Below are 57,671 nucleotides of genomic sequence, written 5' to 3'. Positions count from 1 at the left end.
CTGACAAAAAACGTAGCAGATGCGATTCGCCAGAGAGCGAAAAGTAAAAAGTACACCTTCGCCTTTTGTTCTGGACGTCCGTTGTCGGGAGTACTGCCTCATGCTCAAGTAGTGGGAATAGCAGAGGATTACCATGTTCTCGCTAATGGTGCTCTGGTTCAAAATGGGGCTGGTGATAGACTGGTTGAGGAGCTGCTAGATTTTTCGGCGTATCAAGAACTAACGAATTATTGTTGTGAAAATGGCTTGACCTGTATCGCGGTTAATGAGCGTGGAGCAATTACAGCATTTCCTTCGATAAATCTTGGGACACTGGAATTTTGTTTTTTGACAAATAATCAGCTGAGGGTTTGTCCAATAAGCGAAGGTGAACCAACTGAAAAATATTCCAAATTGCTTATTTGCGATAACCCCGATATAATAAAACAGAACAAAAGCCGAGTAGAACAGCGTTTTTCAAAACACTATACCTGTGTGGAGGGCTATCCGACGATGATCGAGTTTGGTAAGAAAAATGTCAGTAAAGGCAGCTCTTTAGCTAAACTAGCAGCTTATTACGAACTTTCGGACAGCGAGGTCTTTGTCGTGGGGGATAATGGCAACGATCTTTCTTCTTTTGAACGCTTTTCGCAATCCATCGCGATGGGAAATGCAACGAGTGAATTAAAACAGGCAGCTAACTGGCATTGTCCGACGAATGATGAAGACGGTGTAGTCACGGCTTTGAAAATGATTGACAACTTTATTACATAATTAGAGGATGACGATCCAGTATTTGAACTAGGAGGATAATATGGCGAATGATATTTCTACATTATTAAAAGTAGCAGAAATGTATTACTTAGATAGGATGAACCAAAACGATATTGCGAAAATAATTGGGGTATCACGTCCATCCATTTCCAGAATGCTGGAGGAAGCACGCGAGAAGCAGATCGTCAAAATCACGATTGAAGCGCCTTTTGAACGCAACAATGCGCTGATGACGAAGCTAAAGGAAAAGTTCGATCTTTTGGAGGTCATTGTGGTAAAAAGCTTGGGAGATTATGAATTCAATCTCGACAATGTAGGTAAAGCTTCGGCTGATTATATCAACGGAGTTTTAGCAGATGACAAGCTTTTAGGGATTTCGTGGGGGAGAACTGTTGAAAAAATGGTAAAACATTTCCCAGATCATGAGCTGAAAAATGTTCATGTGGTCCAGTTGACCGGAAGCTTAGGGCCGAACCGAACGGTGATGGATGGCAACGAGTTAGTTTTTCGCTTGGCTCAAAAATTGGACGGTCGTCATGAATTCTTCAATGCACCAGCGTTCGTTAACTCCCGGAAGCTTCAGGAGGAACTACTGGCTCAGCCGCAAATCGATTTGAATATTTCGCTGGGACGCAAGATTGATGTGGCTTTTAGCGGAATCGGAAATATCGAAACGACACGGAATACGCTCGTTTCTTCAGGGATATTAGATAATCATGATTTGAACGACCTGCTCGCTGAAGGAGCTGTGGGGACAATGATCGGTCGGGCCTTTGATGTCGAAGGAAAAGAAATTCAATACCGTAATCAGTTTCCAATTTCTAGTGGTCTGGATTCACTTCGGCTATCTCCAATCAGCATTGGTGCAGTCTGCTCAAAAAAACGAGCAACGGCAACCCTCGGTGCAATCAATGGTAAATTGATTAATGTTTTGATTTGTGATGAGGAAGTCGGTTATGAATTGTTGAATAGTTAATTTAGTCGTACTAAGTTTATAGAATAGCAAATATCCTCTTCCTTTTTAAAGGAAGAGGATATTTGCGTTTTGGAGAATTTGCTAAATGAATGCTTTACAACTGGTAAATGTGTCTGCTGGATTTGTTTACGATCGTGATATCGCCTTTATCGTAACGATGTCGCGTTTGAGAGTATTCAAAAGGTTGCTCGTTTTCCAAATAAACCGTCTGCTCGATTTCTAAGACTGGATCGTCTGGCTGACAATGAAGGTATTCGATGTCATATTGATCAGGTTTGTCGGCCTTGATTCGGCGATGGGATTGTCCGAATTTTAAATGCAACTCCTCTTGGATATACTGATAGATTGAATTCTTTAGGATTTCCTCGCTGATTCCCGGTATTAGTAGGACAGGCATCACCGTGTATTCAATTGCTAAGGGCTCGTCGTCTAGCATACGAAGCCGAATAATATCATAAATTGGATCATTTTTACCGATCTTCAGTTTTTCTTGATCCTTTTCACTGGGGAAGGTCACGCCAAAGGAAATAATTTTACTGTTTAGATTTCCTAGGTGTCCCAGTTTTTTTGTCATGCCGCCATAAATACTAGCGTCATAATCATAGACCGATTCAGGTCCCTTTACATAAGAGCCTGATCCTTGTCGGCCTTCGATCAATCCCTCGATTTGAAGGCTTTTCAACGCTTTTTGGATCGTTACGCGGCTTGTGCTGTAATGTCTCGCTAATTCTGCCTGATTTGGTAATCTAGAGCCTTTGGGATAAATACCATCAATGATCTGCTTTCTTAGGTCGACTGCGATGTCTTGATAAAACGCCATTTTCTTCTCCTTTCATGCTAAAAAGCAAGTTGATAAGACTAAGGTTTCCAAATTTTTCCGAAAAGACAACTTGAATTTACAAATTTTTAAAACTGTATTAGATTGACAATGTAATCGATTACTAAAGAGAATAATGTTCCGATTTTATTGTGTTTTTTTATAATTTGTAAGAAAAGTATAGCATAGTTGGAAACTAGAAAAGCAAGAATCAATTACGAGGAGGAGTATTATGGAAAACGGCTTTATGGGAAAACTTACGGAAGTTCTTGGTAATTTTGCGACGAAGGTCAATTCATTTCGTTACATCATGGTAATCAAGAATGCTTTTGCTTCCTTAATCCCAGTTATCATTACCGGAGCGTTTGGAACCTTGTTCTCAGCGATGGTATTTGACAATGAAAATGGTTTAGCGAGAATCAAGGCACTGAGCTTTTTAGCAGAATTGAAACCGATATCATCAGCTGTAAGTTATGTTACTTTGAGTTTTCTAACGATTTACGCAGTTTTTCTGATCGGTATCGAGTTGGCTAAGTTGAACAACGTGAAAGGCATTTTTCCGGGAATTGTCGCGGTGATGAGTTATCTATCAGTCAATCCCTTTGTCTACGAGTATATAAATGCGGATAACATTACTGTCGTAGCCGAAAATGTCTTAGCGAAACAATATACAGATACGAAAGGATTATTCCTCGGGATGTTTGTGGCGATTGCTTCAATTGAGTTGTATTGTTGGCTAGGACGGCAGGAGCGCCTGAAGTTAAAGATGCCGGATACTGTTCCCACCAATGTATCGGAAAGCTTCTCAGCTTTATTTCCGACCATATTAACGGTAGCTATCATTGCAACTGCGGGCTTTGCGATAAAAGCAGCGACGGGAATGTATGCGTATGACATTATTTATAATATTGTTCAACGACCGTTAGAAGGGATCGTTCAAGGCTTGCCGGGAATCCTGCTGCTAATGTTTATTGCGCAGGTGTTCTGGGTCATTGGAATCCACGGGAACCAGATGGTGAAGCCTGTACGTGAACCGTTACTGTTAGCTGCTATCGCTGTGAATACCGAAGCCTTTGAAGCGGGAAAAGAGATCCCTAATATTATCACAATGCCTTTTTGGGATATGTATATGAGTATGGGCGGTTCAGGGGTTACAATCGGTTTATTGATCGCGATTTTACTCGTGAGTAAACGAGACGATATGCGGGAAATCACCAAATTATCCTTGGCTCCCGGAATTTTCAATATCAATGAGCCGGTGATTTTCGGAATGCCGATCATGCTTAATCCGATTTTAGAGATCCCGTTTATTGCAACCCCATTGATTACTGGAACGATCGGTTATGTAGCGACCTCATTAGGCTTTGCGGCAAAAGCCGTGGTGATGGTTCCTTGGCCAATGCCGCCAATCGTGAATGCTTATCTTGCGACAGCCGGTGATATTGGAGCAGTGATTACTCAAATTATTTGTATCATCGTATCTATCTTAATCTATTTACCATTTGTCAAAATTTCGAACAAAGCAGCAATAGAAAATGCGTAACACTATTATGAACTAGGAGGCAACTAATGGAAATTTCAATTCCGAAAGATTTTATAATTGGAGCAGCAGCATCGGCTTGGCAAACAGAGGGCTGGAAAGGAAAAAAAGCAGGGCAAGACTCTTTTATCGACAGCTGGTATAAAAACGAACGGTTCGTTTGGCATGAAGGCTATGGTCCAGCCGTGGCGACAAATTTCATGGAAAATTATGAGAAAGATATCGCGTTGATGAAGGAGATTCATTTGACTCATTATCGAACCTCCATCAATTGGTCACGCTTTTTTATAGACTACGAAAAGTTGATCGTAGATGAGGAGTATGCCGCACACATTGATGAGATCATTGATGGGCAGATTGAAGCAGGAGTAGAGCCAATGATCTGTTTAGAGCATTACGAGGTGCCGTCCTATTTGCTGGATACCTATGATGGGTGGTCTTCTAAACATGTCCTTGAGCTATATGTACAATACGCACAGATTGCTTTTGAACGCTATGGTGATCGCGTGAAAAATTGGTTCACCTTTAATGAACCGATTGTCGTTCAAACCAGATGCTATTTGGACGCCGCGCGCTGGCCCCATGAACAAAACACGAAAAAATGGATGCTGTGGAACTATCATAAGGCCTTAGCCACGGCCAGAGTAGTTGAATGCTATCATCGGACACAAAATGACGGACGGATCGGCTGCATTTTGAATCCTGAAATGGTCTATCCTAGATCAAGTTCTGTGGAAGATCTTCAGGCAGCAAAAATGTATGATTTGTTCTTTAATCGGGTATTTTTTGATCCGATGATTAACGGTGAATATTCTGAGGAACTGATTCAAGTATGTAAAAAGCATGAGATTTATTTTGAGCCGACAAACGAGGAGCTTGAGGTTATCAAAAACAACCCCGTTGATTTTCTTGGGATCAATCAATATTATCCAAAACGCGTCCGTGCGCCAAGATATGCTTGGAATGATCAAACGCCCTTCCATCCAGAAGCTTATTATGAGAGCTTTGATCTTCCTGGGAAACGCATGAATAACTCTCGCGGCTGGGAAATCTACCCAGAGATTATGTATGACATGTCGATGTATCTAAAAAATAATTACCGACCGATTCCTTGGTTGATCACAGAAAATGGAATGGGCCGCGAACAAGAGGAATTGTATAAAAACGAGGATGGCATCGTTCAGGATGATTATCGCATTGATTTCATTTCACAGCATCTCTACCATCTATTGCGAGGGATTGAAGACGGATCGACCTGTGAGGGGTACATGCTTTGGGCCTTTACCGATTGTGTTTCACCTATGAATGCTTTTAAAAACCGCTATGGGTTGGTTCGCATTGAATTAGATGAACAACGTACGCGATCATTGAAGAAATCAGCCTATTGGTATCGTTCACTAGTGGATGATCGGAAGCTCATTGTTGAGGATGAAAAAGATTTTAAATAGACAAATAGCTCTCCAACCATTGGTATAAATGATTGGAGAGCATTTGTTTTACGACTTATTTACTTGTCCTTGTAGCTGGATCGAGTTTGCGTTCGACGATACTCAAAATCCAGTCGGTCATGATTGCCATCAAAGCAGTTGGTAAAGCACCTGCTAAAATGATTGCGGTCCCGTCTGTTGCGTTGGTTCCGCGGATGATGATATCACCTAATCCGCCGGCTCCAACGAAGACGCCGATGGCAGTAATTCCGATCGCTACGACTAGTGCGTTCCGAATGCCGGCCATAATCACTGAGACAGATAATGGAAGCTCGATCATATATAGCCGCTGCCAATTGGTCATTCCCATGCCAGTTCCGACATCTAACGCATTTTTATCGACTTGCCGCATGCCGGTATAGGTATTTTTGATGATTGGTAGCAGTGAGTACAAGAAAACGGTCAAAATTACGACATTGACACCAAGACCCATCCCGATCATTAAAACGGAAATCATCGCTAAAGAGGGAATGGTTTGAATGACATTAGCTAGCCGAATTACCCAGTTAGCTAATTTTGTATGCCGAGCGATGAAAATCCCCAGAGGAATCCCGACGATTGCCGCAAAAATTACTCCGTAAATCGAAATCAAGAAGTGGCGTATAAATTGCGTGAAAATAATACTGCCATTCGTTTGATAGTATTGAATGAATTGTTGAAATGTATTTAAATTTTGCATTACGCTCACTTCCCTTCGAAATAGTTATGTTCTTTTAGAAAATCTTCTGCAACGATTTGTGGTTCCACAAGGTCATTATCTGCCCGATAGTTGAGCTTTTGCATCTCTTCAGTAGAGATTTTTCCAGCTAAACGTTCTAACGCGTCTTTGACCTCTGGATCGGTTTTTAATAATTTATTTGAAACGATCGGTGCCGCATCGTAAGGCGGGAAGAAGCGTAAATCATCTTCTAGCATTACAAGGTCATAGCTAGCGATACGGCCATCTGTTGAGTAACCGAGAACGATATCCATTTTTTTCGCGGACAACGCATCATAGACGAGGCTGACCTGCATAGGCAGAATAGAAGAAAACTCGAAACCATAAGCCTGCTTAAAGCCTTCATAGCCATCACCTTTACGCGTAATCCAAGAGGTATCTACCCCAGCTTTTAATTCTCCCGCAACGCGTTTCAAATCACTGACCTTTTTCAGGTTGTATTTTTCCGCGGTGTCCTTTCGAACTAAGAACACATACGTATTGTCAAAGCCGTAAGAAGGAAGCCACGTCTGATCAAAGCGCTTCTCAAACTCATCATGGACGATGGTAAAGGCTTTTTTAGGATCTTTTTCCGCAGGCAGCTGCAGGATGGAAGATAAATCCGTTCCTGTATAACGTGCGGATGAGATGGACGCGTCGTCTTTCAACATCGCTTGATGATTGATCATATTGGTGGCCAGGTTATTGATCACCGTCGTTTTCTTGTCAGTATAATGCTCGACCATTCCAGCAGTGATACTTCCAAGAATTTGCATTTCTGAGGTGATTCCTCCGGTGACAGCGATAGTATCTTCGTCATCGTTGGAGGCTAGACCAGGAAAAGAACAGCTGCTTAGGAATAGTAGGGAAAGTCCCAGTAAAACGAACATTCTTATTTTTTTCATGGGTTAATCCTCCTTCCTTAGTGCTGCCGGAGTCATCCGATCTTCCAATAATCCTAAAAGCAGATCAATGACCAGTGCCATTAAAATAACTGGAACAGTTCCAGCGATGATCAAAGGCGGTTGGAAGTTATTTAACCCGCTGAAAATCAAATCACCTAGGCCGCCTGCGCCGATATAAGAAGCGAGTGTAGCCCATGCGATTACATAGACAGCAGCTAAACGAATCCCTGCCATGATCGTCGGAACCGCTATAGGCAATTCAACCGTAAAGATCGATTGCAAGTTGGTCATGCCCATTCCTTTTGCAACATCACGATAATTGCGATCGACATTTTTCATACCGATAAAGGTGTTTCGCAAAATTGGTAAAAGCGAATAAATAAATAGCGCGATGATCGCCGGAAATTTTCCTACACCGAAGAAAGGGATCATCAGTGCTAATAAGGCAAGTGAGGGGATGGTTTGCAAAACGCTAGCAATCCCGATTACTAAATTTGAAATTTTTGGCAGGCGGGTCAATACGATCCCTAAAGGAACAGCAACGAGAATCCCTAAGCCTAAAGCGATGGCTGAGATGTATAAATGTTCAGCGCTTTTTGTCAGCATTTGCCGACCATATTCATTGATGAATGCTTGCATAATTACGCCTCCTCGCTAGTGATGTTTTCAGCTGCATCTCCGAAAGTATCTTCCTCACCCCAAAGAACGTCATAGATAATATCCACAAGTGAGACTCTTGTTAGAATACCCACAAGGTGATTGCCTTCATCTACAACGGGAACATATTTTACGCCGCGTTTCAGAATCCGTTGTAAACTGTCGCGTACCAAAGCTTTTTCCTTCACGTAGAAAACCTTTGGATTAATGATATCACCGATGCTTGTCGCTTTTCCTCGCCGACGTTCGCGGTCGATTGTTTCAACGTCAACAAAGCCCTTCAGGATATTGTCCTCATCAACGACTAAAAGAGTATCTACCCGTTTTTCCCGCATTAGGCGAATCGCATTTTGCAGGCTTTTTTCTGGGGTGATGGAAACAGCTGTGTGCATCATGATCTCGCCAACTGTTGTGGTATCTGGTTTTGCTTGCAATAAGCGATCCTCACCTAATAATTCTTCGACAAACTCATTGGCCGGATTTTGCAAGATATTTTCTGGTGTATCAAATTGAATGACTTTCCCGTTATCCATAATGGCGATCCGGTTCGATAATTTTAATGCTTCGTCCATATCGTGAGTAACAAATACGATTGTTTTCCCTAGCCGTTCTTGTAAATCCTTTACAAGGTCCTGCAATGAATCACGAGTAATCGGATCTAAGGCACCGAAGGGTTCATCCATCAAAATGACATCTTGGTCAGCCGCAAGCGCACGAACAACCCCGATTCTCTGTTGTTGTCCACCTGATAATTCATGGGGATAACGATCCAGCATGTCTCGCGGCAATTCCACTAGGTCAATCATTTTTTCTGCGGTTTTGTTCTGTTCTTCTTTATCGACTTTCAATAGTCGTTGAACAAGAGTAATGTTGTCGCGAATTGTCATATGTGGCATCAAGCCAATATTTTGAATGACATAGCCAATCTGACGGCGTAATTCAACGGGATTTTTCTTTTGAATATCTTCCCCGTTAATCCTGATTGTTCCTTTAGTTGGATCGATCATACGATTGATCATTCGCATGGTAGTCGTTTTTCCGCTTCCGCTGGTCCCAATCAAACAAATAAACTCTCCCTTATTGAAAGAAAGGTTGACGTCTTCCACTGCTACTTTGTTTCCATTGTAAATTTTAGAAACGTGGTCAAATTCAATCATCTTCTTTGCTCCTTTTTAATTGTTGGAAATCTTCCAATTTTTTTCCTTTTTTACGGTCAATATCGTTTGTTAGATCTCAAATGAGAACAGCAAAAAGTATCAATTGAATGTAAAAAAATGAACATAGTTATAATTTTAGTATGCAACAAGACGCGTTTAAAAACAAATAGACCGCTCTTTTTTGGTCAAAAAGAAGCATTTTAAACCGATTTCATTGGATGGTGAATAACGTTCTTAGAATGATTTTTCATCGTTGCTTTGAGTCTCTACATCGAGTATCAGAGCTCATAAAAAACATTTTTTATCACTAAAAAAAAATTCCAACAATTTTGGTCTTTTTTCTATTTACATCGTGAGGAAGAAAATAGCACAGTGCTTTTCAATAGGATTGACCCATGATAGAATAGCGGAGGAAAAGAGGAGAAGCTATGTTAACCACAGAAGATTTTGATTTTGATTTACCTGAAGAACTAATTGCCCAGACCCCTCTAGAAAAACGTGACAGTTCGCGTTTATTAGTGCTAGATCGAGAATCTGGCCAAATCGAGGATAAGCATTTTGATGAAATTATTGAAGAATTGAGCCCAGGAGATGCCTTAGTGATGAATGACACACGGGTATTACCTGCTCGTTTATATGGCGAAAAGCCTGAAACTGGAGGGCACTTGGAGGTATTGTTGCTGAATAATACCCAAGGGGATGAATGGGAAACGTTGATCAAGCCAGCGCGTCGTGCAAAAGTCGGCACTCGGATCGTCTTTGGGGATGGCCGCTTAAGTGCAGAAGTGAAAGAAGAATTAGAACATGGCGGGCGGATTGTGGAGTTTTCCTATGAAGGTATCTTTTTAGAAAACTTGGAATCTCTTGGTGAAATGCCACTGCCACCATATATCAAAGAACGCTTAGAAGATCCAGAACGTTACCAAACCGTGTACGCAAAGGAAAATGGCTCTGCGGCAGCACCAACAGCTGGTCTGCACTTCACGCCGGAATTATTAGAAAAGATCGCTGCAAAAGGTGTGAATCTGGTTTATTTGACCTTGCACGTAGGACTAGGCACATTCCGACCAGTAAGTGTTGAAAATATCGCTGAGCATCAAATGCATAGTGAGTTTTATCGCTTAACAGAAGAGGCTGCTGCCCAATTGAATGACGTTCGTGAAAATGGCGGAAAAATCGTAGCAGTAGGGACAACGTCAATTCGTACCTTAGAAACGATCGGAACGAAATTTGCTGGTGAGATCAAAGCTGACAGCGGTTGGACCGATATTTTCATCACCCCTGGCTATGAATTCAAAATTGTTCAAGCCTTTTCGACCAATTTTCATTTGCCAAAATCAACATTAGTGATGTTGGTAAGTGCATTTGCCGGACGTGAAAAAACGTTGGCTGCTTATCATCATGCCATAGAGGAACGTTATCGCTTCTTCAGTTTTGGCGACGCGATGTTCGTAAAATAATCGAAAAAAAAGTAAGGCGCTAGATGCAGGCAAGTGTTTAGTGCCTTTTTGTCGTTGAAAACAGGTCCTTAGAAGCTGAAGGAGGAAGAAAAACTGACAGCTATCTCGAAGTAAACAATTCATTTTTCTAGACCAATGAAAAATGAGTTTTATTCCCGCCACGCATACGAATCGACTATACATCTCGTACTTTATATCTCTTAATCAAGCAGACTTCTCTCTAACTAAGCAACCTGCTAAAAGTCGAACTCGCCAAAAAAAGCCAGGCTCTCGATAAGCCTGGCTCTTAGAATTTCGGAAGGATTAAATCATTCGAATTTTATATTACTTTATTGATACATGTAAAGTATTACATGAATTTCTTGACTATAAACATAAATATTTGTTTTTACTACGTTTTCACTTTTATTCAGTTTTAAGAAACTTTATCTTAATTACGTATCTTTTTACTTGTGTGTTTGATGTACTACTCAACCTCTGATACGCATTCACTATTTATAAAAGAAATACTTCACACATACATTTTGACAACTTTTCGGTGAATCTTGTATTACTAACAATTTTATTGTTTACTTTTTTCTACTTACCTATCGAGAAATCCTTCGAATGATTTAAGTTCCTCCTTCCTTGTATCTATAATATAGCACAAGTTATCAGAATATGGAAGCGATTACACCTGGTTATTTTAGATATCTATATTTGTTACTTTTTGACGAAAAGACAAGGTGTATGCTTTGAGTTCACGTACTTTTCTGTGTTATAGTAATAATATAGACAGGTTTTTTATAACAAAAGGAGGAATAGGATGGAACCCTACAAAGAGACAGTGGATGCTGTGGTTAGCGAATATGATGCTAGTTTGAATGATGGACTGACAGATGAAAAAGTCCAAGAGAAAGTAAAAAATAACGGAAAAAATAAGTTTGATGAAGCGCCTAAAGAATCGTTGGTAAAAAAATTTTTCCATAGTTTGACTGATTTTACGACGATTATATTATTGGTGGCCGCGGTGATATCTTTATACACTGCGATAGCTACAGACCATGGCGATTATTTCGAGAGTTTTCTAATTATTGCGATCGTTGTGATCAATTCAGTTTTAGCAATCGTCCAAGAAGGCAATGCGGAAAAAGCATTATCAGCCTTACAAGATATGAATAAACAAACCGCTACTGTTATACGAAATGGCAAGCAGGAAGAGGTGGATGCAGAAGACCTAGTACCGGGTGATACATTACTGCTTGAGTCAGGATCGATGATCACGGCGGACGCGCGAATCGCAGAAGCTTCGCAATTACGAGTGGAAGAGTCGGCATTGACTGGGGAAAGTGAACCAGTAATGAAGGATCCAGAGTATCAGGGCGAAGAGGACGATTCATTAGGAGATCGTTTGAATATGCTTTACAAAGGATCGACAGTAGTAAATGGTCGCGGAAAGGCTATTGTTACGGCGACGGGTATGAAAACTGAGATGGGGAAAATCGCTGGCCTTTTAAATAGTGATGAAACTCAAAAAACACCTCTGCAAAAACGATTAAATCAATTAGGCAAACGCATTAGTTTGATCGCTTTGGCAGCTGCGGCTTTTGTGTTTTTCATTGGTCAGATGCAAGGAGAACCAATGCTGGACATGTTTATCACGGCAATTTCATTAGCAGTTGCCGCTGTTCCAGAAACCTTGACCGTTATTGTGACCTTAACCTTGGCATTTGGCGTACAGAAGATGGCGCAGAAAAATGCGATTATTCGACGCTTGCCAGCAGTAGAAACGCTTGGATCGGCAAACGTCATTTGTTCAGATAAGACTGGGACTTTGACGCAAAATAAAATGCGGGTTCGTCGTGTTTGGACTCATGGTGATTCTGTAGTAGATACAGAAGAAGGCATGACGGAAGAAGCGATGGAGGTTCTGAGCATCGCAGCCTTGTGTACCGATGTCATTGTAGAAAATGATGACAATGAATTAGAAATCAAAGGAAACCCAACGGAAGCGGCGATCGTTCGCGCCGTGGAAGAAAATTATCATACGAAAGCTGAACTGGAAGAAAAATATCCGCGAATTGGAGAAATACCATTTGACTCAGATCGAAAGATGATGACGACTGTACATAAGCGCGGGAAGAAATTTATCTCCATTACAAAAGGCGCTTTCGACGTTTTATATCCAAAATTTCATTATGGTGATGTGGATCAAGCGGCGATTGTCAATGACCGCTTTGGGAAAAAAGCCCTGCGGGTTATTGCGGTAGGCTATGCGATCCATGAAGAAGAACCGAAAGAAATTACTTCAGAAGCTTTAGAGAAAAATTTACGTTTGATGGGGCTGATCGGGATGATCGATCCACCTCGCCCAGAATCAAAAGCAGCTATTGCACGCGCCAAAAAGGCGGGCATCAAAACGGTCATGATCACAGGGGATCATGTCGTGACTGCTGGAGCAATCGCAAAAGAACTAGGAATCATGAAGAGCCGAAAAGAGGCGATTTCAGGTGCTCAGCTGCAAAAAATGACTGATGAAGAGCTAGACGATCGTGTCAAGGATCTATCTGTCTATGCTCGAGTAACACCGGAGGATAAAATTCGAATTGTTAAATCTTGGCAACGGTCAGGTGCTGTCGTGGCAATGACTGGTGATGGTGTCAATGACGCGCCGGCGTTGAAAGCCAGCGATGTCGGCTGTGCGATGGGGATCACAGGAACAGATGTGGCCAAAGGCGCAGCCGATATGGTTTTGACTGATGATAACTTTGCGACGATCGTTGATGCAGTTGCCCGCGGCCGTTCTGTTTATCAAGGGATTCGCAAAGCGATCAATTTCTTGTTAAGCTGTAATATTTCAGAGATTTTCATTGTGGTTATTGCTATGCTGCTAGGTTGGGGAGCGCCTTTTACAGCCGTTCAATTACTATTCGTAAACGTAGTTGCTGATGGTCTGCCAGGTTTTGCATTAGGTAGAGAACCGGCAGAAGCGGGGATTATGGATGAAAAACCAATTCCTCGTGATGAGGGAATATTTGCCCGTGGGCTTTGGAAGAAAATTGGCTTGAATGCAGCAGTCTTTACTGTAGTGACATTGATCGGTTTTTATATCGGGGCTTTTGTCGAACATATTAGCTACTTTACTCCGCCTAGTTTAGAAGTTGGTCAAACTGTGGCATTCTTGGTTTTAGCTTACTCATCAATACTACATGTATTTAATGTTCGCAGCAGCAAGTCGATTTTCAAAGTCGATTTAGCTACGAATAAATCATTAGCGCAAATGGCTTGGTTGGCACTAGGAATTACCACGGCAATTGCTTTGATTCCGCAAACTCAGGAGCTGTTCTACTTGGTTCCGATTAGCATGAATCATTGGATCATCGCGATTCTGCTTTCATTGGTTCCGATTATTGTGACGGAGTTGATTAAGTTCCACAAAGCACCAGAAGTCGATCCAGAGAATATTTAAGAAGAAACGCTAAGTTGAAATCAGCTTAGCGTTTTTGTCTGGACTGAAAATAATCGGTTCTAATTTATAAAAATAGTTAAATATATCGTTTATCAATAAAAAAATATTGAATATCAATTTTTCGAATGCTAATCTATGGGTATCAAATTTAGTGAGGTGTTTTGATGAAACTCAAGGTCAATTTGCTTAAACTGGCGTTAGTTATTATTTCATTCTTAGTTCTCTTTGTCACAGTGATTTTTACTTTCCAATTTTACTCGGAGAAAAAAGACGTGGTTAACAGCATCTTTCTCATTGCGGTTTTTGGCTCCGTTTTGTTAGGATTTCGTGTGTTGTTTTTATTGAATCGAATTTTGAATTTTATTAAGGGTGCGGAGGCTTTTTCTGACAAGACGTTGAAGGTTGTTTCGAAAATTAAGAAGCTGATTCTTTTGATTAGTATTGTGTTTTTGGGAATTTTACCGTTTTTCTATCGAGTTGCTGATCGGCAAGATGCTCCTGGTGTATTGGTAATCGGTTTGGCGTTTGTTTCGATTCCGTTCACGGCGTTTGTCTTTTCTCAAATTGTCGAGGAATTATTTAAAAGTGCCACTGAGTTGAAGAGTGACAGTGAGTTAACCATTTAGGGGGAAACAGATGGCGATTATCATTGATTTAGATGTTGTTTTGGCACAGCGGAAAATGAGTGTGAGCGAACTTTCAGAAAAGGTAGGAATTACACTCGCCAATATATCAATCCTAAAAAACAACCGAGCAAAGGCGATCCGGTTTTCAACGTTAGACAAGATCTGCGAAGTTCTGGAGTGCCAACCTGGTGATATTATAAAATATCAAGAAGATTAAAATAAATAGAGCCTTTGGTGGTTAAGCTGGATTCGTTGTTTTAATCTATCTTAAGCTCCAGATAGAAAGTTGCAAAAGCGGTTTAAAACCAGTATTATGATACAAGTTGCAGACTTATACATATAGAAGAAAGTAGGAAATTAAATGACAGAACCTGCCATTTCTTATCGCTTAATAAAGAAAGAAAAACATACAGGAGCTCGCCTCGGTGAGATTATCACGCCTCATGGAACGTTCCCGACGCCAATGTTTATGCCAGTAGGGACTTTGGCTACCGTAAAAACGATGTCACCGGAAGAATTAAAGGAGATGGGGGCTGGTATTATCTTGAGCAATACCTATCATCTTTGGTTACGTCCTGGAGAAGATTTAGTTGCGGAAGCAGGCGGCTTGCACAAATTTATGAATTGGGATCAGCCGATCTTAACTGATTCTGGCGGCTTCCAAGTTTTCTCATTAGCGGATATGCGAAACATCGTTGAAGAAGGTGTCCATTTCAAGAATCATTTGAACGGCTCAAAAATGTTCTTATCACCAGAAAAGGCCATTGATATTCAGAACAAATTAGGCTCCGACATCATGATGAGCTTCGATGAATGCCCTCCCTTTGATGAAAGCTATGATTATGTCAAAAAATCAGTGGAACGGACTTCACGCTGGGCGGAGCGCGGCTTAAAAGCCCACGCCAATCCAGCGACTCAAGGGCTATTCGGAATCATTCAAGGTGCTGGCTTTGAAGACCTGCGTCGTCAAAGTGCCAAGGATCTTGTCAGCATGGACTTCCCTGGCTATTCAATCGGCGGACTTTCAGTCGGTGAACCAAAGGAAGAAATGAATCGCGTCTTAGAATTTACAACCCCATTGATTCCAGAAAACAAACCACGTTACTTGATGGGCGTAGGAGCTGCGGATTCATTGATCGATGGTGTGATTCGCGGTGTCGATATGTTTGACTGTGTGTTGCCAACGCGAATTGCCCGTAATGGTACCTGTATGACTTCAGCTGGACGATTAGTTGTTAAGAATGCGAAGTTTGCGCACGATTTCCGTCCATTGGATGAAAAATGTGATTGCTATACTTGTCGTAATTATACCCGTGCCTATATTCGCCATTTGATTCACTGCGATGAAACCTTTGGAATCCGTTTGACGTCTTACCATAATTTATATTTCTTGATCAATCTGATGAAGCAAGTTCGTCAAGCGATTATGGATGATAATCTATTAGAATTCCGCCAAGCCTTTTTTGAAGAGTACGGCTTTAACAAGCAAAACGCAAAAAGTTTCTAAAGTCTGAATAAAAAAGCTAGTGTAACCTTGAAAACTTTGTTACAGTTAAAAGTGGATTTACTAAGAATGCGAGGGGAAATTTAAAAATGGGAAACTTTTCAATGATTATCTTACTTGTGTTGATGCTGGGAATGTTCTTCTTTATGAATCGTTCTCAAAAGAAACAACAACAAGAACGTCAAAATTTATTAGATGCAATGAAAGTTGGCGATAGCGTCGTAACGATCGGCGGATTACATGGCGTAATCTCTGAAATTAATAATAACGACAAAACAGTTACGTTAGACTGTGAAGGAATTTACTTAATTTTCGATCGCGCGTCAATCAGAACGGTTAAATCTGGCGTACGCCCTGCTGCGACCCCGGTTGAACCAGCCGCAGTTGAACCAGAAACAGCTGAACCAACAGAACCAGTTGTTGAAGAAACACCAGAGGACAAAACGGAAGAGAACACAGAAGAAAAGTAAGATTTGTTTCTTGCTTCAATAAGCTCTAATTAGGTGCGTAGTTATACGCGCCTTTTTTGTGTTCAATTTTTCTAGCATTCGCTCTTCTGGCAATCAGTAAGCCAGTCGCTAACTGAAAAAACCAGATTGCTTATTATAAGTAAAAAATAAGAAAAATAAGTTTTAGAAAAAGTCCCAGTTTGCGCATATATTTTGAGAAAATAAGTAAAAGTAGTGTTTTGAATAGAATAATAAGGAGATTAAGAGAAGCTTTTATTTTCAAGCAAGTTTGTTTGAGAAATTGTGTGTATTGGAGGGGGAAAGAATGAGGAAAGGAAGCAAATTTTCGCTGTTTGTTCTGTTTTTACTTTTGGGCTCTTATATAATGACGGTGGGTTCAGCATTACCAATAGCTTCAACAGCGGCAAGCGATATTACAGAGAAGGTAAGCATTATTGGTTCGAAAGTATTAGACAACAATGGTGCTGAGAAATCAACAGACAATCCGATTCGGGTAAACGATTCGATTGTCATAATCTATTCATTGAAGATCAACCAAGAATGGATGAATCAAATTGAAGCAGGAGATACATTTATATTTTCCTTGCCGGATGATACTTATTTTCGTGTTCAGGATAATCTTTCAGCGCTATCATTGAAGGATTCGGTAACAGGAGAAATATTTGGTCAAGCTTCGCTAACAGGAAATTATTTGACAGTGACCATCAATGAGGCGGGCGCAAAGCAAAAAGTGTTGAATAATCTTCAACTAACAATCAGGATAAAAGCTGTAAAGACAGGGAGTGAGATTGATGCGGGAGGCAATGGCTCGTTGAATATACCTAAGCTTGAGATTGTTGAGTCGCATCTTACAACTGTTGATTTGCTTCAAGCTGAAATGAAAGTTGTAGGAGCAGGAAATATAGCGATTTCTAGAAATTTTGAGTATGTTATCGTAGATCAATCAGATAGAAGAAACCCCATTGCCTACGGAGTGACAGAGAGAATGCTGGATCAGCAGGGCGAGTCAGTGATGATTGATTTTTATAAAATGAAAACAGCAGATGGCACCTTCAAGGATAAAATTGAAAGTGATACAGACTGGCGAACACTGTTAAAGGATGGACATAGTTATTTGATTCATGAGGTTCCTGATCCTGAATACGTTGCTGTGATTACTGGAGGTGTTGGTGAGGGAAATCAATATGATTATCATGCTGGGAAAAATCAAACCGTTCGTTTTCGAATTCTGAAGCAACCGGCAGCAAAAGAACAATTGCCAACCAAAATTTTTGATATTCCAACGATAACCGTTCCTCAAATGAAAAAGATAGAAGACACAACCTCTATTGGAAGAGACGTTAAAAAGCAAGTAGCGAGCAATATCTTAACAAAAGAAACGACAACACCTGCATTGGCGAGCAGTTCTGATAAAGAAACGAAAGAAGAGAAAGGAATCAACTTGACGAAAACTGATTCGGCGACGGGAGAGAAACTTCAGGGGGCTGAATTTGAATTGAAAAATGCGGCAGGGGAAAAAATGTATCTTCGCAGGAAGTTAATCACTGATGAAAATGGCTTGCTTCATATCAGTTCCTTACCGGAGGGCGAGTATTCATTAGTAGAAATAAAAGCACCAGAAGGATATGTACTTGATAGTGACCCATTAAAATTTACTTTTACTAAAGAGGATAAATTAGTCGTATTAACAAAAGAGAATGCGAAGGAAGGGGAGACAGTTCCAGTAAAAAAAGAATTTCCTCAATCGTCAGAAACCCGTGAAGAATCTAGCAGCCAGCAAGCGAGCAAACCTAGCTCTGATTCAAAAAAACAATATCCACGGACGGGAGAATCAACAAATCAATTAGTAATGATCGTAGGCTTTGGCATACTGGGTGTACTTTGGATAGTTGGAAGAAAAAAGATAGGTAGATAAACAAGGCTAATCAGTGAAATGCTGGTTAGTCTTTTTATTTTTGCAAAAAAATGAGGAATTCTTGTCTAAAAAGCGATAAATAGGTTAGGGAAAACGTTCAACTAGAAAACAAGAAGTAATTTGTAAAAATCCAAATTATTAATAAGACGTTAAAAATTTGAAAAATATTATTTGAAAATAGCCTCAAAATAGACGAAAAATTTGAGAAAATGAATATAAAGAATTTTATATTTGGTTCAAGAAATTATTTATAGTTATTTTTTAGTGGTGCAATTGTAAGGTTGAATACAATTGAATGATTTATTGTTATTGCGGAAGAATAATGGAGGGGAAAGAGATGAGAAAAACAAAGACTGTACATTTGTTGATGCTTCTTTTACTAGTCAGCTCGTATATTGTCACTTTAGGAACGGTTCGGCCGGTCAGTTCAACAGCAGCAAAGGATATTACTCATTTGGTAGATATTACTGGATTAAAAATGAAAAAGGATAATGGATCGGAAGTCACAGAAGACAATAAGATAAATATCAGTGATACGATCCATCTGGAGTATTCTTGGGAAGTCAGTGAAGCGAATATGTCCCAAGTCGAAGCTGGAGACAGTTTTACCGTTTCTTTACCCGATCCTGAGTATTTTGGCGGTTATAGTGACGAGGGTCCGTACGATTTAGAAAATCCTTATGGTGAAAACAGTCTAGGTACGTTTAAATTGGAAGGCAATAATTTCATTGTGACGATTAACGAAGAAGGGGCAAGTCAAACAGTATTAAGAGATGGCTGGTTGACAGTAGATGTAAAAGCGTTAAAGGCTGGAACAGAAATTGACGGTGGTGGGAACGGTTCTACGAATATTCCAAAACTATATATCATCGATCCGGGCGGCGGTGAAAATCCAGGCGGTGATGATGAAGAATACCCAGAAGAAAGTCTGCCGTTTCGTAAAGATGGAAAACAGAATTTCGGTGAAAACAGCATCAATTGGTCCTTTATCGTAAATTATCAAGGGCTTCAAGAGTTGATTAATACCTACTCTGCTAATAAGGCGGCAGGGACTGAAACAAAGATAGTCCCTCGTGAGAACAGTCTGTTAATCGATAAGTTAGATCCTGGCATGAAGTTTCAAGAGGACTCACTTTATGTGACTGTTCCAGTTCAAACAATCACTACCTCAGGTAAAATGGGAACTCGGCTCGTGAAGAATACGAATAACTTACAAGTTCAATCTGAGTTTGAACGGATTTACCCTGAGGACGGCGAGAGTTATGAAACATTTATGAATCGCGTGAGAAATTCCCCAGCTACGAATAATCAGCGTGCTTATGGAGTTTACACCGACAGTGAAAATCGGGATACAGTCCTAGTGGCTTTTGGAGATTTACCGGGGGATCACGCAGAGTATAATGACGTTCACACAGGAGCGATCGCAAACGCCATTGCTTCTGATGATACTCTTAATGATATGCAAAAATCTGACTTACAAAACATTTATTGCGATCCGAATGAAAGTCCAGGGGGCGGAGGAATCGTTGCTTATGGCTTAAGTTTTACTGCGGATGTATTAGTAGGTGAGGGGTATGGAAATGGAACCTACGCAAATAAGGCGCAGTTTATCTGGGGCGATGATGGTTTAGAAGAGGATGAATGGGAAACGGAATTTCAAAGAATCGGTGGTGGTGTAGCTAGCGATTTTATTCAGGCCGAAAAAGAGGTTGAAGGTACGGGTGAATTAATTGAACCACGCCATTTCGAATTTGAGATTGTAGAAAAAGAAAATCCAGAAACCGCCATTGCCTATGGTATAACGAGTGAAAAAATAAGCCAAAAAGGTAAAAGAATAAAAATTGATTTCTATAAACAAAAGGATGCAAATGGGAATTATACTGAAAAGATCAGCGGAAATGAAGGCGCAAATGGCTGGGGCTCCGTTATGGTAGATGGTCATAGCTATTTGATCAAAGAAGTTGGCAGTCCAGAGTATTCATCAATGATCACCGGTGGGACAGGCGAAGGGGATCAGTACGATTACAATGCCCAAATAAACAAGGCGACTCAATTTCTGATACTGAATCGATCAACAATTAATCTGCAAGCCAAAAAGAAAATCACAGGAACAGCTGAGTTGACGGCTCCAGTTACTTTTACTTTCCAATTGAAGAACCAAGATAATCCTGTGGCCTATGGAAAAACAGTCGTTGATCAAAAAGATAAAGAGTATCTCATTGACTTTTATACTTCACCCACTTTTGAAGAAGAAACAAAAATTGATGACTGGAAAAACATTCTTAGTCCAGGTGAGCGATATACCTTAGAAGAAATAACTGCCAATGGTTACCACCCAACCTATAGTCATCGCAACGGGGAAAGCGGTGAATTTAACCCTGGAAACACGTTTACTGTAGATGATGAAAGCCAAAATACACTCCATTTCTTAGTCGAAAATAATAAAGAAAAACCGAAGGCAATTAAGGTTTCACTAGAGGCCAAGAAAGAACTGATAGGTCGCGAACTAAAAGATGAAGAATTTGATTTTGAACTGTATGATTCAACTGGCCAGTTGCTAGAAACCAAAACGAATAACGGATCGAGTATTACCTTTGCGTCACTGCCATTTGACAAGGTAGGTACTCACACCTACACGATCAAAGAAAAAGTTGGTACTGAAAATGGCATGAATTACGACCAAAAGACAGTCACAGCGACGATCGTGATAAGTGAAGCAGAGAATAAACTAGAAAGCACTGTTACTTATACCGATGATGACGGTCAGGAGAATAGCGCAAATGAATTCATCAATACCTTTAGTGAGATTGAACCAATCGAGGTCTCGTTAGAAGCACACAAATCATTGATGGGTCGCGAACTAAAAGATGAGGAGTTCGATTTTGAACTGTATGATTCGTCTGGGCAGTTATTGGAAACTAAAACTAATAATGGAACAGCCATCACTTTTTCACCATTGCCATTTGACGAGGTAGGGACCTACACTTACACGATCAAAGAAAAAGCTGGCGATGAGAATGGGATGAACTACGACCCGAAGACAGTAACAGCAGCTATCACGATCAGTAAGAAGGATGATCAGCTAGAAAGCCAAATCACGTATGTGGATGATGATGGTCAAGAGAATACTGTGAATATGTTTATCAACGTTTATAATGAAGAGCCGCCAACAGGAGGTTTTTGTATTAGAAAGGTGGATAACGAAACCAATGAACCGTTAGCAAATGCTGTTTTCCACGTATTTGATTCAGAAAATCAACGAGTCAAAGAAGATGAGATAATTAAAACGGATGAAGATGGTGTTGTTAGAGTTGATGGACTTCCCTTTGGTGATTATTATGCAGTAGAAGCTGATCCGCCTGAAGGTTATCAGATAGAGGATGAACCGATGAAGGTTTCGATTCATGAGGAAAGTCATGAAGAGAGGAACATAGTAACCAATCGAGATCCTAAGATCCAAACGGGTATTACATTGACCAAAATCGATTCAGTAACCAAGAAAAAGCTGCAGGGCGCCGAGTTTGAACTGAAGGATGCCTTGAATGCTTCAGTTGATCTAGGAAGAAAACTGATCACGGATGAAAATGGCTTGATCCACATCGATTCATTGCCAGCAGGTGAGTATTCGCTAGTAGAAATAAAAGCTCCGACAGGCTACAAATTAGATAGTGAGCCGTTAAAATTTACAATAACGAAGGAAAATAAATTAGTTGATTTGACCAAAGAAAATACCGTAGAACTTGTTCCGGATAAAAAGGTAACACCTACAGCGATGCCGACTGAGCAAAAAAAATCCACTCCTACCGCTCAAACATCGTCTGCTTCAACAAGTAAACAATACCCTAAGTTGAACATGTGGGAGAACGTTGTTTTAGCAATATTAGGTTGGAGTGTTCTAGGTGGATTATGGTTATATCTTAAGAAAAGGTAGAATGTTACTATAGAAGAAAGCTGTGTTTTCTCCAGACAGCTTTCTTTTTTTCGTTCAAGAAATCATAATTGTGAAAAAAGTTCTTTGATAGCGGTTTTATAAGTTCAAAATACCATAAAATCAAATGTTCAAACAATATTGATATTATGGCATTTGTTAAGAATAAAATATGGTGTGAAAAAAATCACAAAAAGTATTTACAAACGTTTGGCGGTGTTGTATGATGTGTATGTGAAAAGTAACACAAAAATTTTTAGGAGGATACACATGGCTAAAGCGATTGAAAAGGAAAAAGACGCAATCAGCGTTGAGCAAGTGATTGATGAATTAGCGGCAAAAGCAAATGTTGCTTTGAAAGAAATGGAAGATTTCGATCAAGAAAAAGTTGACCATATCGTTCACGAAATGGCAATGGCTGCACTAGACAAACATATGATGTTGGCAAAAATGGCGGTTGAAGAAACTGGTCGTGGGATTGTCGAAGATAAAGCAATCAAAAACATGTACGCATCAGAGTATATCTGGAACAGCATCAAACATGATAAAACAGTTGGCGTAATCGGCGAAGATAAACAAAAAGGATTGATTGAAGTTGCTGGACCAGTCGGCGTTGTTTGTGGTGTTACACCTACAACTAACCCAACTTCTACAACGATCTTCAAATCAATGATCGCATTGAAAACAGGGAATCCAATCGTATTTGCATTCCATCCAAGTGCTCAAAAATGTTCTGCTGAAGCTGCACGTATCGTTCGTGATGCTGCAATCGCGGCGGGCGCTCCTGAAAACTGTATCCAATGGATCGAAAAGCCATCGATCGACGCAACATCAATGTTAATGAACCACCCAGGCGTAGCAATCGTTCTTGCAACTGGCGGACCTGGCATGGTTAAATCAGCATACTCTACTGGTAAACCAGCTTTAGGTGTTGGTGCTGGTAACGTACCTTCATATATCGAAAAAACAGCGAAAATCAAACGCGCAGTAAACGATTTAATCGTTTCAAAATCATTTGATAACGGTATGATCTGTGCTTCTGAACAAGCAGTTATCGTTGACAAAGAAGTTTACGAAGAAGTAAAAGCTGAATTCCAAGCACATCAAGTATACGTTGTGAAAAAAGCGGAATTGAAGAGATTAGAAGACGCTGTAATGAACGAAGGCAAATATGCGGTTAACCCTGCAATCGTTGGTCATTCAGCTGAAGATATCGCGCAACGTGCTGGAATCAAAGTTCCTGCAGGCACGAAGATTCTGATCGCAGAATTAGACGGCGTGGGTGCTGATTACCCATTATCACGTGAAAAACTTTCTCCAGTTTTAGCAATGATCAAAGCAAATGATCACCAACATGGTTTCGATCTTTGCCAAGGCATGCTTGAATTAGGTGGATTAGGACATACAGCAGTAATCCATACTGAAGACGAAGATTTACAAGTGAAATTTGGTTTGCGTATGAAAGCTTGCCGTATCTTAGTAAATTCACCATCTGCAGAAGGCGGTATCGGTGATATCTACAACGAAATGATTCCATCATTGACACTTGGTTGTGGTTCATACGGTAAGAACTCTGTATCTAAGAACGTATCTGCTATTAACTTAATCAATGTTAAAACTATAGCGAAACGGAGAAATAATATGCAATGGTTTAAATTACCATCAAAAATTTACTTTGAAAAGAACTCTCTATTGTACTTGACTCAAATGGAAAATGTGGAACGTGTGATGTTAGTTTGTGACCCAGGAATGGTTCAATTTGGCTATGCAGACATCGTTCGCGAAGTTCTAGGTCGTCGTACAAATGACGTGAAAATCGAAGTATTCTCTGATGTTGAGCCTAACCCTTCAACAAATACTGTTTACAAAGGTTTAGAAATGTTCAACGAGTTCCAACCTGATACAGTTATCGCTCTTGGTGGTGGTTCTGCAATGGATGCGGCGAAAGGTATGTGGATGTTCTTTGAACACCCAGACACTTCATTCTTCGGCGCGAAACAAAAATTCTTGGATATCCGTAAACGTACGTACAATATCGGCAAACCTGAAAAGACTCAGTTTGTATGTATCCCAACAACTTCTGGTACAGGTTCTGAAGTAACACCATTTGCCGTTATCACAGATAGTGAAACACACGTGAAATACCCATTAGCAGATTACGCGTTGACACCAGACGTAGCAATCGTTGACCCTCAATTCGTTATGACGGTACCTGCTTCAGTAACAGCGGATACTGGTATGGACGTATTGACACATGCGATCGAGTCTTATGTATCTGTTATGGCATCTGACTACACTCGTGGATTGAGCTTACAAGCAATCAAGATCGTCTTTGAAAATCTTGAAAAATCTGTTAAAACGGCTGATCCAGAAGCACGTGAAAAAATGCATAACGCATCAGCTATGGCTGGTATGGCATTTGCCAATGCATTCTTGGGAATTTGTCACTCAATCGCTCATAAGATCGGTGGAGAATACGGCATTCCTCACGGACGTACGAACGCAATTCTATTGCCTCATATCATCCGTTACAATGCGAAGGATCCGCAAAAACATGCGATGTTCCCTAAATATGACTACTTCCGTGCCGATGCAGACTATGCTGATATCGCTAAGTTCTTAGGACTTAAAGGCAATACGACAGCAGAGTTAGTAGAAGCATTGATCGAAGCAGTTTACAACTTAGGAGCAACTTGTGGTATCGACATGAACTTGAAGGCGCAAGGCGTGACTCAAGAAACATTGAACACAACAGTTGATCGTATGGCTGAATTGGCTTATGAAGACCAATGTACAACAGCTAATCCAAAAGAACCATTGATTAGCGAATTGAAAGAAATCATCGTAACAGCTTACGATTACAAAGCGTAAAAAGTTTGAAAGTCATTTGAAATCAGATAATCTGATTTCAAATGGCTTTTTATTTTTTAGCAATCTATTCCAAAGTATTCTTGAAAAATTTGAAGGAGATAACAATAGTTCTTTTTGTTTAAAAAATTCAATTATTTTATGCAAAAATGGTCCTCTTTGATTGTTATAGTCTGTGAAAAACGATAGACTAGAATTAGGATAAGAGGAAGGATTCGAAGGCCATGGAGAAACTGAAACGAGAGATAAATGAGCTGGCTGAATCAACTGCGCGATTAGGTATGTTGATTGATTATTTAGTGAATGAAAAAAATTTAATGACAAGTAAGTCAAACCATATTTTTATGTTAGACATGCAGGATTATGTCGCTGCACTAAAGAGATTCACACCTTCGGATTCGGAAAAGTCTGTGGCGCTTCCTGAAATTAAACAAATCAATCAGTTGCTCACGCGGCAATATGAATTAATGAAAATGATCCAAAGAGACTATGCTCGGCTCGAGACTCAGGGAACGATCCCTGAAGAGTTGATTTTTGATGAGAACAAGAAAAAGCATTTTCGACGTTTACAGGTTATTAATCAATTATTATTACAGGACAATATCTTCTTCCAATCAATGTTAGATGCCAAAAAGATCAGCGGCAATATTCGGATCGGCGAAAAGAAAAATTGGCTGCAACGTCTTTTTGGAAAATAATAGAATGATAAATTAAAAGATTTCAAGTCCAATACTGGACTTGAAATCTTTTTTTGGAACCAGCGAGAAGTTACGATCAATTAGAAAATCACTCGATAAAAGAATTATCCGCATTAGCTTGTAGACATTCTTTCTAAATGGTATGATGAATTTTAAATACATCAGATAAATTTAAGGGAGGTTTTTATGAAAAATAGAAAGATGATTTTTGTCGTATTTATCGTCGCGTTGAATCTGCGATTGGGTATTTCTTCGATTCCGCCGTTAATCGGCTTGATTAAGCGGGCTTTACAGCTGAATAATTTTCAGGTTAGCCTGTTAACGAGTATCCCAGTACTTTGCATGGGTGTCATGGCTTTTGGTGTGAAGCGAATGCAGCAACGCTTTGGTCGCGACCGTAGTATTTTATTTTGCTTGCTCTTACTAGCAATTGGAATGGCCAGTCGGATTGTTTTCACAAATTATTGGAGTTTAATCCTTTCGGCAATCGTGATCGGGTTTTCCATCGCCATCATCGGACCTTTATTGTCAGGCTTGATTAAGGAATATTTCCCGCAGCAAACAGGGCTGTTGATTGGTATCTATTCCATCAGTATGGGTGTTGGTTCGGCGGTGGCTTCAAATTTTAGCCTTTCATTAGCTAGGGTTTCATGGTCGTTTGCTTTAGGTAGTTGGAGTATTTTAGCGGTTATCGCTGGGATCGTTTGGTCTTTTACTATGGAAAAGAAGGTGAGCCAATCCGCAGCGGCTAATGTTTCGAATGGTTTTCCTTTAAAGAAAATCCAAGCGTGGAAAATGGTTTTATTTTTTGGACTTCAATCGGGGATGTTTTATGGTGTAAGTACCTGGCTGGTGGAGCTGCTTGTTCAAAAGGGCATTGCGCGCGGGGAAGCAAGCTACTATTTAACTTTATTTGTCATCATACAAATGATTTTCAGCTTTGTTATTCCTGTTTTAATGGATCATTGGGGAAGCGCTAGAAGATGGATATTGTTTTGCGGCTGTTTGATACTAATGGGTGTGAGTTGTTTATTCACTAATACCTTTTTCTTATGGATCGCCGGCATTCTTATGATTGGTTTCGGTTTGGGCGGTTACTTTCCGATCGCGATGCTGTTGCCACTGCAGGCGAGTGAGGATCCATTGGAAGCTAGCTTGTGGACCGGAATGGTACAATCTTTTGGCTATATTGTTGGTGGTGCGATCCCGATTCTTTTAGGGATTTTCGTAGATATTTTTCAAACCTTCAATGTCTTTTTATATGGTATGATTATTTTGAGTAGCGGGATTTTACTGCTGACAATTCAAGGAAGAGGCTATGAAAATGACGAAAAATCGCAATCTGGTGAACGAGACGATTCAACAGCTAGAGAAGTACATTAAGCAAAATGAGTTAAAAATCGGAGATAAACTTCCAATTGAAAAAGAGCTAGCTGAAACGGTCGGAGTCGGACGTTCAACCTTGCGCGAGGCTGTTAAAATATTGGTTTATAGCAATGTTTTAGAAGTGAAGCAGGGTTCTGGTACCTTTGTCAAAAATGGTAATATCGGAGAATTTTCAACAAAGTCCCTTTTGCAAGCTCGTTCGATGATCGAGAGTCAGGCCGTTGTCCTAGCTACTAGGAATCAAACGGACGAAGAGATGCTCCGTTTAAAAGAGAGCTTGTTTCAACGAAATCAGCTGCTGGAGGCGGGAAAGTTCTCGGAGTATATCGAAGCAGATCTTTCGTTTCATCAGCAAATTGTAGCAATGAGCGACAATCCTTTCTTGATCAAGTGGTACAATGAGCTGCTGCCAGCGCTCAAACGTCATTTAAGCCAACAGGTTTTACGAATGGAAGACTATCAGGACAATACTAGTATTCATAATCAGCTTTATCGGACCTTGCTAGAAGGGCAGGCGAAAGAGGCCCAAGCGCTGGTTCAAAAAAATATCTTTACAGACGAAGAGGATGAGATCGAATGATCCCATCCTCTTATTAGTGGTGCATTAGCTGCGTATTGCCAATTTTTTATAATTAATGCCACGAGCTTGGCACCATTCTTTTGGTGCCCCGCCAATAATGACAGAATTATGGATTAAGTCCGCGGTCTTTTTTTTGTTAGTCATTAGATACAAACGCTTAAGTTGGGTTTTCCAGTCTTCGATCATTTCAATCGTGGCCTCAATACCGCTGCTGATCAGATGATCTAGAATCGTAGCGGAGATACCGACGGCTTTTGCGCCTAAACAGAGAGCTTTGAAAATATCATAAGCATCGCGAATCCCGCCAGAAGCAAGAATGGTCAAAGGATCAAATTCTTGGGCTTCTAGTAAGGAGATCACTGTTGATTGTCCCCAGTCATCTAAATAGCTCAACTCGCGTTTTTTGCGACGAGCATTTTCAATTTGCGAGAAGCTCGTACCACCACGCCCTGAAACATCTACAGCTTTTACACCAAGTGTCTGGAGTTGCTGAATGGTTTCTCTATTCATCCCGAAGCCAACTTCCTTCACGATCACTGGAACGTCTAATTTCTGAATTGTTTGCTGAATGTTTTGCGCCCACTCATGAAAATCACGATCACCTTCAGGCATGACGAGTTCTTGCGGTACATTTACATGAATCTGCATGCCGTCAGCCTGAAGCAGGTCAACGATTTTTTTTGCATCTTCACTCGTTCTGCCCGCCCCCATATTGCCTAAAATCAAACCGTCAGGATTTACTTCACGAACCACACTGTAAGAGTCTGCCACATTAGGATCTTTTAGTGCCGCACTGACAGAGCCGGTAGCCATCATTAAATTTGTCTCACGAGCGATAAGCGCTAAATCATGATTGATCTTTTTAGTTTTCTCGCTGCCGCCGGTCATCGCATTGATATAAAAGGGCGCACTGAGCTGCAAACCAAGAATCTCGGTACTCAAATCAATTTCTTCTGGTCGTGTCGTGACTAGAGAGGAGTGAACCATGCGAACAGCATCAAAATCATTTTCTTTTGGTTTTTGATGGAAGGCTCGCGCCAAGGAAACATGTTCATCTTTACGATTCATGGTAGCCCTCCGTGAAATGATAGACGTGTAAAGGGAGTGGGGTGATGCCGGCCTTTTCCCAAGAACTCATCAAAGGAAGAATACCTGCGCGCTTATCAACGATCACGATCCCGCAGTCGCCGCCACCTGCACCAGATGATTTTGCCGCACCGCCATATTTTTCTGCCAGATCATTCAATCGTTTTAATTCTTCAGTTTCAATCGAAACATTGCTAAGGCTGGTCAGTTGATTTAATAGACTACGGTTTTTACGGATCATTTTTTGAATCAAAGTCACATCATTTTGTTTGAAGCCTTGAATCATTTGATCAACACATTTTTTACTTTCTTGAAGAAAGTTTTCATAGGAAGTTTTCTTCTCGTCCCGAGATTGATGAACCTGGTCGACTAAATCGGAAGTCGAAGCGGGACTACCAGTCCAACCAATCAATAAGCGTAAATCCTCTGGTACTTCTAGCGGTTCGATTTTCAGACTAGGCCATTCACTTTCAATTAATGTAGTTAGTTTTTCAGATTCTAATTTGTTTAGTACCCAATCGTGATCAAAAGTAGAAAAGGCCAGCCAGCCGCCATAACAGCTTGCCGCAATGTCGCCGCAGGAGCCGTTTCCTTGAACATTTAAATGGGCTAAAGTTGCCAATTTGAATAATTCCAGCTGTGAAAGCTGCAAATCATAAAAAGCATTCAAAGCTTTAACTGTTGCGACCGTTACAGCACCGCTAGAACCTAAACCATATTTACGACCGTTGGAGTTATCTAATTCACTGGTTACTTTCAAATCAAAGAAGGCTAGTTTTTTACCTTTTTCTTGTGCGAACTTTTCAGTGAAATGGATCGCCGCCAAAATATAATGGAAGGGATTGTCACGGATATCTAAAACCAATTCATTTTTGCGTCGTGTCCAACGAATCGGCATATCACTATATTGAGCAGATTGAATACTTCCGCTTTTTTTAGCAGGACCGATCGAAACGGAAATGAATTGATCGATCGCTGCGATAATTGCCGGGTGTCCCGGTTCGACCACCGCGTACTCACCGGCGATGTATAATTTCCCTGGTGCTGTTACTTCGATCATTCCGCTTCCTCCTCTGTCAAAATTTCAATTGCAGGACCAGCGTGGGCGACAACAAGTTGTTGGCTGTCCATTTGATCCTTTAATGCGCGTAGTAACGCTTCTTCGTTTTTACGTTCTACTAAGATCTTTACATTTGGACCAGCATCCATCGTGAAGTAGCAAGGCAATCCGCGGCTTCTAATTTGACGGACGAGGTTCATCACCTTCATACTTTCCGCTGACCAATAAGTAAACGGCGGAGTCGCCGCTAAAGTGGTACCGTGCATTTTCAATGCACTGGCTTCGGTTACTTCGCCTAAAGCAGTGAAATCTTTTTCAGCGATTGCTTGCTTCGCCTTAGCTAAATCTGTTGGTACTGTTTGCAGCCAGCCATCATAAAAAGCAGAAGTTTCCACCGTGCGCTGCATGCCATCGCGACTTGAAACATCTTTTTGAGCATCATTGACGACGACAAATATCATACTTAAGTCATCTTCAAAGCCATAGCTAGGAATGTTGACGGCATAAGAGCTTTCATCAGAATCGCCTTTTTGCCATTCCGCAAAACCACCGTAAATGCTGCGGCAAGCTGAACCCGATCCGCGCCGTGCGAGACGAGACAACTCTTCAGAAGAGAGCGTTAAATCTAGGGCGGCACTTGCGGCACCCGCTAAAGCGGCCAATCCGCTAGCAGAAGAAGCAAGACCTGCTGCAGTCGGTACGAAGTTTTGACTTTTAACGATCGCTCGCAGCGAACAATTAGCCTTATCACGGATGACATTAAGAAAGCGACTCACTTTTAAGGTCGCTTTCGAATCTTGTAGTTGATTGTCTAAATAGAATTGATCTTCTGTGATCTCTTCTGAAAAGGTAACGTGTGTTTCTGTATAAAAAGCATCCAATGTCAGCGATAAACTGTTGTTCATTGGGATGATCAGTTCTTGATTTTCCTTGCCCCAATATTTAATCAAGGCAATATTCGTATAAGCTTGAGCTTTACCACTAAACATGTGCGTACACACCTAACCCTTCGATCCATGTATTTCGCGCGCCGGCATCCAATAGAATTTGCTGCAGCTGACGTCCGCTAGTCTCATTTTCTGCCAGAGCGATCATGCAGCCGCCACGTCCACCACCCGTTAATTTTGCCCCGAGTGCATGATTTTCTAAAGCTGTTTCGATCAAGTGATCTAAGTGACGATTGCTAGTGCCGAGTAATCGTAATAACCCCTGTGCCTGATTCATACAGTCACCTAAAATCTGTGGTCGGTTTTGTAAAATGGCCTTTTGCGCTTGACTGGTTAATTTACCTAGCGTGCGCATTTGCTTGTTGGTTTCATAAGGACGCAGCTCCATTAATTTGGCAATGTCTTTGACTGCTTTACGTGTCTGCCCCTTTACACCCGTATCGGCGACGACTAAAAAAGCATCCATATTTAGCTGGAAAGGCTGGAAGCCGATGCCTTTTTGATAGAGGATCGGTTCAGTACCACTGATGGTTGTCGCATCAATACCGCTAGGATTACCGTGAGCAACCGCTTCGGCTTGATTGACAAAATGCAATACCTTGTCCTGCGTAGCTGGTTCTTCCATCCAGTCAAAAACGGCACGTGTAATAGCAACTGCAACCGCAGCGCTAGAGCCCATTCCACGCTCTGCCGGGATCGAGCTTTTGATTTTTAAATAAAATGGTTCTGGAATTTTGAAATGCTTCACTAAATACCATAGTAAAACAGTCACGTTGCGCATGGTATTTGGGGCTTCTGAAAGCGGCCCGTGAAAAAAGCTAGATTCGATCCATGATTCTAAATTATTCGCGCGGATCGTTGCTTGGATACCTGTTCCCGAAAAAGGAAAGGCGATTGCCGGTTCTCCGTAGACAACCGAATGTTCCCCCATTAAGATGATTTTCCCGCTGGCATAACCCGTGCCAATCGATTTCATTAAAAAAACCCCTATTTCGTTTTAGAATCATTCTTTCCCATGAGAAAAAATAAAATAATCTTGTTAATATTTATTTTAAATGAACCATTCTTATAGTAAAACAATTTGTTTTCTTTTTATCTTTTACTAAAATTGTGAATAGAATCCTTACTTAATAGTAATTATCTATTTTAGTCTCTTTCCATTTTACTCAGAGAAGACGGACAAGTAAACGAAACGACTGAAAAGTTTTTGAAAATCAGCGATTTTTTAAACATTCTTTAGAAGAAAAAAGTGATTTATTGGGCGGGTATTTTGATTGACGATACAAGATATTGGGGGTATATTAGAAAAGTTGAGAAATTGTTACTATATTTTGTATGAAGCGAGTTGGAGGTTTATGAGCGTGATCGTATTAGCAGGAACCATTGGAGCAGGGAAATCAAGTTTGACCGCGATGTTATCAGAGCATCTAGGCAGTCAGGCTTTTTATGAATCAATTGATGATAATGAGGTATTGCCGCTGTTTTATGCTGATCCAGAGCAATATGCTTTTTTATTACAGATTTATTTTTTAAATAAACGGTTTGATAGTATCAAAAAAGCGATGCAGGATGACAATAATGTCCTAGATCGTTCAATCTATGAGGATTCTTTATTATTCCATTTAAATGCTGATCTTGGTCGGGCAACAGAGACAGAAGTGAAGGTCTACGATGAATTATTGGCGAACATGATGCAGGAATTGCCTTATGCCGCTCACAAGAAGCATCCAGATTTATTGGTGCACATCCGTGTTTCATTCGAGACAATGATGGAACGGATTCAAAAACGTGGACGGGAATATGAACAACTGGAGTTTGATCCAACCTTGTATGATTATTATAAAGAATTAAACAGTCGTTATGATCAATGGTATGAGGACTACAATGAAAGTCCTAAGATCCAAATCGATGGGGATCGTTTGAACTTTGTTGATGATGCCGCTGCACGTGATGAAGTCATTCGTTTGATCGATGAGAAGATTTTAGAAGTCCAAGGCGCAGTAGTCGAATAATGAAAAGATGCTTAATCTTAATTGGTTAAGCATCTTTTTTTACTACCATCGCTTCAAAAGGTCGTAATGTCGTTGTTTTTCCCCATGACGGATCTTGATAATTCGCCAATAAGATCGTGACTGGTGCGTTCACCCAGCGATTTGGCAGGGTAACAGTTTGCGGCTGATCGCTCAAATTGGTAATGATATAGGCTTCTTCTGATTTCAGCTTACGGGTATAGGCCCAGACCTTTGGATGTTTTGCTAATTCGATGTGATAGCTTCCATCGATGAACACGGGAAATGATCTTCTCAGTGTGATCAATTTCTTATAATAATTGAACGGCGAGAAGGGGTCTGCCTGTTGAAGGGCAACATTGATTTTGTCCGTGTTAGGGTTAATCTTCATCCAAGGCAGGTTCGTTGAAAAACCACCAAAGTCAGTCCAGTGCATCGGCGTTCGTGAATGATCACGGGTCCAATGAGTAGTCAGACGTAGAGCTTCTTCAGGAGATAATCCTTTTTCCAGCCAAGCGTGATAGGCTGCTAAAGAATCGGCCGCATTGACTTCTTCGATTGATTCGAAGGGGAAGTTGGTCATTCCTAATTCCTGTCCTTGATAAATAAAGGGTGTTCCTCTCAACAGCATGTAAGCAGTAGCTAGTGCGGTTGCTGATTCACGGGTTTCATTTCCAAAGGTAGAATTGCTGCGGGGATTATCATGATTATCGGTATACAAGGCATTCCATCCCATGGGCTGCATGTCTTTTTGCCAACGTGACATGACCTTTTTAAAGCCCATTAAATCTCCTAATTCAAAGCCGGGTTCGCCGGTTCGTACCTGATGCTCTAGTTCGAAGATCATATCGATATATCCGCTCTCTTCATTGGTCCAAAAGGGAGCGGTCTTACTATTCACCCCGCTTGCTTCGCCAACAGTCATGATGTCGTAGCTGCGGAAGATATCCCGCAATTCGGCCATATACGTTTCGATTCCGGCAACATTCATGAAGGGCGCCCAAGGGTTATCCGTAATCTTGAAGTCCCAAGGTTCTTTTTGAATATGGCTGATAGCGTCTAAACGAAATCCATCAATCCCAAAGTCCAGCCACCAGCGAATCATTTGGTAAATTTCTTCCCGCATCGCTGGATTTTTCCAGTTTAGATCAGGCTGTTCTTTAGCGAAGACATGAAAATAAGCTTGTTTTGTATTCGCGTCATAGGTCCAGGTTGAGCCACCGAAAAAACTTTGCCAATTATTCGGCATTTTCTCTGGCGTCGCATCGGCCCATAAATAATAGTCGCGATAGGGATTGTCCTTACTTTTTTTTGATTCTATGAACCAAGGATGCTGATCGCTAGTGTGATTGACTACTAGGTCCATGATGAGGCGTATCCCCAATTTATGTGCGGCAATAAGCAGTTCCTTCAGGTCTTCGAGGGTGCCGAACTCAGGATTAATGGCCTGATAGTCCGAAATATCATAGCCATTGTCGACATTGGGGCTTTGATAAATAGGATTGAGCCAAATAAAATCGATCCCTAGCTCCTTTAGATAGGGAAGCTTTTCCTGAATACCTTTCAGATCGCCGATACCGTCATCGTTGCTATCCATGAAGCTGCGGGGGTAAATTTGGTATCCTACAGCGTTTTTCCACCATTTGCTCATGTTTCTTCTCCTAGTTCTACCACAAAGGCATCCCACGGCTCTAAGCTAATGGTCGGTTTGCGAGGGATATCAGTCGCTAAATTTGAAATAATCACCTTTCCTAACACTCCTTTCGGATAAGTGAACGAATGAGGATCATTTGAAAAGTTCGTGACAATCAGCCAGCGCTTGTCTTCGTAGATGCGAAGATAGCTGAAAATATTATCGGCCGTCTCGGTTAATAATTTGTAATCGCCCCATACCATGATCGGCTGCTCTTTTCGCAGCCGGATCAATTTTTGGTAAGTATAGAAAATGGAGTGAGGATCACGTAGAGCCTGCATCACATTGATCTTGGAATAATTCGGTGTGACTGCGAGCCATGGGGTGTCTGCTGTAAAGCCAGCGTTAGGGGAAGCGTCCCATTGCATCGGTGTTCGTCCGTTATCTCGTCCTTTTTGATTGATCGCGGCTAAAAGTGTTTCTTTGGATTTCCCGGCAGCGAGCTGTTCGGCATACATATTCCGACTTTCGATATCCTCGACCTCTGTGATGTCCGTGACGATATGATTGGTCATGCCGATTTCTTCTCCTTGGTAAATGTAAGGCGTGCCTTTCATACAATGGAGCAAAATGGCTAACAACTTCGCTGACTTTTCATGGTAATGCGTATCATTTCCCCAACGTGACACAATACGAGGCAGGTCATGATTGTTCCAAAAAAGTGAATTCCAACCTTGATCGCCTAATTCGGTCTGCCATTTTGTAAAGACGTCCTTCAATTCCTTAATCTGTAAGGGGCGGCTGACCCATTTGGATTGGCCGGCGACCTCATCTAAACCGATGTGTTCGAATTGGAAAACCATCGACAGCTCCTCACGAGCAGGATCAGAATAGAGCTTAGCAATCTCAGGGGTTGCGCCCCAGGTTTCCCCGACCGTCAGTAAATCTTTTCCGCCAAAGGTCGCCTGATTCATTTCCTGCAAATAGTCATGCAGATTGGGACCATTGCTGGTGATTTTTTCATCAGGAACTTTTCCGATCAGGTCAATCACGTCCATGCGAAAGCCGCCGATCCCTTTATCGATCCAAAAATTCATCATATCGTAGACAGCTTGGCGAACGGCAGGATTCGCCCAATTCAGTTCTGGTTGTTTTTGGCTGAAAAGATGAAAATAGTATTGCTGCGTTGTCTCGTCGTATTGCCAAGCTGGTCCACTGAAAATACTTCTTAAGTCATTTGGATAACTGCTGTTGACTGGATCACGCCAAATATAGAAATCACGATAAGGATTGTCTTTTGCTTTTCGGGCTTCAATAAACCAGTTGTGTTCATCGCTGGTATGATTGACGACTAGATCTAAAACAATTCGAATCTCGCGTTCTTTGGCTGCTTGGATCAGCTGCTCCATTTCCGCCATCGTCCCAAATTCCTGCATGATTGCTTGGTAGTCTGAAATATCGTAGCCGTTATCGTCGTTGGGGCTCTGATAAACGGGACTTAGCCAAATCGCTCCGATCCCCAGCTTCTGTAAATAATCGAGCCGCGAAATGATCCCAGCCAAATCTCCAATGCCATCTCCGTTCGTGTCTTGAAAGCTGCGTGGATAAATTTGATAAACGACGACTTCTTGCCACCAATGACGCATATAGTTCCCTCCTAATAAAAAAACTTTTTCTAGTTCTTCAAAATTACAAAGCCATTCGGCTCAATGACAATGCCGTCTTCTTTAACATTCGCTAAATGAAGCAGCAGAGTTTCACCTGAGGAATTCTCGAAAATAGCTTGATTCCCTGTATTAAAGATTCCCATGATGCTTTCATCAGGAATATCCCGTGAAAAAATTAATGCTCCCGTGTTTGTATCGACCTTCTGCCATTCAAGTGATCCTTCACAGAGTGTGAATTGATTTTCCTGGCGAAACGCAATCAATTGTTTTACAAACGCAAAAAGCTGTAAATCTTGTTTTTCCGGTTCCCAAATCATACATTTTCGACATCCGGGGTCTGCGCCGCCATCCAAACCGACTTCATCGCCGTAATAAAGACAAGGGATTCCCTGCTGCAAATAAAGAAAGGCTAAAACCTGTCTCATCAAGTCCTTGTTGCCGCCAGCTAAGGTCAGTATACGTGGAGTATCATGGCTATCGATCGTATTCAGCATCATTTGGTTGGTTTGCTTACGATAAAGTGTCAGTTGTTCATTTAGATTGCTGACTAATTTATCTAACGGAATCTTTCTTTCCAAGAAATAGTTCGTGATCGATTCGGTAAAGGCATAATTCATTACTGCGGTAAATTCATCTCCCTGTAGCCAAGGCTGAGAGCTGTGCCAGACTTCTCCCAGTAGGTAAAAATCGTCTTTTAGTTCGTGGCAGGCTGCGGCAAATTTTTTCCATAGTTGATGATCGACTTCATTGGCGACATCCAAGCGCCACGCGTCAATATCGAACTCTTGAATCCAATATTTTGCGATGGTCAAAATGTAGTCCTGAACTTCTTTGTTAGCGGTGTTCAGCTTTGGCATGTGGGGCGTAAAGGCGAACGTATCATAATTCATATTTTCAGCGAATTCAAAATCGTCAGTTTTTGTGTAGTGAACCGGAAAAGAATGAATATGGAACCAATCCTTGAAACGAGAGTTTTCGCCTTTTTCGAGGACATCGCGCCATTGGGGAGAGGTGTCGCCCATATGGTTGAACACCGCGTCCAACATGATTCGAATCCCCCGACGATGGCATTCCTCAACGAGTTTGCGGAAGAGTTCTTTATCGCCGAAGGCAGGATCAATCTCTAAGTAATCCGTGGTGTCGTATTTGTGATTGGTGGGTGCCGTAAAGATCGGGCAAAAATAAATCCCGTTGATTCCCAACTCACTTAAATAATCTAAATGATCAATGACACCCTGCAAATCACCGCCGTAAAAATCCTTTCGCCCCGGATATTCTTTACTGTCCCAAGAAAGCACATCCTCTGGATCGTTGGAAGGGTCTCCGTTGGCAAAGCGTTCGGGAAAGATTTGATACCAAACGGTTTCCTTTACCCATTGCGGCGCTTTGAAGCGATCGACTTCATGAAAAAAGGGCATTCGGAAATAATTATTTGCCATCAGTAGGTAGGTTTCCTCAACTGGAAAAACACCGTGTTCAGTGAAGAAAACCGTTGTTTCGTCATAGCCTGTGACGATAAAACCGTAGCTTAACCGACGATGAGGGGCGGTAATATCAACCTCCCAATAATCATACAGATCCGTGGACAGGGTTTTTCGCATGACTGTCGGCTGGTGGTACCAACGTTTTTTGTCTAATTCATAGGGATCCCCATGGACTAATGAAACGCTTTTGCAGTCTGCACGCGCTGTACGCAGCCGCACGTGCATCAGTTCATTGGTGTATAGATAGGCATATTCGCTTTCGGTGCGATGGTAGATTGCTGCTGTGTTCATAAAAACCTCCGTAGTTATTCGATTGCTTTTTCAGTGTCATTATCGAAAAAGCGAGCTTTGTTTAAATTAAAGGCTAATTCAATTTGTTCACCCGGATTGTGGAAATCTCGTGCATCTACTTTAGAAATAAATTCTGTATCACCAATCGTTGAATACAGCATGGATTCATATCCAAGCAGTTCACTGACAACCACCGTGGCTGAAACCACCGAATTTTCATAGGCTTCTAAAGCAACCTCTTCAGCGGTGATATCTTCTGGACGTATTCCGAAAGTCAAAGTTTTTCCTTCATAGCCCTGTGCCGCCAAGATTTTCGCCTGTCCTTCTGGTAAAGGCAAGTCTAGGCCTTTATGATTTGAGATGCGACCGTTTTTGAAAGTGACCTCAAAGAAGTTCATGGCTGGGCTACCCATGAAGCCAGCGACAAATTTATTTGCGGGTCTATTGTACAATTCTTGCGGTGAGCCGACCTGCTGAATCACTCCTTGATTCATAATTACGATACGATCTGCCAGCGTCATGGCTTCAGTTTGATCGTGAGTCACGTAAATTGTGGTAGAGCCAAGGTTTTGATGAATTTTAGCAATTTCTGCTCGCATTTGAACCCGTAGCTTTGCATCCAAATTTGATAAAGGTTCGTCCATCAAAAAGACCTTCGCATCACGAACGATTGCTCGTCCCATCGCGACCCGTTGCCGTTGTCCACCTGACATATCGGCTGGTTTTCGATCCAATAGTTCTGTTAGACCTAAAATTTCCGCGGCATTCTCTACACGTTTTTTGATCTCTTCTTTCGGATATTTGCGTAATTTCAATCCAAAGGCCATGTTTTCGAAAACCGTCATATGAGGATATAAGGCATAGTTTTGAAAAACCATGGCGATATCGCGATCCTTTGGTGGCGTATCGTTCATTCGAATGCCATCAATTTCAAAGTCACCTTCAGTAATATCTTCTAGGCCGGCGATCATTCTTAACGTAGTGGATTTTCCACAGCCGGAAGGACCGACGAAGACAATGAATTCACGATTTTCAATTTTGAGATTAAAATCTTTCACGGAATAGCTATTGTTGTTGGGATACTTTTTGTTTATGTGCTTCAGATTCAGTTCGACCATATTGATACTCCCTTTTACTCATAGATTATTGTGGTGTAATTATCACATATTGCGCAATCGGTTGCAATAAATATATTTATATCTTTAATAATTGGATTGTTTCTTTTGGTAAGTATTTTGTTATAGGAAGCCTTTATTATTGGTTTTTCGCTCTTTTCATATAGAGAAAATGAGAAATGATTTATCATTTTGTATAGTTTAATTTAAAAAAATAAAATAATTTAAGCGCTTCCTCTTGCAATTTAGCGCAATCGGTTGCATAATGTGTTTTGTAGCAAAAATTCAATTTATGCAGGAGGAAGCAGAATGAAGAGCAATTTGAAAAAGTATTTATTATCAGGGGTGATGTTAGGAGCAGCAGCCTTAACATTGGCGGCATGCGGGTCAGGCTCTGACGATAAGAAAGCATCCGGCTCATCTGATAAAACAGATGTCACGTTATGGATTACCACGGATTCAAAAAAATTCTACACAAAAGTTTTAGAGGCTTTCGAGAAGGAAAATCCAGATATCAATGTGAAGGTCGTTGAAACAGAAGATGCGAAAGCACAGGAAAATGTGAAAAAGGATCCTTCCTCCGCCGCAGATGTTTTTGCGCTCCCTCATGATCAATTAGGACAATTGGTTGATTCAGGAGTCATTCAGGAGATTCCCGAAAAATATGCAGATGAGATCAAGTCAGATCAATCAGAAACGGCATTGGTTGGCGCGACTTACAAAGATAAAGTGTATGCGTTCCCATACGGTATTGAATCGCAAGTTCTGTATTATAACAAAAAAATGTTAAGTGAAGACCAAGTCAGCTCTTATGAGAACATCACTAAAAACGCGACATTTGGTGCGAATTTGAAGGCTGTCGATGCTTATAAAATCGGACCATTATTTATGTCAGTCGGTGACAAGCTGTTCGGTGATACTGGAGAAGATGTGAAAGGCACGGATTGGAACAATCCTGCTGGGGTTTCAGTCTTACAATGGATTGCTGATCAGAAAGATAATTCTGGCTTTGTAAATGTCGGGGACGATTATATTTCACAATTTGAGAATGAGAAGATTGCAGCCTTCGAATCTGGTCCTTGGGATAAAGAAAAAGCCATCGAAGCAGTTGGAGAAGATAATTTAGGGATTGCAGTTTATCCAAAAATGACTATCGGTGGCAATGAGGTTCAACAAAAAGCCTTTTTGGGTGTGAAGCTGTATGCAGTAAACCAAGCACCAGCTGATGGCGATTCGAAGAAAATCGCTGCAGATTATAAGCTTGCTTCTTATTTATCTAGCGAAGCCGTGCAAGAAGCACAATTTAAAGATGAAACAAGAAACATTATTCCGTCGAACACAACGATTCAAGAAGCCGATTATGTGACGAATGATGAATTAGCGAATGCGGTCGTTACCATGAGTGGTTCGGATTACTCCGTCGTTATGCCGAAGATTCCTGAAATGACGAATTTCTGGACAGCCTCGGCTGCTGTTTTAAGCGATACTTATAATGGAAAAATCAAGCCAGATCAATACCAAGCGAAGCTGGATCAGTTAGTGAAGGATATCTCTGGTGATAAGTAAGATTTAGTAGATGTCGGGGCAAAAGAAATCATTTTTTTGCTCCGAAATCTTTTTGTATCGTTGACCCACTTAATTCAAAAAAGGGAGGTTTTGTCGATGGAAAAAGCCGGGACTTACGGCGAAGAATTTTCGATGAAACAAGTGTTCAAAGAAGGTGATCTCAAAACAAAGCTGTCGTTTGTGATTATGGGATTCAGTAATCTGCTAAATAAGCAGTTCTTCAAAGGAATTCTATTTTTATTCGCTGAAATTATCTTTATTATCGCCTGTATGTATCAGATTGTTCCTGGAATTATTGGCTTGATAACTTTAGGAACGAAAACGCAAGGAATGCAGTGGCAGACGATTGATGGAATAAAGATGAAGGTTTCTGTTGAAGGCGACAATTCCATGTTATTGATGATTTATGGATTAGCAGCTATTATTTTTTGTGGAATATTTTTCTATATCTATTGGTGCAGCTTAAAGAGTAATCGTAAATTATTCGTCTTGAACAAGGAACATAAGAAGATTCCGAGCTTTAGGGAGGATATGAAGACACTGACTAATGGGCGATTCCATATGACGCTGATGGTCATACCATTGATCGGTGTACTGTTGTTTACGATTTTACCTTTGATTTATATGATCGCTTTGGCTTTTACCAATTACGATCATAATCACTTGCCGCCTGGACATTTATTTGACTGGGTCGGATTCGCGAATTTTAGAAATATTTTGACGGGACGAATGGCAGAGACGTTTATGCCGCTGCTGTCTTGGACACTGATCTGGGCCGTGGCAGCGACAGCAACCAATTTCTTCTTTGGGATTTTGTTGGCCTTATTGATCAACACCAAAGGCTTACGCGGAAAAAAGATCTTTCGGACAATTTTCGTCATTACGATGGCGGTACCGCAATTTGTCTCTTTGCTGATTATGCGTAATTTATTAGCCGATTGGGGACCAGTGAATGCGCTGCTAGAGAGGTGGGGCTTGATTTCAAATGCGTTGCCATTTCTAAGTGATGGTACTTGGGCCAAATTTTCAATTATTTTTGTCAATATGTGGGTCGGGATTCCGGTAACGATGTTGATTGCGACAGGGATCATTATGAACCTGCCGACTGAGCAAATTGAAGCGGCTGAGATTGATGGTGCGAATAAATTCCAAATTTTTCGTTCGATTACGTTTCCGCAAATCTTGTTGATTATGACACCAAATTTGATCCAGCAATTTATTGGAAATATCAATAATTTTAATGTGATCTATCTATTAACAGAGGGCAAGCCGAACAACTCTGCCCTGTATCAAGCAGGCGATACCGATTTACTGGTTACTTGGCTCTATAAGCTGACGGTCATCGCTAGCGATTATAATTTGGCTAGTGTTATCGGAATCATTATTTTTGTGTTGAGTGCGGTCTTTAGCTTATTGGCCTACACACGCTCGAAATCTTATGAAGGAGGTCTGCAATAATGAAAAAGCAAAAACGCCGTACCTTAACGTTTGTCTATGTCTTGCTGATCATTCTTTCAGTGATTTGGCTATTTCCAATTTTATGGGTTGTCCTAACCAGCTTTCGTGGGGAAGGGGCCATGTCGGTCAATTACATTATTCCGAAAACCTTCACGTTTGAGAATTACAAAATGTTATTCACCAATAGTTCGTATCCCTTTGCCCGCTGGTTTATGAATACGCTGATTGTCGCAATCGCTACGTGTCTCATTTCAACCTTCATCACGGTAGCCATCGCGTATTCTGTTTCTCGGATCAAGTTTAGGTTTCGCAATCGTTTCTTGAAATTAGCATTGGTTTTGAATATGTTCCCGGCCTTCATGAGCATGATCGCTGTGTATTATATTCTCAAAGCGATGGAGCTTGATGGGACGCTGGTGGCACTGATCATTGTCTATTCCGCGGGAGCCGCGTTAGGTTTTTATATAGCCAAAGGCTTTTTCGATACGATCCCGTATTCGCTGGATGAATCGGCGATGATCGATGGTGCCACGAAAAAAGATATTTTCCTTAAAATCACGCTGCCGTTGTCGAAGCCGATCATTGTTTACACGGCCTTAATGACGTTTATGATTCCGTGGATGGATTTCATTTTTGCCCAAGTGATTCTGGGACAGCAAAAACAGAAATATACCGTAGCGATCGGATTATTCACGATGCTGCAGCCAGATAAAATTAATCACTGGTTTATGCCTTTTACAGCGGGGTGTGTAATTATTGCGATCCCGATTACGTTGTTGTTTATGGTGATGCAAAAGTATTATGTAGAAGGAATCACTGCTGGTGGTGTGAAAGGCTAATCTTAAGTTGTTAGAAGCAGGAGCGACATGAATTCGTTCCTGTTTTTGTTTTACTAGGGCAATATTGGACTACTAAGATGAAAGTTTTTGTTATACTGGACTAGAATGATCTAGACCAGGAGGGGTATCATGGACAGCAAACAAACATTCAATCAAGAGATGTGTTCGTGGATTAATGTGGACAGCACACAATCTCATGAAGTAAAAAGATTGCGGGAAAGTTATGCAATCAGTGACGAGATGCTGACCTACGCGTTGGACGATAATGAGCGGGCACGTGTGGAGTATGATCCGATGGAAAAAGCCTTGCTGCTGATTTTTAATGTTCCGAACTTGCTAAAAAAAGACAATCATTACGAGACGAGCCCGATGGCCTTTATTTTAAAGGATCATTATTTCTTTTCTTTTGTGAATGAGCGAACCGCTTATGTTGAAAATATTATCGAGAATCTATTAGCAAATGATTCAAATCAAAGCACCGCGAGTTTATTGTTCCATACCCTATTTTTGATTTCTGATTATTATTTTCCCTTGGTTGAGGAAGTGGATAGCCAACGAATACAATTGAATAAAAAACTGCGGGAGAAGACTACGAATAAAAATCTTTTAGCACTTTCTGATCTGGAGATTGGTTTAGTTTACTTAGTAACTGCGACAAAACAAAATGCTGTACTTTTGGCTCAGGTCAAAGTCCAAGTGATCTTTTCGAGCTTCACAGATAAAGAAAAAGAGGAGTTGGATGATGCGCTGATCGAGGCCAAGCAGGCGGTAGAAATGACCAGATTATCCAGTGAGGTACTGGATCAGTTATCGGGGACTTACAATAATTTGTTGAACAATAATTTGAATGACACAATGAAAATTTTAACGATCTGGTCACTGCTCTTAACAATCCCAACGATTGTGACTGGTTTTTTTGGAATGAACATGCCTCTGCCATTTACCCATTCTGAAATCGGGTGGGTGATTACGGTAGCGATCAGTATCGGATTGTCCATCTGGTTGATTTTGATTTTATGGCGCAGAATACGCTAAAAGCGAAGCAGACTCAAATGAGTTGCTTCGCTTTTTTCTATTATAGAATGAAGGTTTCGATGACTTCAGCCACAGCGCTTTGTTCATGATCTGCAACGGTTGTATGCTGCGCCGCTTCTTTTACAGCGGGAACGGCATTCGCGACCGCAATCCCTAATTCGGCTTCGTGAATCATAGCTAGATCGTTAATATTGTCTCCAATGGCGATGGTTTCATTCATTGGGATACTTAAATGATCTGCTAATGTTCGCAATGCTGCGCCTTTATTGACGCCCTTTGGATTGAATTCGATATAACGATTAGAGGAATAACTAATCTCCAATACATCGTGCAGCTCTTTAGGCATTTCCTGCTCTAATTGTTCTAAATAGCTGCGGTCCAAATTTTGAAACAAAGCTTTGTAACATATTTGATCTTTTAAAAAGTGAATATCATCATCGAATCTTTTTTCGTGAGGAATCGTCGTTAAGTAGGTGTCTTCTTCAGGGTTGCTGTGATAGACATAGGTTTGATCAAACGTGTAAAGATGGATCGCCACCTCATAGTTGGAGCCAAATTCAAACAAGCGTGACAGAATGTCGTAGGACATAGGGAAATCCTTGATAATGGTAGGTCCTTGGTTTTCCACCACAACACCGCCGTTAAACCCGATCATATAGTGATTGGCTTTGTTTGCAGCATCCAATTCTTCCAAGGTTTGTTTAATCGAGTAAAAACCGCGTCCTGTGGCTGGTGCGAATACCAAGCCTTGCGCTTCTGCCATTTTTATTGTTTCCTGCGTTCTTTTTGAAACGTGCCGACCTTTGTCTAACAAGGTTTCATCCAAGTCGCAAGCAATCAATCGATACATAGAGGAGCCTCCTTCAATTTATATAGTCCTTATTATAGCAAAAACCGAGTGGCTCCACTCGGTTTTCTCTTTGCGTATTAGTCATTTGAATGAAATTTTCGATTGTAAAAACTCAAGCTGGTGGTCATCATCCATGCGGCAAGTAGGCCTAGCAAACTGCCGATCACAATCCCGAGAAAACGGAACTGGATCAAGGTGTAGAGATATTGCTGCTTCACCAGCATAGAGAGCATTAATGACATCGGGGTGGTAAAGAATTGCGCGATCGCGTAATTACGTTTCACGAAATATTCCACCGTTACAAACAGGGCCGTAATCATTAACAATGTTTCAAAAACCGATAAAGGCAGATTGAGCAGGAATGCGGCAATGGCCAACCCGATGATCGTACCGAAAATACGTTGGATATTGCGATGCGCCATTGCCCGCAGGTTATCTCCTTGTAAGATGGAGGCGCAGGAAACGACTAGCCAGTAAGGATTCTTCAATTGTAGCCCCATGCTCAGATAGACGGCAAAAAATAAGATACCGCTATATAAAAGGCTATCAATGACTACTGCTGGATCTTCATTAATCCGTTCCTTTAGGGCCTTTTTTACTTGATTTGCAGGGAAGGAATCCTTCTCGACAAAATGCATAATAAAAGCACCAAGCAAAGAAAAGAGTACGCCGATGAAGAAGTAGCTGCTCATTACTGGGATTTTAGCTAAGGGAACATTAGTGCTGACGCCCATTGCCGTGACCATAACAATAAAAAATGGGCCTGGTTTAGCAATGCCGTAAAGTCGGAAGAAAAAACGTCCTAAAAACCCAACCGTAGCCACCACAATTGGTGCGGTCCAGACAGCGTGCGTCGAGAGCATGCCAAGAAAATTGGCGGCAGTCAAAAAAGTACCTACTATTGATAAACGTAACATCAATTGTTTTAACGGAAGTCTTTGATAATAGAGAAAGGTGAAAATACCTAAAGAGCCGTAGCTAGAGATGGCTAGCTGGTGGGATAAATAGCCGGTGAATAAAACACTGATCATACAAAGGCCGGCACCGATCAGACGAACAGGTGATTCCTTTGGTTTGTTGTAATGAATCAATTCTTTAAAAAAGGATTGTTCCATCCTATCACTTCCTTTTGTAGTAATATCTTTGTGGATTCGAACTATGTATTATTCTGTTGCTGTCATGCAAGGTGTAAAACAGCGTCTATCTATAGGTTAGCATACAAACTAAAGAAAACTCAATAGAAAGTTTCTGAAAATGAATAGAAATAGGTCTAAAGCAGTTGACAATTCGAAACGCAGCTTGTATACTAGCAGAGTTGAGAAATGAAAGCAGAAGCACCCGCTTCTCGCCTTACGCGAACATCTCGCTGGGCTAGATAGTTAATGACTGATCTTTTCGATGAGTCGAACTACGTGCGGGTTCGTAAAGAACTCGTTTTTTTATTTGCTTTTTTTCTCTCAAAAATTTTGGAGGTGAATGACCATAGCAAAGGATATGATGGTTAACGACGGCATTCGTGCACGTGAAGTACGTTTGATCGGACAAGACGGCGAACAATTAGGTGTTAAATCGAAAGTAGAAGCCTTAAAGATTGCTGAACAAGCAAATCTTGATGTAGTTTTAGTGGCTCCTGGTGCGAAACCACCGGTTGCACGTATTATGGACTACGGGAAATATCGCTTCGAACAACAGAAAAAAGAACGCGAAGCTCGCAAGAAACAAAAAGTGATCAACGTTAAAGAAGTTCGCTTAAGTCCAACGATCGACGTGAACGACTTTAATACAAAACTTCGTAATGCGCGTAAATTCCTAGAAAAAGGCGACAAAGTGAAAGCTTCGATCCGCTTCAAGGGCCGTGCCATTACCCACAAAGATATTGGTCAAAAAGTTCTTGATCGCTTAGCTGATGAAACTGCCGATATCGCGACAGTGGAACAAAAAGCGAAGATGGACGGACGTAGCATGTTCTTAGTGCTTGCACCGAAAGAGAAGAAAGACTAGCAATAATTTTGAGAATGCTTCTTTGACTCTAGTTAAAGAGTATGCGAAATGAAAAGTAGGAGGAAATTTAGTCATGCCAAAACAAAAAACACATCGCGGTTTAGCAAAACGCGTAAAACGCACTGGTAAGGGCGGTTTGAAACGTTTCCGCGCATTTACAAGTCACCGTTTCCACGGAAAAACGAAAAAACAACGTCGTCAATTACGTAAAGCGTCTATGGTTTCAAAAGGCGATTACAAACGTATCCGCCAACAATTGGCACGCATGAAATAATTGCGCAAACCCGCTTTACAACTTAAAAAATTCAATGATTTATTTATTAGGAGGAATTAAACATGGCACGTGTTAAAGGTGGAACTGTAACTCGTAAACGTCGTAAAAAGACATTAAAACTAGCTAAAGGTTACTACGGTTCTAAACACACTCTATTTAAAACAGCTAAAGAACAAGTAATGAATTCATACAACTACGCATACCGCGATCGTCGTCAAAAGAAACGCGACTTCCGCAAATTGTGGATTGCACGTATCAACGCTGCAGCTCGTATGAACGGCTTGAGCTACTCAAAATTAATGCACGGTCTTAAAGTTGCCGGTATCGAAATCAACCGCAAAATGTTAGCTGATTTAGCAGTTAACGATGCAGCTGCTTTCACGGCCCTTGCTGACCAAGCAAAAGATTCATTAAACAAATAATGAATGATCGACCTCGCTGAATGCAGCGGGGTTTTTTGTTTGCATTAAACCTAAGCATATTAGAGGATTCATCGAGTTACTTGTGCTATGGTTAATACATAAAGATGATCGGAGACTATTTTAAAAGGGGGAATTTTCATGAAATCACTAGTTAAGTTTGTAGTTGCCAGTACACTTATTGTTGGCGGCGTGCTAGTAGCAGGAACCATTTTGACAACGAAGAAGATTGATGAATACGGCGATGATTTGCAAAACTTCTTACATTAGACTTTCTTATAGGTAACTAGTCACTCTCCAGTTTATTGGAGGGTGGCTTTTTTTTTTAAAACACAATTATTTCAGGCTTCCATGAAATTATCGACCTTAAAAAAGGCTATTTCTCCGTATACTTAAGGTATGAAGTAAATGAGATGGAGGAAAACCTATGAAATGGTATAAGTTATCGATTGAAGATGTTTTAACGAAAATAGAGTCGCAAACGACTGGTTTAACGAAAGAGGAACGGGAGGCGCGTTTGAAAAATAATGGGCCGAATAAAATGGAAGAGAAGGAGCAGGTGAAATTATGGCGCAAGATCGCTAAGCACTTTACTGATCTATTGATGATTGTTTTGATCGTCGCGGCGTTACTGAAATTTGCGACGGGCGAAGCGGTCGAAGGCGGGATCATCTTTCTCGTCGTGATCGTCAATGGGTTTGTTGGATACTGGCAAGAGCGGAAGGCAGAAGAATCATTGGATGGCTTGAAGCAAATGATGGGGCAGGAAGCCACGGTACTAAATGAAGGACAGCCCCTTAAGCTGGATTCAGAAGAATTGGTGCAAGGAGATGTGGTGCTTTTAAAGGCCGGTGATGTGATTCCCGCAGATCTGCGTTTGATCGAAGTTCATGATTTGACAGTCGAGGAATCAATCTTGACGGGGGAATCAGAGGCGGTTGAAAAAACGGTGGAAGCAATCTCTCAAGAGGCACAGGCTGGAGACCAATTGAACATGGCCTTTTCGGGAACACTCGTACAGACCGGTTCAGCACGTGGTTTGGTTGTTGAAACCGGAGATGCGACTGAAATTGGAAAAATCAATCAGGCATTGCAATCGATCCAAGCACAAACAACACCGCTAGTTAAGAAAATGCATCAATTGAACAAGCAAATTTTTAGAGGCATTCTAGCCTTGATCGTTTTCTTGCTATTCTTTACCAGTTTCAGGAACGGAATGGATTGGAGCTTGATGTTCTCCGCGAGTATCGCCTTGATCGTTGCCATGATTCCCGAAGGCTTGCCGGCGGTTTTAACGATGATCCTTTCAATGGGGGTCAAGGAGATGGCTGATGAAAATGCGATTATCAAAGCCATGCCGGCGGTAGAAACGCTGGGTTCGATGACGGTAATCTGCTCGGATAAAACAGGAACGCTCACGAAAAATGAGATGACCGTGCAGGAAGTCGTAACGGAAGAGTTGCCGCTAGTCAAAGAGATCATGAATAATTGTCAGGAATTAAAGACCAAAGATGATCAGAAAATCGAAGAAATACACGGGAACCCAACTGAGTTAGCGCTATTAAGTTATGTAGCGGAGGAGGAACAGCAATTAAAACCAGTACTAGCGAAGATTCCCTTCAGTTCTAGCTACAAATATATGGCGACCATGCATGCTGATGGTGAAGAGCAAGTGATTTTTGTTAAAGGCGCACCGGAAGTACTATTAGAAAAGGCTGACTTAACGGCTGCTGAAAAGGCTGCATGGGAAAAGCACGGGCTGAACTTAGCGCAAAAGGGTCAGCGGGTATTGGGATTTGGTTACAAAAAAGGATCATCAACAGAATTAACCCATGAGTCATTATCAGGACTAACCTTTGCTGGTTTGGCGGGGATCATTGATCCGCCAAAAGAGAGTGCGATTCGCGCGGTTGAACAGGCGCAGCAGGCAGGAATTTCCGTGAAAATGATTACCGGCGATCACAAAGCAACAGCACAAGCAATCAGTGAACAGATTGGTTTGAAGCATACTGCTAAAGTATTAGAGGGTGCCGAGATTGATGAGCTATCTGATGAGGCTTTGGCAGAAGCGGTTGAGCACGTGGATGTATTTGCTCGTACGACGCCTGAACATAAGCTGAGAATTGTAACGGCACTTCAGCAAAAGGAAGAGGTTGTCGGGATGACCGGTGATGGCGTAAATGATGCGCCAGCCCTGAAACAGGCCGATATCGGTATCGCGATGGGCATCAAGGGCAGTGAGGTAAGTAAGCAGGCCGCGGATATGGTATTAGCGGATGATAATTTTTACACGATCGTCAAGGCGGTCAAAGAAGGCCGCAGAATTTTTGATAATCTGCAAAAAACGATTAATTTCTTTTTACCAACGGCATTAGCGCAAGGGCTGATCGTTATCTTAGCTTTGTTGATGAATCGGCCATTGCCGTTGACTCCGATTCAAATTTTGTGGGTCAATATGGTGACGACGATCACATTGTCTTATGCTTTAGGCTTTGAAAAGGCGAGTCACGATACGATGAAGCGTCCGCCGAGAGATACGAAGCTGGGGATTTTGTCAGGCTACAGCTTCTTTAGAATCCTATATGTTTCCCTGCTGATCATGATTCCAGCCTACTTCTTATCTATGCGCTTTGAGGGAGCGGCATTGCAGCAAACGATTCTCTTACAAAGTATTGTTTTAGGTCAGGCAGTCTATATGATCAATTGTCGGGAGCTGCTTGATCCAGCGATCAATCGTCGTTTCTTCGAAAATAAATTCTTGTTTATTTCATTAGGAATCCTCTTTGTTCTGCAACTAGCAGTGGTTTTCCTACCGTTAGGGCAGCAGCTGATTGGTACAACGGCACTGAGTCTGACGCAACAAGTAGTTATTCTAGGCAATGCACTGCTGCTGTTTCTCGTGGTTGAACTCGAGAAGCGCATCAGTCAAGGGATCTTCCGAAGAAAAGAAAAAGCGGTCAGCCGTTACCAAAATGACTAACCGTTTTGACTAAAGATAGGAATGAGAAGTGAGTTCAGCCAATTGGCTGAGCTCATTTTTTGTTGGAATAGTGGAAATGTAGATCACTGGGATCGGTGGAACGTCTAAAGGAATATTAGAAACAATCAAATCACCTGTTTGCATTCTTTCGGGTTGAAGCTGGGAGGCTTCAAGTGAAACCAAGTTGACCCGTTTGCCTAAAAAATCTGCTAGTTCTTGCTGCAGGAAGGCTTTCCAGGCGGGCTCGCTTTGAAAAACCAAGAAAACCGTTTTGGTTTGTGGCCGGGTTGCGAAAATGGCCTGCTGGCTCAGTAAAGAAAACAGATTGACAAAATAAGTCGTATCTCTGATCATCGAAAATTGCGGCAGACTAGTAAAAAGCTCGATACTCTTATCCGTCAAAAGAGTATATTTTTCGTTCCTTTGATGCAGCAATTCTTGATATTCTAATTGAAATTGTTCCGACAATGCAGGCGATTCAAGGTATTTTAATACGAGCAGCACTAAATTTGTCGCAAGGTTGGTTTGCGGTAAGGTTGGCAGCGCCAGTTCGTCCGCGATTTCCTGCACGGTCTGCTGTACTTTAGTTAATAGCAGCGGATAGCCTTCAGCTAAGACAGTCGAAACTTTTTTTCCTAAAGGATTGTTGTAGTTCCAGCTTTCTATAAAGCAGAAAAAGGCAAAAAAGATTTCCTCATCCTGCAGATAGACCCCTTCTCTTCGATAGAGGTCCTTTAACAGCGGAGCATAAAGGGCGAATAAGGGGTCACTAGTATCAAAGCTGAAATCGTTGATCGGGCACCCGGCCTTGATGCGGATGCTATTGATGAAGAACCAGCAAATACCAAAAATCTGCTCTGTATCTACATATAAGTCGGCGGTGAGCTCCTTTGTTAAAAAACGCAAATAATGCTCTTCGTGAATCGAATAATTCTCAAAGAAGTAATTATTGTGTGTGAAGGGCAGCAGCAAGCGGTGATAAAAAATCCGAATAGCACTTTCTTCACCCAGTAGGTAGGCATGGGTTGCGGTTAAACGAATTTTGAGTTTAAAGGGCAGCAATTGCCGATTGATTTTTGTGCGCTGACGTTTGAGCGTTTCATAGGAGACGCCGGTTTCATCTAAAAAGTGTGGAATATTCAGTTCCTTTGTAAAAAATAATTGCTTGATCAGCTGCAGACTGACAGAGTGTGGCAGGAAGGCCTCCCAAATATCATTCGTTAATGAATACTCCTGTGATACCAAGCGGATACCGCTTTTATCGGAGTCTAATTCCCATTGCGCTGGCAGATAGTCGCGGATTAGCTGCAAATCAGAGAAAACCGTTCGTTCCGTAGTCCCGATTTTCTCCGCCAGTTCTTTGGCGGTTAGCTGGGAATGATTCAACAGCTGCTCCAAGAGTAAAATCTGGCGGTAAATGTCTTTTTCAGTAATGATTTTTTTCAGCATCGAGTACATATAGGCATCCTCCTCGGAATCAAGCATACGAAGAAAGCCAGACTGGGTCAAGTGACAGCCGCTTTAGAGGGGAAGGATATTCTAAGGGTTAGGGATTTTTTTTACGGACAAAATAGTCTATACTTCTATAGGTAAGAAAAAATGCTTTTTCAGAGAGGATGGACATCATGTTACAACGAAAAATCGGCAACAGTTATTGGGAAACCTCTGCAATTGCTCTAGGGATCATGCGAATGGCAGCGTTAACGCCAACAAAGGCGGCAGAAGCCTTGGATGCGGCTTTAGAAAGTGACATCAATTTTATTGATTCAGCAGATATGTACGGAGATGGGAAATCAGAATTGGTTTTTGCTGCGGCGATGAAAGAAGCAGGAATCTCTCGTGATAAATTCTTTATTCAATCAAAAGGCGGGATCGTCACGGTCGACGGGAAACGCTATGATTTTTCAAAACAACATTTATTGGATTCAGTTGACGGCATCTTGCAACGAATGGAGATTGACTATCTAGATAGTTACCTATTGCATCGTCCTGATCCATTGATGGAACCAGAAGAAATCGCGGAAGCTTTTGATATTTTGCAAGCGAGCGGTAAAGTGCGTCACTTTGGCGTATCCAACTTCAATCCTGAACAATATAAGCTGCTGCAATCCTATGTGGATCAAAAATTATTGATCAATCAATTGCAGTTCTCGATCATGCATACCGGAATGATCGATTATGGCATGCACACAAACATGACAGATACTCGCTCGTTTGATCATGATGGTGGCATATTAGAATTTTCTCGTCGTAAAGGCGTGACGATTCAAGCGTGGTCGCCATTCCAATATGGGTTCTTCGAAGGGGTCTTTGTTGATAACGACAAGTTCCCAGAGTTGAATGAATTATTAGATAAATTAGCGAAAAAATACGATACCAATAAAAATGCCATCGCGACTGCCTGGATTTTACGTCATCCAGCCAATATGCAGGTGATCCTAGGTACTATGAACCCAACACGGATCAAAGAAAGCGCAGCAGGCGCGGATGTAACGTTAACGAAGCAAGAATGGTACGATGTGTATTTTGTAGCGGGGAATGATTTACCGTAAAAATCGGTGTAGTTAACTTTCATAAAATTCATAATCAGACAGCTTTCAGTAGCTGATTTGAAAAAAATAAGAAATCCAAGAATCCTTTAGTGGTGATTCTTGGATTTCTTTTTGCTTCTTTAACGAAATAAACCGATTGTTTTTGGAGAGGGTATTCGCTCGATGATTCAATTTGAATAAGAATAAATCATCTTTGAGAATATTTCCAATTAAGTTAATATTTTCACTTAAAATAGTTGAATTTAGCCTTTTTATAAAATATAATGAATAAAAATGACTTATTTTTAAGGTTAAAATATTTATATTATTTAAATGTAATAATATTTTGTCATTTTTGATTAAAAAATAAATAGATCGTTTGAATAGTTTAGAGGTCAATTAATCGGAAAGGAGCATGTTTATAAAATAACCATCGTTGTTTTTTCGCGTCATTCCTTGTTTTGAAGATTCAATGATGACAAATTCTGTTACTTAACGATAAAAGTACGTCGCCTTCGTGTCTTGTTTTATGAGTATAGTGACAATGTATAAATCTGATTTTTTATAAGTAAAGAAATATGAAAATACATGTTTCATCATTATATTTCTTGTGAATAGAACTATTTCCACGTAAATGTTTTTGTATTTAAAGCTGTTTAAGGTAGAGAGGATGATAAGAATGAAAAAAAATAAATGGATTGTTTTGTTTGGCTTTTTTTTAAGTGTCTTTTTGTTGGGGGCGGTTGGACAAACTGTCTCAGCTGATGAAGTAACGGTGGATACGGTAACGGATCTCCAAGATGCGGTGAAAAATGCTCCTGAAGATCGTAAGGTGACTCTGGGCGGAGCATTTCCTTCTGATATCAATGCAACGATTGCTCTGGTGGAATCGCCGTATCAGGTTGAAGTTGATGGTGGAGGAATAGCGCTTCAGTCCTCTACAGGCAAACAATTATTTACATATGGTGGTGGCACTGGAACGACAGCTTCTACTTTGACGCTTAAGAACTTTCAGTTGGAAGGTCTGGGTAATAATGCGCGGGCCCTAACAGTCTCCGGGTATAAGGGAGAATTCATTTTAGAGAATACTGTTGTGAATAATTTCAGGGGCTATGATGACGGTAGTGCCTTTTACACGAGTGCAAATACGACATTGAAAAACTGTACATTCTCAAATAACGTAAATAACGCATCGGGATATTCAGGTGGTGCGATTGCTAGTAAAGGTTACTCAGCGAATTTTAACGTTTATAACTCGAAGTTCATTGGTAATGAGACCCGTCAAGCGGGTACAGGGAATGTCGGTGGTGAAGGTGGAGCGATCTATTTCTTCCAGCCGAGTGCTTCGGCGAAATTTACTTTCAAGAATAATTATTTCGAAGGAAATAAATCTGTTGAAGATGTTTCAGGAGGAGGGCAAGCAAAATTAGCTGATGGTGGAGCCATTGCTTTCTTTAATACCGTTGACGGAACAGATATTCAATTTGATGGAAATTCATTTGTGCGAAATATTGCTGGTGACGATGGTGGCGCGATTCTGATTCAGACCAATGCCAATATTTCAAGCGCGGCAACTTTCAAAAATAATACCTTCTATCAAAATAAAGCGTTAGGACAAGATGTTTCTGCAAATAATGGGGGAGCCATTCAAATTTATGCCAATGGCGGGATTATGGAAGGTAGAAGAGCGGTCGTTGATTACATCAATAATTCATTTGTCGAGAATGAAGCGGTCTATGATGGTGGCGCGATTGGTAGTTCAGGCTATGTTACCAATCTTTCCGCAGGCCGTTACGCGAACAATCTATTTGCTGGAAACAAATCTCGAACAGCCAGTAAGAATAATATTGCCGATTCGAATGTTGCTGGAGCAGGGAACCTTGAATCCAATCTTGGCTATGACAATGGGACAGCAACATCTGTGACCATGGAGAATGTTTTTGGGACTGCGCCAGTTGGTTTAGTTGATAATTACAATAAGATCACGGCAGGAACAGCAAGTGATGCGATCATTTTGCCTACGGTACCGATCGCACCAGAAAAAATGGCAGATGATCAGGTAGAGAATCTACGCGAGGTGAATGAAGACCAGCGAGGATTGCCGCGAACGACGAAAGCAGATATTGGTTCAGTCGAAATTGATTGGATTAAATATGATAGTAATGGCGGAATTTTTGATTTGGGTGCGACATTATCAAAATATGAAGGCACGATCTATTATGAAGGAACACAACCTGAGACCTATTACCAAGTCGGCTATAAGGATTTGAATCAGACGATTCCAGCGGGTACGGATTTAAAAGCGACACGTGAAGGTTATCAGTTTGCCGGCTGGTCAAAGGATAAGGATGCAAAAGATCCTGATGCTAATTTGGCCGCTGGTCAAAGCATCACGATACCAAAAGGCAATGAAACGTTGTATGCTGTTTGGAAAAAATCAGAGCCTGTGATTGTTCATTACATGACCTACGATGAAAACAAACAGCTGGTGAAAATCAGTCCAGATGAAACGTTAACTGGAGGCTTGGGTGAAGCCTATCATGCCAACATCAAGCAGATTGATGACTATGTTTTTTCAGGAGTGAAAGAGGGAGACTCGATTACTGGTTTCTTTAGCGAAGAAGCCAAAGAAATTACCTTGATTTATACGAAGACGGTGAAAGAGAAAGGAATTGTTTTAGCTCAATATCAGGACGAAGCGGGCAAACCGTTAGCCGGTGATGACGTGATGACCGGAGAGATCGGAACAGACTATACAACGACTCAAAAAGTGATCGATGGGTATGTATTCAAAGAAGTCGTTGGCAGTTCAACCGGAAAATATGTATCCGGGATTACAAAAGTGGTTTATGTATACACGAAAATCCCTGCTGAACAGGGTAAAGTGATCGTTCATTATCAAGACGAAGAACAAAATCCGTTGAATCCAGATGTTGAATTAACGGGTGATATTGATGATATCTATACGGCAGAGTTGAAGCCTTTTGATGACTATGTTTTAAAAGGCATCGAAGGAAATGTAAGCGGGAAGTTTACAGCTCAAGATCAAGAAGTTACTTTGATTTATGTGAAGAAGGGTTCAGGTACTGAAAAAGGGGTACTCATTGTCGATTATCAAGACGAGACTGGTCATCCGCTTTTGAATAGTGAAGTTACGATCGGTGAAATCGATGAAGACTATGAAACAACACAAAAGAGCATTGATGGCTATACATTTAAAGAAGTTCAGGGAAATGTCACTGGAAAATATGTCGATGGTATTACTAGAGTTACGTATATCTACACAAAAGACGCAGAACCTGAGACATTAGGTAACCTTACAATTAAGTATCAAGATGAAAAGGGCGAAAAACTAGCAGAAGATTTTACTGAATCACAACCAATCGGGACATCGATTCCGTTGGAGCTGCTGAATAAATCCATTGAAAACTATGAATTTAAGGAAATTAAAGGATTTACCTCAGGCGTTTACACAGCAGAGGATCAAGAAATTACGGTGATCTATCGCAAGTTGACTGGGAAGGTAATTGTTAATCATATCAGCGATTCTGGCAAAGCATTAGCCAATCCAGAGTTGCTGAGCGGCGATGTTGGTGATGGGTATGAAAGTGCCAAAAAAGAGTTCGAGGGCTATCGTTTTAAAGAAGCTTTAGGTAATCCAACAGGGACCTATACAATAGAACCCCAAATCGTTACTTATGTTTATAGTAATAAAGCCACAATCCGCATTATACATGTTGATGAAAACGGAACGGAATTAGCGTCTGCCGAACAAAAAACAGGGACTATCGGTGATAAATATGAAACGGAAGCCAAAGCGATTGATGGCTGGACGCTGAAGGAAGCACCGAAAAATGCCAAAGGAAATTATCAAGAAAAAGAGCAGACAATTACGTATGTCTACCTGAAAGATAATAAATCTGAGGGAAATATTGAAAGTGACAACACAGGAAATGGTGGAGAAAAAACCAATAACACGGCTGGTGGTATAACAACCAATCATTCCACAAAGATACTTCCAAATGCTGGCGGAAGCAGCGCAGCAGCAAGCAAGGTCTTGCCACGTACCGGTGAGCAAAAGAATAATCCAACAATTCTTACCGCATTCGGAATATTGCTTCTAACGATTGCTTGTGTTGGAATAATAAGAAAGAAAAAAGCCTAGAATCAATTGTCGCGAAAGCTAAAAATGAATAGGAGTATGAGTGACTCGACTGTTTATTTCCTGTAGTCCACAGGAGATAGGCAGTCGTTTTTTTGTTCTTCGATCATTGATCAGCATTGTGGAAAGTAAAGGTGTATGAAATGTTAAAAATCGCTACTGAATAAATACCACAATTTTATATTTGTATTTCTGTTCTCAAAATAACTATGCTTTTAAATGAATTAACTTTCCAGAAATCGGCTTTAAACAAAAAGACAGATGTTTGTTTAGCAATGTCATTAACTTAAGCATATTGACAAATAATCCGTAGTACTGGTGGAAGAATTGTTCTTCTCCAGTGCTACGGATTTGTCTTTTATTCGCTCGATGGCACGTCTAAATAAGCGATT

General features: G+C 41.1%; 44 protein-coding genes and 1 other annotated feature (1 of these 45 running past the window's edge). Of the genes, 28 read left to right on the top strand and 16 right to left on the bottom strand.

Going from position 1 to position 57,671, the window contains the following annotated elements; all coding sequences use genetic code 11:
• Together KQI58_RS01945 and KQI58_RS01940 are read left to right on the top strand one after the other, a co-directional pair.
• Positions 1 to 753: the 3' portion of a Cof-type HAD-IIB family hydrolase gene (locus KQI58_RS01945; protein WP_216406015.1), read on the top strand. Its footprint begins 54 nt before the window's first position; the window shows 753 of its 807 coding nt (coding positions 55-807); its start codon lies off the left edge, out of view; the stop codon is at positions 751 to 753.
• Between the two features lie 40 nt (positions 754 to 793).
• Positions 794 to 1,729 (top strand): sugar-binding transcriptional regulator, encoded by a 936-nt coding sequence (locus KQI58_RS01940; RefSeq protein ID WP_216406013.1) that lies wholly within the window; start codon positions 794 to 796, stop codon positions 1,727 to 1,729.
• 94 nt (positions 1,730 to 1,823) lie between these two features.
• Here KQI58_RS01940 and KQI58_RS01935 read toward each other — a convergent pair whose 3' ends face one another.
• On the bottom strand, positions 1,824 to 2,549 hold the full coding sequence (locus KQI58_RS01935; RefSeq protein ID WP_216406011.1) for a GntR family transcriptional regulator: 726 nt from the start codon (positions 2,547 to 2,549) through the stop codon (positions 1,824 to 1,826).
• Positions 2,550 to 2,778: 229 nt separating this feature from the next.
• Here KQI58_RS01935 and KQI58_RS01930 point away from each other — a divergent pair, with 229 nt between their 5' ends.
• Complete coding sequence (locus tag KQI58_RS01930; protein ID WP_216406009.1) at positions 2,779 to 4,089, top strand: PTS sugar transporter subunit IIC; 1,311 nt, start codon at positions 2,779 to 2,781, stop codon at positions 4,087 to 4,089.
• 26 nt (positions 4,090 to 4,115) lie between these two features.
• Positions 4,116 to 5,534: a glycoside hydrolase family 1 protein gene (locus KQI58_RS01925; protein WP_216406007.1), complete on the top strand. Its 1,419-nt coding sequence runs from the start codon at positions 4,116 to 4,118 to the stop codon at positions 5,532 to 5,534.
• A gap of 55 nt (positions 5,535 to 5,589) precedes the next feature.
• Here the strand turns inward: KQI58_RS01925 and KQI58_RS01920 are convergent, their stop codons facing one another.
• The 4 genes from KQI58_RS01920 to KQI58_RS01905 are packed head-to-tail and all read right to left on the bottom strand — an operon-like array spanning position 5,590 to position 8,989.
• The gene (locus KQI58_RS01920) at positions 5,590 to 6,252 is read right to left on the bottom strand and encodes an ABC transporter permease (protein WP_216406006.1); all 663 of its coding nucleotides are present in this window, start codon (positions 6,250 to 6,252) and stop codon (positions 5,590 to 5,592) included.
• A 5-nt stretch (positions 6,253 to 6,257) separates the two neighbouring features.
• Entirely contained in the window at positions 6,258 to 7,175 is a 918-nt protein-coding gene (locus KQI58_RS01915) for an osmoprotectant ABC transporter substrate-binding protein (RefSeq protein WP_216406004.1), read from the bottom strand.
• Between the two features lie 3 nt (positions 7,176 to 7,178).
• Complete coding sequence (locus tag KQI58_RS01910) at positions 7,179 to 7,814, bottom strand: ABC transporter permease (RefSeq protein WP_216406002.1); 636 nt, start codon at positions 7,812 to 7,814, stop codon at positions 7,179 to 7,181.
• Between the two features lie 2 nt (positions 7,815 to 7,816).
• Entirely contained in the window at positions 7,817 to 8,989 is a 1,173-nt protein-coding gene (locus tag KQI58_RS01905) for a betaine/proline/choline family ABC transporter ATP-binding protein (RefSeq protein WP_216406000.1), read from the bottom strand.
• Positions 8,990 to 9,417: 428 nt separating this feature from the next.
• Between KQI58_RS01905 and queA the strand changes: the two genes are divergently transcribed.
• The 12 genes from queA to KQI58_RS01845 all read left to right on the top strand — a co-directional run bounded on the left by queA (position 9,418) and on the right by KQI58_RS01845 (position 27,872).
• On the top strand, positions 9,418 to 10,449 hold the full coding sequence (gene queA / locus KQI58_RS01900; RefSeq protein ID WP_216405997.1) for a tRNA preQ1(34) S-adenosylmethionine ribosyltransferase-isomerase QueA: 1,032 nt from the start codon (positions 9,418 to 9,420) through the stop codon (positions 10,447 to 10,449).
• Between the two features lie 805 nt (positions 10,450 to 11,254).
• Positions 11,255 to 13,897 carry a cation-translocating P-type ATPase gene (locus KQI58_RS01895; protein ID WP_216405995.1) on the top strand — a complete coding sequence of 881 codons (2,643 nt, stop codon included), beginning with the start codon at positions 11,255 to 11,257 and terminating at the stop codon, positions 13,895 to 13,897.
• A gap of 164 nt (positions 13,898 to 14,061) precedes the next feature.
• Positions 14,062 to 14,523, top strand: a complete 462-nt coding sequence (locus KQI58_RS01890) for a DUF2975 domain-containing protein (RefSeq protein ID WP_216405993.1) — start codon at positions 14,062 to 14,064, stop codon at positions 14,521 to 14,523.
• A gap of 10 nt (positions 14,524 to 14,533) precedes the next feature.
• The gene (locus KQI58_RS01885) at positions 14,534 to 14,740 is read left to right on the top strand and encodes a helix-turn-helix domain-containing protein (protein ID WP_216405991.1); all 207 of its coding nucleotides are present in this window, start codon (positions 14,534 to 14,536) and stop codon (positions 14,738 to 14,740) included.
• A 144-nt stretch (positions 14,741 to 14,884) separates the two neighbouring features.
• Positions 14,885 to 16,030, top strand: coding sequence for a tRNA guanosine(34) transglycosylase Tgt (gene tgt / locus KQI58_RS01880; RefSeq protein WP_137664790.1), 1,146 nt, complete (start codon positions 14,885 to 14,887; stop codon positions 16,028 to 16,030).
• An 86-nt stretch (positions 16,031 to 16,116) separates the two neighbouring features.
• Positions 16,117 to 16,497 carry a preprotein translocase subunit YajC gene (gene yajC / locus KQI58_RS01875; protein WP_253295735.1) on the top strand — a complete coding sequence of 127 codons (381 nt, stop codon included), beginning with the start codon at positions 16,117 to 16,119 and terminating at the stop codon, positions 16,495 to 16,497.
• 304 nt (positions 16,498 to 16,801) lie between these two features.
• Entirely contained in the window at positions 16,802 to 18,412 is a 1,611-nt protein-coding gene (locus KQI58_RS01870) for an LPXTG cell wall anchor domain-containing protein (protein WP_216405989.1), read from the top strand.
• Positions 18,413 to 18,749: 337 nt separating this feature from the next.
• A complete protein-coding gene (locus tag KQI58_RS01865; protein ID WP_216405987.1) occupies positions 18,750 to 22,343 on the top strand; it encodes an MSCRAMM family protein in 3,594 nt (1,197 codons plus the stop codon).
• A gap of 267 nt (positions 22,344 to 22,610) precedes the next feature.
• The gene (adhE, locus tag KQI58_RS01860; protein WP_216405985.1) at positions 22,611 to 25,211 is read left to right on the top strand and encodes a bifunctional acetaldehyde-CoA/alcohol dehydrogenase; all 2,601 of its coding nucleotides are present in this window, start codon (positions 22,611 to 22,613) and stop codon (positions 25,209 to 25,211) included.
• Positions 25,212 to 25,432: 221 nt separating this feature from the next.
• Positions 25,433 to 25,906 carry a hypothetical protein gene (locus KQI58_RS01855; RefSeq protein WP_216405982.1) on the top strand — a complete coding sequence of 158 codons (474 nt, stop codon included), beginning with the start codon at positions 25,433 to 25,435 and terminating at the stop codon, positions 25,904 to 25,906.
• Positions 25,907 to 26,092: 186 nt separating this feature from the next.
• Positions 26,093 to 27,289, top strand: a complete 1,197-nt coding sequence (locus tag KQI58_RS01850; protein WP_216405980.1) for an MFS transporter — start codon at positions 26,093 to 26,095, stop codon at positions 27,287 to 27,289.
• Positions 27,231 to 27,872 carry a FadR/GntR family transcriptional regulator gene (locus tag KQI58_RS01845; protein ID WP_216405978.1) on the top strand — a complete coding sequence of 214 codons (642 nt, stop codon included), beginning with the start codon at positions 27,231 to 27,233 and terminating at the stop codon, positions 27,870 to 27,872. The genes KQI58_RS01850 and KQI58_RS01845 overlap by 59 nt, the downstream gene beginning before the upstream one ends.
• Before the next feature lie 24 nt (positions 27,873 to 27,896).
• On the opposite strand, the gene fni is transcribed toward KQI58_RS01845, so the two are convergent.
• From fni to mvk, 4 genes are read right to left on the bottom strand one after another with little or no spacing between them, the layout of a single operon-like run.
• On the bottom strand, positions 27,897 to 28,940 hold the full coding sequence (gene fni / locus KQI58_RS01840; RefSeq protein WP_216405976.1) for a type 2 isopentenyl-diphosphate Delta-isomerase: 1,044 nt from the start codon (positions 28,938 to 28,940) through the stop codon (positions 27,897 to 27,899).
• Positions 28,930 to 30,018, bottom strand: a complete 1,089-nt coding sequence (locus KQI58_RS01835; RefSeq protein ID WP_216405974.1) for a phosphomevalonate kinase — start codon at positions 30,016 to 30,018, stop codon at positions 28,930 to 28,932. Before KQI58_RS01835 ends, fni begins: the two co-directional genes overlap by 11 nt.
• Complete coding sequence (gene mvaD / locus KQI58_RS01830; protein WP_216405972.1) at positions 30,015 to 31,007, bottom strand: diphosphomevalonate decarboxylase; 993 nt, start codon at positions 31,005 to 31,007, stop codon at positions 30,015 to 30,017. Before mvaD ends, KQI58_RS01835 begins: the two co-directional genes overlap by 4 nt.
• Positions 31,000 to 31,941 carry a mevalonate kinase gene (gene mvk / locus KQI58_RS01825; protein ID WP_216405970.1) on the bottom strand — a complete coding sequence of 314 codons (942 nt, stop codon included), beginning with the start codon at positions 31,939 to 31,941 and terminating at the stop codon, positions 31,000 to 31,002. Before mvk ends, mvaD begins: the two co-directional genes overlap by 8 nt.
• Before the next feature lie 379 nt (positions 31,942 to 32,320).
• On the opposite strand from mvk, the gene KQI58_RS01820 reads away from it, so the two are divergent.
• Entirely contained in the window at positions 32,321 to 32,977 is a 657-nt protein-coding gene (locus tag KQI58_RS01820) for a deoxynucleoside kinase (RefSeq protein WP_067621634.1), read from the top strand.
• 25 nt (positions 32,978 to 33,002) lie between these two features.
• Here KQI58_RS01820 and KQI58_RS01815 read toward each other — a convergent pair whose 3' ends face one another.
• Genes KQI58_RS01815 through KQI58_RS01800 form a run of 4 tightly spaced genes read right to left on the bottom strand, consistent with a single transcriptional unit; the run spans position 33,003 to position 39,167 of the window.
• Entirely contained in the window at positions 33,003 to 34,625 is a 1,623-nt protein-coding gene (locus KQI58_RS01815) for a glycoside hydrolase family 13 protein (RefSeq protein WP_216405968.1), read from the bottom strand.
• Complete coding sequence (locus KQI58_RS01810) at positions 34,622 to 36,253, bottom strand: glycoside hydrolase family 13 protein (RefSeq protein ID WP_216405966.1); 1,632 nt, start codon at positions 36,251 to 36,253, stop codon at positions 34,622 to 34,624. Before KQI58_RS01810 ends, KQI58_RS01815 begins: the two co-directional genes overlap by 4 nt.
• Before the next feature lie 29 nt (positions 36,254 to 36,282).
• A complete protein-coding gene (locus tag KQI58_RS01805; RefSeq protein WP_067621630.1) occupies positions 36,283 to 38,049 on the bottom strand; it encodes a glycoside hydrolase family 13 protein in 1,767 nt (588 codons plus the stop codon).
• Between the two features lie 14 nt (positions 38,050 to 38,063).
• Complete coding sequence (locus KQI58_RS01800) at positions 38,064 to 39,167, bottom strand: ABC transporter ATP-binding protein (protein ID WP_216405964.1); 1,104 nt, start codon at positions 39,165 to 39,167, stop codon at positions 38,064 to 38,066.
• Positions 39,168 to 39,473: 306 nt separating this feature from the next.
• Here KQI58_RS01800 and KQI58_RS01795 point away from each other — a divergent pair, with 306 nt between their 5' ends.
• The 4 genes from KQI58_RS01795 to KQI58_RS01780 all read left to right on the top strand — a co-directional run bounded on the left by KQI58_RS01795 (position 39,474) and on the right by KQI58_RS01780 (position 44,062).
• The gene (locus KQI58_RS01795) at positions 39,474 to 40,730 is read left to right on the top strand and encodes an extracellular solute-binding protein (RefSeq protein ID WP_067621626.1); all 1,257 of its coding nucleotides are present in this window, start codon (positions 39,474 to 39,476) and stop codon (positions 40,728 to 40,730) included.
• A 96-nt stretch (positions 40,731 to 40,826) separates the two neighbouring features.
• Positions 40,827 to 42,188, top strand: a complete 1,362-nt coding sequence (locus tag KQI58_RS01790; protein WP_216405962.1) for a carbohydrate ABC transporter permease — start codon at positions 40,827 to 40,829, stop codon at positions 42,186 to 42,188.
• Positions 42,188 to 43,027: a sugar ABC transporter permease gene (locus KQI58_RS01785; protein ID WP_216405960.1), complete on the top strand. Its 840-nt coding sequence runs from the start codon at positions 42,188 to 42,190 to the stop codon at positions 43,025 to 43,027. Before KQI58_RS01790 ends, KQI58_RS01785 begins: the two co-directional genes overlap by 1 nt.
• Before the next feature lie 129 nt (positions 43,028 to 43,156).
• Positions 43,157 to 44,062, top strand: a complete 906-nt coding sequence (locus KQI58_RS01780) for a magnesium transporter CorA family protein (protein ID WP_216405958.1) — start codon at positions 43,157 to 43,159, stop codon at positions 44,060 to 44,062.
• A gap of 40 nt (positions 44,063 to 44,102) precedes the next feature.
• Here the strand turns inward: KQI58_RS01780 and KQI58_RS01775 are convergent, their stop codons facing one another.
• Together KQI58_RS01775 and KQI58_RS01770 are read right to left on the bottom strand one after the other, a co-directional pair.
• Positions 44,103 to 44,912, bottom strand: a complete 810-nt coding sequence (locus KQI58_RS01775; protein ID WP_216405957.1) for a Cof-type HAD-IIB family hydrolase — start codon at positions 44,910 to 44,912, stop codon at positions 44,103 to 44,105.
• Positions 44,913 to 44,989: 77 nt separating this feature from the next.
• Positions 44,990 to 46,027 (bottom strand): FUSC family protein, encoded by a 1,038-nt coding sequence (locus KQI58_RS01770; RefSeq protein ID WP_216405954.1) that lies wholly within the window; start codon positions 46,025 to 46,027, stop codon positions 44,990 to 44,992.
• A gap of 205 nt (positions 46,028 to 46,232) precedes the next feature.
• Positions 46,233 to 46,361, top strand: a sequence feature (ribosomal protein L20 leader region).
• A 27-nt stretch (positions 46,362 to 46,388) separates the two neighbouring features.
• Here KQI58_RS01770 and infC point away from each other — a divergent pair.
• From infC to KQI58_RS01750, 5 genes are all read left to right on the top strand, one after another.
• Positions 46,389 to 46,913: a translation initiation factor IF-3 gene (gene infC / locus KQI58_RS01765; protein ID WP_216405952.1), complete on the top strand. Its 525-nt coding sequence runs from the start codon at positions 46,389 to 46,391 to the stop codon at positions 46,911 to 46,913.
• 73 nt (positions 46,914 to 46,986) lie between these two features.
• Complete coding sequence (gene rpmI, locus KQI58_RS01760) at positions 46,987 to 47,187, top strand: 50S ribosomal protein L35 (RefSeq protein ID WP_010747119.1); 201 nt, start codon at positions 46,987 to 46,989, stop codon at positions 47,185 to 47,187.
• A 62-nt stretch (positions 47,188 to 47,249) separates the two neighbouring features.
• Positions 47,250 to 47,609: a 50S ribosomal protein L20 gene (gene rplT, locus KQI58_RS01755; protein ID WP_010781965.1), complete on the top strand. Its 360-nt coding sequence runs from the start codon at positions 47,250 to 47,252 to the stop codon at positions 47,607 to 47,609.
• A gap of 138 nt (positions 47,610 to 47,747) precedes the next feature.
• Positions 47,748 to 47,876, top strand: a complete 129-nt coding sequence (locus KQI58_RS22925; protein ID WP_301282182.1) for a hypothetical protein — start codon at positions 47,748 to 47,750, stop codon at positions 47,874 to 47,876.
• A gap of 157 nt (positions 47,877 to 48,033) precedes the next feature.
• On the top strand, positions 48,034 to 50,586 hold the full coding sequence (locus KQI58_RS01750) for an HAD-IC family P-type ATPase (RefSeq protein ID WP_216405950.1): 2,553 nt from the start codon (positions 48,034 to 48,036) through the stop codon (positions 50,584 to 50,586).
• Positions 50,587 to 50,595: 9 nt separating this feature from the next.
• Here KQI58_RS01750 and KQI58_RS01745 read toward each other — a convergent pair whose 3' ends face one another.
• Entirely contained in the window at positions 50,596 to 52,044 is a 1,449-nt protein-coding gene (locus tag KQI58_RS01745) for a helix-turn-helix domain-containing protein (RefSeq protein WP_216405948.1), read from the bottom strand.
• Between the two features lie 167 nt (positions 52,045 to 52,211).
• On the opposite strand from KQI58_RS01745, the gene KQI58_RS01740 reads away from it, so the two are divergent.
• Together KQI58_RS01740 and KQI58_RS01735 are read left to right on the top strand one after the other, a co-directional pair.
• Positions 52,212 to 53,138 (top strand): aldo/keto reductase, encoded by a 927-nt coding sequence (locus KQI58_RS01740; protein ID WP_216405946.1) that lies wholly within the window; start codon positions 52,212 to 52,214, stop codon positions 53,136 to 53,138.
• Positions 53,139 to 53,796: 658 nt separating this feature from the next.
• Positions 53,797 to 57,282 carry a MucBP domain-containing protein gene (locus tag KQI58_RS01735; RefSeq protein ID WP_216405944.1) on the top strand — a complete coding sequence of 1,162 codons (3,486 nt, stop codon included), beginning with the start codon at positions 53,797 to 53,799 and terminating at the stop codon, positions 57,280 to 57,282.
• Positions 57,283 to 57,671: the final 389 nt, after the last annotated feature.

Source organism: Enterococcus raffinosus (assembly GCF_018917525.1).
GTDB lineage: Bacteria > Bacillota > Bacilli > Lactobacillales > Enterococcaceae > Enterococcus_A > Enterococcus_A raffinosus_A.
This window is presented reverse-complemented; position numbering and strand designations above follow the sequence as displayed.

Excerpts from the sequence above, each read along its gene's own strand:
- KQI58_RS22925 (WP_301282182.1), top strand. The coding sequence starts at position 47,748 with ATGAAATCACTAGTTAAGTTTGTAGTTGCCAGTACACTTATTGTTGGC.
- fni (WP_216405976.1), bottom strand. The coding sequence starts at position 28,940 with ATGAATCGTAAAGATGAACATGTTTCCTTGGCGCGAGCCTTCCATCAA.
- mvaD (WP_216405972.1), bottom strand. The coding sequence starts at position 31,007 with ATGTTTAGTGGTAAAGCTCAAGCTTATACGAATATTGCCTTGATTAAA.
- KQI58_RS01925 (WP_216406007.1), top strand. The coding sequence starts at position 4,116 with ATGGAAATTTCAATTCCGAAAGATTTTATAATTGGAGCAGCAGCATCG.
- tgt (WP_137664790.1), top strand. The coding sequence starts at position 14,885 with ATGACAGAACCTGCCATTTCTTATCGCTTAATAAAGAAAGAAAAACAT.
- KQI58_RS01855 (WP_216405982.1), top strand. The coding sequence starts at position 25,433 with ATGGAGAAACTGAAACGAGAGATAAATGAGCTGGCTGAATCAACTGCG.
- rplT (WP_010781965.1), top strand. The coding sequence starts at position 47,250 with ATGGCACGTGTTAAAGGTGGAACTGTAACTCGTAAACGTCGTAAAAAG.
- KQI58_RS01795 (WP_067621626.1), top strand. The coding sequence starts at position 39,474 with ATGAAGAGCAATTTGAAAAAGTATTTATTATCAGGGGTGATGTTAGGA.
- KQI58_RS01885 (WP_216405991.1), top strand. The coding sequence starts at position 14,534 with ATGGCGATTATCATTGATTTAGATGTTGTTTTGGCACAGCGGAAAATG.
- KQI58_RS01780 (WP_216405958.1), top strand. The coding sequence starts at position 43,157 with ATGGACAGCAAACAAACATTCAATCAAGAGATGTGTTCGTGGATTAAT.
- KQI58_RS01800 (WP_216405964.1), bottom strand. The coding sequence starts at position 39,167 with ATGGTCGAACTGAATCTGAAGCACATAAACAAAAAGTATCCCAACAAC.
- KQI58_RS01910 (WP_216406002.1), bottom strand. The coding sequence starts at position 7,814 with ATGCAAGCATTCATCAATGAATATGGTCGGCAAATGCTGACAAAAAGC.
- KQI58_RS01775 (WP_216405957.1), bottom strand. The coding sequence starts at position 44,912 with ATGTATCGATTGATTGCTTGCGACTTGGATGAAACCTTGTTAGACAAA.
- KQI58_RS01745 (WP_216405948.1), bottom strand. The coding sequence starts at position 52,044 with ATGTACTCGATGCTGAAAAAAATCATTACTGAAAAAGACATTTACCGC.
- queA (WP_216405997.1), top strand. The coding sequence starts at position 9,418 with ATGTTAACCACAGAAGATTTTGATTTTGATTTACCTGAAGAACTAATT.
- KQI58_RS01940 (WP_216406013.1), top strand. The coding sequence starts at position 794 with ATGGCGAATGATATTTCTACATTATTAAAAGTAGCAGAAATGTATTAC.
- KQI58_RS01770 (WP_216405954.1), bottom strand. The coding sequence starts at position 46,027 with ATGGAACAATCCTTTTTTAAAGAATTGATTCATTACAACAAACCAAAG.
- KQI58_RS01930 (WP_216406009.1), top strand. The coding sequence starts at position 2,779 with ATGGAAAACGGCTTTATGGGAAAACTTACGGAAGTTCTTGGTAATTTT.
- KQI58_RS01920 (WP_216406006.1), bottom strand. The coding sequence starts at position 6,252 with ATGCAAAATTTAAATACATTTCAACAATTCATTCAATACTATCAAACG.
- KQI58_RS01750 (WP_216405950.1), top strand. The coding sequence starts at position 48,034 with ATGAAATGGTATAAGTTATCGATTGAAGATGTTTTAACGAAAATAGAG.
- mvk (WP_216405970.1), bottom strand. The coding sequence starts at position 31,941 with ATGAAATCGATTGGCACGGGTTATGCCAGCGGGAAAATCATCTTAATG.
- yajC (WP_253295735.1), top strand. The coding sequence starts at position 16,117 with ATGGGAAACTTTTCAATGATTATCTTACTTGTGTTGATGCTGGGAATG.
- KQI58_RS01810 (WP_216405966.1), bottom strand. The coding sequence starts at position 36,253 with ATGCGTCATTGGTGGCAAGAAGTCGTCGTTTATCAAATTTATCCACGC.
- KQI58_RS01905 (WP_216406000.1), bottom strand. The coding sequence starts at position 8,989 with ATGATTGAATTTGACCACGTTTCTAAAATTTACAATGGAAACAAAGTA.
- KQI58_RS01890 (WP_216405993.1), top strand. The coding sequence starts at position 14,062 with ATGAAACTCAAGGTCAATTTGCTTAAACTGGCGTTAGTTATTATTTCA.
- KQI58_RS01865 (WP_216405987.1), top strand. The coding sequence starts at position 18,750 with ATGAGAAAAACAAAGACTGTACATTTGTTGATGCTTCTTTTACTAGTC.
- KQI58_RS01870 (WP_216405989.1), top strand. The coding sequence starts at position 16,802 with ATGAGGAAAGGAAGCAAATTTTCGCTGTTTGTTCTGTTTTTACTTTTG.
- KQI58_RS01835 (WP_216405974.1), bottom strand. The coding sequence starts at position 30,018 with ATGATCGAAGTAACAGCACCAGGGAAATTATACATCGCCGGTGAGTAC.
- KQI58_RS01790 (WP_216405962.1), top strand. The coding sequence starts at position 40,827 with ATGGAAAAAGCCGGGACTTACGGCGAAGAATTTTCGATGAAACAAGTG.
- KQI58_RS01735 (WP_216405944.1), top strand. The coding sequence starts at position 53,797 with ATGAAAAAAAATAAATGGATTGTTTTGTTTGGCTTTTTTTTAAGTGTC.
- KQI58_RS01845 (WP_216405978.1), top strand. The coding sequence starts at position 27,231 with ATGACGAAAAATCGCAATCTGGTGAACGAGACGATTCAACAGCTAGAG.
- KQI58_RS01805 (WP_067621630.1), bottom strand. The coding sequence starts at position 38,049 with ATGAACACAGCAGCAATCTACCATCGCACCGAAAGCGAATATGCCTAT.
- KQI58_RS01785 (WP_216405960.1), top strand. The coding sequence starts at position 42,188 with ATGAAAAAGCAAAAACGCCGTACCTTAACGTTTGTCTATGTCTTGCTG.
- KQI58_RS01935 (WP_216406011.1), bottom strand. The coding sequence starts at position 2,549 with ATGGCGTTTTATCAAGACATCGCAGTCGACCTAAGAAAGCAGATCATT.
- adhE (WP_216405985.1), top strand. The coding sequence starts at position 22,611 with ATGGCTAAAGCGATTGAAAAGGAAAAAGACGCAATCAGCGTTGAGCAA.
- infC (WP_216405952.1), top strand. The coding sequence starts at position 46,389 with ATGACCATAGCAAAGGATATGATGGTTAACGACGGCATTCGTGCACGT.
- rpmI (WP_010747119.1), top strand. The coding sequence starts at position 46,987 with ATGCCAAAACAAAAAACACATCGCGGTTTAGCAAAACGCGTAAAACGC.
- KQI58_RS01850 (WP_216405980.1), top strand. The coding sequence starts at position 26,093 with ATGAAAAATAGAAAGATGATTTTTGTCGTATTTATCGTCGCGTTGAAT.
- KQI58_RS01895 (WP_216405995.1), top strand. The coding sequence starts at position 11,255 with ATGGAACCCTACAAAGAGACAGTGGATGCTGTGGTTAGCGAATATGAT.
- KQI58_RS01815 (WP_216405968.1), bottom strand. The coding sequence starts at position 34,625 with ATGAGCAAATGGTGGAAAAACGCTGTAGGATACCAAATTTACCCCCGC.
- KQI58_RS01915 (WP_216406004.1), bottom strand. The coding sequence starts at position 7,175 with ATGAAAAAAATAAGAATGTTCGTTTTACTGGGACTTTCCCTACTATTC.
- KQI58_RS01740 (WP_216405946.1), top strand. The coding sequence starts at position 52,212 with ATGTTACAACGAAAAATCGGCAACAGTTATTGGGAAACCTCTGCAATT.
- KQI58_RS01820 (WP_067621634.1), top strand. The coding sequence starts at position 32,321 with ATGAGCGTGATCGTATTAGCAGGAACCATTGGAGCAGGGAAATCAAGT.